This window comes from Nesterenkonia sp. DZ6 (assembly GCF_022565835.1).
In the GTDB taxonomy this organism is placed as follows: domain Bacteria; phylum Actinomycetota; class Actinomycetes; order Actinomycetales; family Micrococcaceae; genus Nesterenkonia.
This window is the reverse complement of record NZ_JAJOYW010000001.1, coordinates 743,722-799,895: the sequence shown is the minus strand read 5'-3', so window position 1 is coordinate 799,895 and position 56,174 is coordinate 743,722. Positions and strand designations below refer to the sequence as shown.

Genomic DNA, 56,174 nt, shown 5'->3' with positions numbered 1-56,174 from the left:
TTGTCCTCGCTGAACCCGGTGCTGCCGGTCGGCTGGCAGATCGCCGAGATGTTCCGCGTCCACCGCGGGATGAAGCGCAAAGAGGCCAGGGCAAAGGCCGTGGAGATGATGCAGCGCGTCGGGATCCCCGGCGCCGAAGAGCGGGCGGGCGACTTCCCGCACCAGTTCTCCGGCGGCATGCGCCAGCGGATCATGATCGCCATGGCCATCGCCCTGGACCCCGACGTGCTGATCGCCGATGAGCCCACCACCGCGCTGGACGTGACCGTCCAGGCCCAGGTGATGCGGCTGCTCAAGGACCTGCAGACCGAGTTCAACATGGGGCTGATCCTGATCACCCACGATCTCGGCGTGGTCGCCGACGTCGCGGACAAGATCGCGGTGATGTACTCGGGACGCGTCATGGAGGCCGCCGACGTCTACGAGACCTACGCCAAGCCCGGTCACCCCTACACCCAGGGCCTGCTGGCCTCGATCCCGCGGATCGACGACGAGGGCGGACGCCTGCGCGCGATATCGGGGCTGCCGCCCTCGCTGACCGACATGCCGCCGGGCTGCCCGTTCAACCCGCGCTGCGAGTTCGCCACCGACCGCTGCCGGACCGAACGTCCGGAACTGCGGCTGGTCGCCGAGGGACACCTCTCGGCGTGCCACTACGCCGAGGACGTCTACGCCGGCACCGCCACCCGCACACGGCGCCCGTCACCCACCGGCGCCGGCATGATCGACGTCTCTGAGGAGGCACCAGAATGAGCCTGTCTGTTCCCGCCGCGGCCGCGGACCCCTTCGCCGACAAGCCGTCGGTCCTCGAGGTCGACGGCCTGGTCAAGCACTTCCCGATCACCCAGGGCATCGTCTTCCAGCGCAAGGTCGGCGCCGTCAAGGCCGTGGACGGGGTGAGCTTCAACCTGCGCGAGGGCGAGACCCTGGGCATCGTGGGAGAGTCCGGCTGCGGCAAGTCCACCCTGGCGAAGCTGCTGATGCGCCTGGAGGAGCCCGACGCCGGCACCGTGAAGTTCCGCGGCAAGGACTTCCTCTCGGTCAAGGGCGATGAGCTGCGCCGGCTGCGGCGCAAGATCCAGATCATCTTCCAAGACCCCTACACCTCGCTGAACCCCCGCATGTCCGTGGGCGACATCATCGCCGAGCCGTTCAAGCTGCACCCGGAGGAGAAGCCGAAGCAGGGGATCCGCAATCGGGTCAAGGAGCTGCTGGACCTGGTCGGGCTGAACCCCGAGCACATCAACCGGTACCCGCACCAGTTCTCCGGCGGTCAGCGCCAGCGGATCGGCATCGCCCGCGGGCTGGCGCTGAACCCCGATGTCATCATCTGCGACGAGCCCGTCTCGGCGCTGGACGTCTCGGTCCAGGCGCAGGTGATGAACCTGCTCGACGACCTGCAGAAGGAGTTCGGGCTCAGCTACATCTTCATCGCCCACGACCTCTCGGTCGTCCGGCACATCTCGGACCGGGTCGGTGTCATGTACCTGGGCAAGCTCGCCGAGCTGGGCACCCAGGACGAGATTTACACCGGTCCGGCACACCCCTACACCCAGGCGCTGCTCTCCGCGGTGCCGCTGCCGGACCCCACCCTGCGCGGGGCGCGCGAGCAGATCGTGCTCCAGGGCGACCCTCCGAACCCGGCGAACCCGCCCTCGGGCTGCCGCTTCCGCACCCGCTGCTGGAAGGCCACCGAGATCTGCGCCACGCAGGAGCCGGAGCTGATCTCGCGCGGTCAGATCACCCAGCTGACCGCCTGCCATCACGCCCAGCAGAACGAGAAGGTCATCCCCTCCCACGGCTAGCCCGCGCCTGGGTCGCAGGCGTGGTGACGCCTGCGGCACAGGCCTCGCGAAGCCGGCCTCCCAGGCTCAGCTCAAGCGCCGGTGACCACAATCATTGCCGGTCTCGCCGTTCGAGGCCGTACACTGGAAAGGTGTGGTCGCGACACGGCCGTGTCGCTGTGCGCTCTGACCCACCCGAATCCACACTGTTGAACCACGAAGTGACATGGACGAGTCGAGGCATGACATCGACCGACCAGACACGTCACACTCTCCTCTATGGAAGGCGTTGCCCCTCTTATGACCACTGCTGCCGCTCGTACACTTGCAGGCACTGACGAGCGCCAGGATCTGCGCAACGTCGCCATCGTCGCTCACGTCGACCACGGCAAGACCACTCTGGTCGATGCCATGCTCACCCAGACCAAGTCTGTCGGTGGCCACGGCGATCTCGAGGACCGGGTCATGGACTCCGGTGAGCTCGAGAAGGAGAAGGGCATCACGATCCTGGCCAAGAACACCACCGTGTTCTATTCCGGCCCGGCCGCCACCAAGCACGCCGGCATGGACAAGGTCACCATCAACGTGATCGACACCCCCGGTCACGCCGACTTCGGCGGTGAGGTCGAGCGCGGCCTCTCCATGGTCGACGGCGTGGTGCTCCTGGTGGACGCCTCTGAGGGCCCGCTGCCCCAGACCCGCTTCGTGCTGCGCAAGGCACTGAACGCCCAGCTTCCGGTGATCCTGGTCGTCAACAAGACCGACCGCCCCGATGCGCGCATCGACGGCGTCGTCTCCGACACCATGGACCTGCTGCTCGGCCTGGCCTCCGACGTCGCCGAGGAGAACCCCGACCTGGACCTGGACTCCGTGCTGGACGTCCCTGTGGTCTTCGCCTCCGGCAAGGCCGGCCGCGCCTCGAAGAACCAGCCCGAAGACGGCGGACTGCCCGACGCCGAAGATCTCGAAGCGCTGTTCGACACCATCCTCGAGCACGTCCCGGCCCCGAAGTACGACGCCGAAGAGGTCCTTCAGGCCCACGTCACCAACCTCGACGCCTCACCCTTCCTCGGCCGCCTCGCCCTGCTGCGCATCTTCAACGGCACGCTGAAGAAGAACCAGCAGGTCGCCTGGGCCCGCAAGGACGGCACCATGAAGACGGTGAAGATCACCGAGCTTCTCGCCACCAAGGGTCTGGAGCGCGTCTCCGCCGAGTCCGCCGGACCGGGTGAGATCGTCGCCGTCGCCGGCATCTCCGACATCATGATCGGTGAGACCCTCACCGACCTGGAGAACCCCAAGCCGCTGCCGACCATCACCGTGGACGACCCCGCGATCTCCATGACCATCGGCATCAACACCTCGCCGATGGCCGGCCGGGTCAAGGGCGCGAAGGTCACCGCCCGCCAGGTCAAGGACCGCCTGGACAAGGAGCTCATCGGCAACGTCTCGCTCAAGGTGTTCCCCACCGAGCGCCCCGACACCTGGGAGGTCCAGGGCCGCGGCGAGCTCGCGCTGGCCATCCTGGTCGAGCAGATGCGCCGTGAAGGCTTCGAGCTGACCGTGGGCAAGCCCCAGGTCGTCACCCGCGAGATCGACGGCAAGCTCCACGAGCCCATGGAGAACATGATCGTGGACTCTCCCGAGGAGTTCATGGGTGCGATCACCCAGCTCATGGCGTCCCGCAAGGGCACCATGACCACGATGACCAACAACGGCACCGGCTGGATCCGCATGGAGTTCATGGTGCCCGCCCGCGGCCTCATCGGCTTCCGCACCAAGTTCCTCACCGACACCCGCGGCGCCGGCATCGCCTCCTCCTACGCCGCAGGCTACGAGCCGTGGAAGGGCCTGATCGAGTACCGCACCTCCGGTTCGCTGATCTCCGACCGCACCGGCACGGCGACCCCGTTCGCCATGATCAACCTGCAGGAGCGCGGCACCTTCTTCGTGGACCCGCAGGAAGAGGTCTACGAGGGCATGGTCGTCGGCGAGAACGCTCGCCACGACGACATGGAGGTCAACATCACGAAGGAGAAGAAGCTCACCAACATGCGTGCAGCGGCTGCCGACTCCTTCGAGGGCCTGACCCCGCCGACCAAGCTGACCCTCGAGGAGTCCCTCGAGTTCGCCAATGAGGACGAGTGCGTGGAGGTCACCCCGCATTCGATCCGCATCCGCAAGGTCATCTTGAACTCCTCCGAGCGCATGCGTGACACACGCAAGAAGAAGAGCGCTTCACAGTAATGACCGCACCGCAGGACACCGCGACACCCTCGCGGAGAAGCTCGCTGCGACCAGCGCTGCTGGGCGTCTGCTTCTCCGCAGGGGTGGTCCTCGGGATCCTGGGCACCGTGCTCCACGGCAACATCCTGATGCTCGGGCCCACCGAGACCGGGACCGTGCTGCCCTGGGGCGCGGCGCTGGCCCTGCTGATGTGCCTGCTGGCGCAGCTGTGGGCCGGGCTGAAGAGCGGCTCGCTGCTGGAGCCGATGCTGATGGGCGTGACCACCTTCACCGTGGCCTCGATCGCCTACCTCTGGCCCGGACCCGACCAGCTCGTGGTGCCCTACAGCCCCGAGGCCATGGCGCTGCTTCCCGGACCCACGCTGGCCTCGGTGATCTGGTGGCTGGGCACCGCGGCGGTGACCCTTATCAGCATGGTCCTCGTCAAGTGGATCATTGTGCGGGACCGCGCCGCATCTCGGTAGACTCTACTTACGCACTCGTAGAAAGACAGAGGAGTCCATGACGTACATCATTGCCCTTCCTTGCGTGGATCTGAAGGACAAGGCCTGCATCGATGAATGTCCGGTGGACTGCATCTATGAGGGGGACCGGATGCTTTACATCCACCCCGATGAATGCGTGGACTGCGGCGCCTGCGAGCCGGTCTGCCCGGTGGAGGCCATCTATTACGAGGACGACACCCCGTCGCAGTGGTCGGAGTACTACCGCGCCAATGTGGAGTTCTTCGACGAGGTCGGTTCCCCCGGCGGCGCGGCGAAGGTCGGGCTGATCCCCAAAGACCACGAGATCGTCGCGGCCCTGCCCCCGCAGCAGCAGTGACCCAGCAGCCCTGACCACTCACCCCAGCGGAGGCCTCCATGCTCACCCTTCCTGAGTACCCCTGGGATGCGATGGCTCCCTACCTGGAACAGGCGCGGCAGCACCCCGAGGGAGTCGTCAACCTCTCCATCGGCACCCCCGTGGATCCCACCCCTGCGGTGATCCAGGCGGCGCTCACCGCGGCCGCCGACGCCCCCGGGTACCCCACGACCCATGGCACGTTCGCGCTGCGCGAGGCGATCTCCGGCTGGTTCGCGCGCCGCCGGGGGGTCACCGGGCTGGACCCGGAGAACATCCTTCCCACGGTGGGCTCCAAGGAGCTCGTGGCCTGGCTGCCCACCCTGCTGGGACTCGGTGCCCGCGCGGGAGCCGGAGCCGCCGACGTCGTGCTCCGCCCGCTGGTGGCCTACCCGACCTATGACATCGGCGCGCAGATCGCCGGAGCCACCCCGCTGGCCACCGATGATCCGCTCAGCCTCGACGAGGAGACCCTGCAGCGGGTCAAGCTGATCTGGATCAACTCACCCTCGAACCCCACCGGAGCGGTCGCCGGAGTCGACTGGATGCGCGAGGTGGTCCAGCTCGCCCGCCGCATCGGTGCAGTGGTCGCCTCTGACGAGTGCTACGCCGAACTCCCCTGGGAGGTCGAGGACGACGACGTCCCCTCGGTCCTGGACCCGCGGGTCTGCGGGACCGATCCGGAGACCGGCAGGGCCGACCACCGGGGACTGCTCGCGGTCTACTCGGCGTCGAAGCAGTCCAACCTCGCCGGCTACCGCGCCGCCTTCGCCGCGGGCTGCCCGGAGCTGATCAGTGGGCTGATCAACACTCGCAAGCACGCCGGAATGATCGTGCCCGCCCCGATCCAGGCCGCACTTGCCGTGGCGCTGAACGACGACGCCCACGTGCAGGCCCAGCGCGAGCTCTACCGCCGGCGTCGTGCGCTGATGGTGCCGGCGCTGCAGGCCTCCGGCCTGCAGATCGAAGAATCCGTCGCCGGTCTGTACCTGTGGTGCCGCGCGGCGGAGTCAGACCCCTCCGCCGCCACGGCGGAGCACACCTGGGCGCTGGTGGATCAGATGGCGCAGCGCGGGATCGTCGTCGGCCCCGGGGTGTTCTACGGCGAACAGGGCAACGGGTACATCCGGGTGGCGCTGACAGCCACGGATGAGCGCATCGCCGCCGCGGCGAACCGGCTCACGGGCTGAGCCGGGCTCGCGGGCCCGGGCCCGCGAAAGGCACACCCCGAGGCGTGAACCATGACACAACTGGCAACCGACCGTGACCAAGCGGTAGGTTTGTCATGATGTCCCCCTAGTGTGTCTGATAAGGAGACCCATGACTGAGCAGTCTTCTGCCCGCCTGAATTATCAGGGGGGAGATCTGGAACTACCCGTGCATTCGTCCGTGGAGGGCAATGTCGGTCTCGGTATCGCACCGCTGCTGAAGACCACCGGCGCTGTCACCTATGACCCCGGCTTCATGAACACTGCGAACGCGCAGTCTGCGATCACCTACATCGATGGCGATGAAGGGATCCTGCGCTACCGCGGCTACCCCATCGAGCAGCTGGCCGAGAAGTCCAGCTTCCTCGAGGTCTCCTACCTGCTGATCTACGGCGAGCTGCCCACCCAGCAGCAGCTCACCGATTTCGACACCGTCACCCGTCGGCACACCCTGCTGCACGAGGAGCTGCGCGACTTCTTCGGCGGCTTCCCCCGTGACGCGCATCCGATGCCGGTGCTCTCCTCCGCGGTCTCGGCGCTGTCCACCTATTACCCGGACTCGCTGGATCCCTTCAACAAGGATCACGTGGAGCGCTCCACCTACCGGATGCTCGCGAAGGTCCCCACCATCGCGGCCTACGCCTACAAGAAGTCCATCGGCCAGCCGATGCTCTACCCGGACAACAACCTGACCCTGGTCGAGAACCTGCTTCGCGGCTGCTTCGGCGTGCCTGCCGAGCAGTTCGAGCTGGACCCCACCATCGTCAAGGCCCTGGACACGCTGTTGATCCTGCACGCGGACCACGAGCAGAACTGCTCCACCTCCACCGTGCGCCTGGTCGGCTCCTCGCAGGCGAACCTCTTCGCCTCGGTCTCCGCCGGCATCAACGCCCTCTACGGCCCCGCCCACGGCGGCGCCAACGAGGCCGTGCTGGGCATGCTGCGCCAGATCCAGTCCGGCGACGTCAGCCCCGAGGCCTTCATGGAGAAGGTCAAGAACAAGGAAGACGGCGTCCGGCTCATGGGCTTCGGCCACCGGGTCTACAAGAACTACGACCCGCGCGCCCGCGTGGTCAAGGGCATCGCCGATGATCTGCTGGCCAAGCTCGGCGGCGACGACGAGCTCTTCGACATCGCCCAGCGCCTGGAGCAGAAGGCGCTGGAGGATGACTACTTCATCGAGCGCAAGCTCTACCCGAACGTGGACTTCTACACCGGCCTGATCTACAAGGCGATGGGCTTCCCGGAGAAGATGTTCACCGTGCTCTTCGCGCTGGGCCGGCTTCCCGGCTGGATCGCCCAGTGGCGCGAGATGATCGAGGATCCGTCCACCAAGATCGGACGGCCCCGCCAGATCTACATCGGCGAGCCCGAGCGCCACTACCCCGGAGTCTGACCCTCCCTCCCGTCGTCGAGCGGCGGATTCTCCGACCATCTGAGCGCCTTTTCGGCCTCAACCGGTCGGAGAATCCGCCGCTCAACGCGGTTAAGGGGTCAGCGGCGGGAGAAGCCGATGACCACGGCGTCCTCGCTGACCGTCTCCGCGCGCTCCCAGCGGCCCGAATCGCGGTGCCACTCGTAGGCGCCGGCGTGCACCGACTGGACCCCGTAGGTCTCCGCGGAGGCCACGGCCCACTGCGCCACCAGCCATTCCGGCTCGCTGTGCTCGGTCGCTGGGTCCTCGGCAGCGCCGTCTGCATCATCTTCGGTGGCCCCGGCCTCGTCTTCGACAGCGCTGACCGAGATCCGCACCACGGCTGATTCGCCGGAGCCTTCCACGGCCGCCGCCTCGGCGCCGAGCATCCCGGAAAGCGAGCCCTGGAGCTCACCGCGCAGCCCCTCGGCGTCCGGACCGGGGACGTCGAGCTGGCTCAGCTGACACGTCATCACCATGGGCTGCAGGCCGGTCAGCGGTCGGGCGAAGGCCCGGGCCAGCTCCTCGTGCTGCGGGTAGAACGTCGGGTTCTGCGGTCGGCCCAGCGCCTCGGCGACCTCCTCGAGTCCCAGGTCGGGCGACCATGCACCCTCACCCTCGCCCTCGCCGTCGCGGCTGTCGATCAGCCGGGCGTAGAAGTCTTCGGAGGTGATCGGGGTGGAGCTGGTGGCTTTCACCGCGTCCCACTGCGGGCCGCCGTCGGCGAAGAGCACCGGCGACGGCGGAGCCTGCCCCTGCTCGGAATCAGCAGCCTCCGCCTCGTCGCCGTTCTCCGCCTCCTCGGCGTCTTCCTCCACAGGGTCTGCCCGGTTGTCCAGGTTCGTCTCCTGCAGCGAGATCGCGATCGCGTCGGTGGCGGCCTGAACCGGCAGCTCCAGCTCCGCGGCCGCGGCGGCGAGCTGCGCAGCCGAGTAGGTCTGCGCCGGGGTGAGCCGGTGCTCCATCTCGCCGACCGTCACGGAGCAGCGTTCATCGAGGAGATACTCGTTCTCCTCGATCAGCTGCCAGGCCCCGTAGCCGGTCGCGCCGACGGCGGCCGCGACCACGGTGATGGCCGCGACGGCCTTGACCCGACGACGGCGTCGGTGCACGGTGCGGGTGACGGTGATGGGGCGATCAGCGCGGGGACTCATCCAGACCTTTCAGCTCTGGGTCGACTCGGCGTCGACCCGGTGTCGGCTCAGTTGCGGTGCAGGGCAGCGTTGAGCTCGACCTTCTGGCCCTTGCGAGGCACTGCCTGGACCGCGCCGGTGACGGAGTCGCGGCGGAAGAGCAGGTTCGGCACGCCTGAGAGTGCCGAGGCCTTCACCGTGTCCATGACGGTGCGGTCATCGGCGAGCACCGAGATCTTGGTGCCGGCGGTGACGTAGAGCCCGGCCTCGATGACGCAGTCATCGCCGACCGAGATGCCCACACCGGAGTTCGCGCCCAGCAGCACGCGCTCACCCAGGGTGATCTTCTCCCTGCCGCCCCCGGAGAGGGTGCCCATGATGGACGCGCCGCCGCCGATGTCGGTGCCGTCGCCGACCACGACCCCGGCGGAGATGCGGCCCTCCACCATGGAGGTGCCCAGCGTGCCGGCGTTGAAGTTCACGAAGCCCTCGTGCATCACGGTGGTGCCCTCGGCCAGGTGCGCGCCCAGGCGCACCCGGTCCGCGTCGCCGATGCGCACACCGGAGGGGGTCACGTAGTCCACCAGGCGGGGGAACTTGTCGATCGAGTGCACGCTGACGTGTCCGCGGGAGCGCAGCTTCAGCCGGGTGGTCTCGAAGTCGGCGACCGCGCAGGGCCCGAAGTTGGTCCAGACCACGTTGCTCAGGTGACCGAAGATGCCGTCGAGGTTGATGGTGCGCGGTTTGACCAGCCGGTGGGAGAGCAGGTGCAGGCGCAGCCACACGTCGGAGGCGGAGCTCGCCTCGGAGTCGAGGGCGGACTCCACGGAGACCACCTGGGTGGTGACCCCGCGGTCAGGATCCTCGCCGGTCGCGGCCTGCAGGGCGGCGATCAGCTCGGCGTCGTCGTTCTCGGACAGGGGGGCCATCACAGGGCGCGGGAACCAGGTGTCCAGGACGGTGCCGTCGGTGGTCACCGTGGCGAGGCCATGGCCGGATGCAGTTCGAATGTCAGTGCTCATGGCACCATCCTACTTTTTCCGGCGCTGGAGCCCAGGAGCGTCCTGTTGCGGGTCCCATGCGCGGGGGCGTTCGCCTAGGCTGGGCGGATGGATATCCGTGGACTGCTCTCCGGCGACGTCGCCGCGCTCACCGAGGCGATCATCGGCTGCGAATCCGTCTCCGGCGACGAGACGGCCCTGGCCGACGCCGTAGAGGCCGCGCTTCAAGACCTGCCGGGCTTGCGCGTGCATCGCGACGGCGACACGATCATCGCGCGCACCGAGACCGGAGCGGCGCAGCGGATCATCCTCGCCGGGCACCTGGACACCGTGCCGCTGCCGACCACTCCGGGCTCCCGCGGCACCGTCCCGCCGCGCTGGGAGCAGACCGAGGGTGTAGACGTGCTCTACGGCCGCGGCGCCACAGACATGAAGGGCGGTGTGGCGGTGCAGCTGAAGCTCGCCGACGACGTCGCGGCGCGCCTGGCCGCGGGAGGCTCCCTGGACCGCGACATCACCTGGGTCTTCTACGACCACGAAGAGGTCGAGGCCAGCAAGTCCGGTCTCGGACGGGTGCTGAACCGCGTGCCGGAGCTGCTGGACGGCGATTTCGCGGTGCTGCTGGAACCCACCCACGGCGTGGTCGAGGGTGGCTGCAACGGCACCTGCCGCTTCGAGGTGACCATCCCCGGGGTCGCCGCGCACTCCGGGCGGGCCTGGATGGGGGAGAACGCGATCCACGGCACCGCCGGGCTGCTCCGGGTCTTGAGCGAGTACGCGCCACAGACCATCACGGTGGAGGGCCTGGACTACCGCGAGGGGCTCAACGCGGTGCGGATCCGCGGCGGGGTGGCCGGAAACGTCATCCCGGACTCCACCGTGGTGGAGATCAACTACCGGTTCGCCCCGGACAAGACCGAGGAGCAGGCCCACACCCATGTCCGTGAGGTCCTCGCCGAGGCCGGAATAGGCGCGGCTCAGCAGAAGGTGACCGACAGCTCCGCGGCCGCGCGGCCAGGGCTGGACCATCCCGCGGCCAAGGCGTTCATCGACGCCGTGGGCGGAGAGCCGATGCCCAAGTACGGCTGGACCGATGTGGCACGGTTCTCGGCCAGGGGAGTCCCGGCGGTGAACTTCGGCCCCGGAGACCCGCTGCTGGCACATTCCGACGATGAACACGTCACCGCGCAGGCGCTGCGCGACTGCCACACCGCGCTGCACCGCTGGCTGCTGGACGGCTGAGCTGCTGCGCCGCCACGGCAGCCCTCGGAGCGGATCCTCTAAGCTGATTTCATGACCCAACAGCAGACCGCCAGCACTCGTCCAGTCGCCCTGATCACCGGGGCTTCCCGCGGGATCGGCAAGGCCATCGCCGCCGAGCTCGGCCGGGACCACCACATCCTGGTCGGCGGGACGAACCCCGAGACCGTGGACGCCGTGGTGCAGACCCTGCCCAGCGCCGAACCGTTCCTGCTGGACCTGACCGACCTCGACGCGATCGCCCCCGCGCTGCAGGCCGCCGGGCTCGCCCGACTCGACGTGCTCGTCCACTCGGCCGGACTCGCCTGGATGAACCCGGTCGCGGAGACCTCTCCGACGCAGTTCCAGGAGATGTTCACCGTCAACGTCTTCGCCGTCGCGGAGCTGACCCGCGCCGCGCTGCCGCTGCTGCGCGAATCCACCGGACAGGTGCTGAGCATCAACTCCGGGGCAGGATTCACCGCCGGACCCGGAAGCTCGCTCTACTCCGGGACCAAGTTCGCGCTGCGTGCGCTCACCGACGCGCTGCGCGAGGAGGAGCGGGGCCGGGTCAGGGTCACCTCGATCCACCCAGGCCGGGTGGACACCGACATGCAGGTCGCCCTGCAGGAGTCCATGGGCAACGAGGACTACGACGGGGGCATCTACATCTCCCCGCAGGCGATCGCCGAGGCGGCGCGCACCGTGGTGGACATGGAGGACGCCTCCATGGTGGAGAGCATCTCCATCCGCCCGGTGCAGAGATAGCAGGGAAGACGTGACCGACCTGCGCGTCACCGAGCTCCCCGAAGAACTGCTCGATGCCGCCGTCGGGCTCTGGCAGCAGGCCGGGCTCACCCGGCCCTGGAACGACCCGCTTGAGGACTGCCGGCGGGCCCTCACCGGAGAAGAGTCCACGGTGCTCGCAGCGCTCGACGCCGCGGGGGAGCTGGCCGGCACGGTGATGGTCGGCCAGGACGGTCACCGCGGCTGGATCTACTATCTCGCCGTCGACCAAAGGCATCAGGACCAGGGGCTCGGCAAGGCGCTCCTGGCCGGGGCCGAGGACTGGCTGCGCGGGCGCGGGGTGCCCAAGCTGATGCTCATGGTCCGGCAGGAGAACGCAGGCGTCCAGGACTTCTACCGGGCGCTGGGCTACACCGACCAGGACACCGTGGTGCTGGGCCGCTGGCTGGACACCGAGCTGGATTGACGCCCGGCTGCCCGACGGCTGAGCCTCAGCGTCCGGCGGGAGGCGTCCAGGCTCGCAGCTTCGCGATCAGGTCCTGCGGATCGGTGCTGATCACCAGTGCCGCGCGGCGCCAGGCGGACATGAAGCCCTCATCGACCATATGGTCCACCATGGCCAACAGCGGATCCCAGAATCCCTTGACGTTGTAGAGCCCCACCGGCTTGGCGTGCAGACCCAGGTACTGCCAGGTCCACACCTCGAAGAACTCCTCCAGCGTTCCCATGCCGCCGGGCAGCGCGATGAAGCCATCACCGAGGTCCACCATCCGGGACTTCCGGGTATGCATGTCGGGCACGATCTCCAACGAGGTCAGCCCATGATGTCCCACCTCGCGTCCGATCAGCACCTCGGGGATGATCCCGTGGACCTCGCCGCCGGCCTCCAGGGCCGCATCGGCGATCTGCCCCATCAGGCCGACCTTCCCGCCGCCGTAGACCACGCCGATGCCGGCCCCGGCCAGCGCGGTGCCGAGCCGGCGGACCTCTTCGGTGTAGTCGAGATCAGCTCCGGAGGCGGAACCGGTGAAGACCGTGAGAGCATTGAACCGCGGGGCAGGGGCAGTCGCTGGGGTGTCGAGAGATACAGGCGTCACGGATCTATGATTCCACAGCGATTTCACAGCGACCAGGAACCCCTGTTAGACTTTCGTAGTCGCAATCCTCCATAGCTCAACGGCAGAGCACTCGACTGTTAATCGAGCGGTTGTTGGTTCGAATCCAACTGGGGGAGCAGATTCGCCCTCGCCCTCACGGGCGGGGGCGTTTTTCATGTCATAGTGTGCTTCGTGCGACGCTGTCCGTGACGGGGCCGCTTCGATGATGCAAGGCTGTCCCGCCGCCCTGACCTGGTGAACCTGATTCGGAGACTTGATGAGCGCCCCTGAGACGAAGACCCACGACATCGCCCGGCTGATCATCTCCTGCCCGGACCAGCCAGGGATCGTGGCGGCGGTCTCGGAGCTGATCGCCGAGGTCGGCGGCAACATCATCAGCCTGGACCAGTACTCCACCGGCGTGGAGGACGGCCGATTCTTCCAACGCACCGTGTTCCACCTGCCCGGACTCGCCGCGGCGAAGCCCGCGGTGGAGCAGGCCATCCAGACGAAGCTTGCTGATCGCTTCTCCATGGACTATTCGCTGGCAGCGGCAGATCAGCCCAAGCGGGTGGCGATCTTCGCGTCCAAGACCGACCACTGCCTGCTGGATCTGCTCTGGCGGCACCGCCGCGGTGAGATCCCGATGGACATCGTCATGGTCATCTCCAACCACGCCGACCTCGCCGAAGATGTGCGGCCCTTCGGGATCCCGTATTTCCACGTGCCGGTGATCAACGGGGACAAGGCTGCGGCCGAGGCCCGGCACCTGGAGCTGCTGAAGGGCAACGTCGACATGATCGTGCTCGCCCGGTACATGCAGATCATCTCCGAGGACTTCCTCGAACATGTCGGGGCTCCGGTGATCAACATCCACCACAGCTTCCTGCCCGCCTTCATCGGCGCCGGCCCGTACCAGAAGGCCGCTGACCGCGGAGTGAAGCTCATCGGCGCCACTGCCCATTACGTGACCAAGGACCTCGACGAGGGTCCGATCATCGAGCAGGACGTCATCCGGGTCTCGCACAGCGACGACGTGGCCCAGCTCACCCGCTTCGGCGCCGACGTCGAACGCGCCGTGCTCTCCCGCGCGGTGAAGTGGCACTGCGAAGACCGGGTCATCCGCAACGGCAGCACCACGATCGTCTTCTAGCTCTTCTCCTCCGTCGAGGGGCGGATTCTCCGGGTGCCTGACGGGCCGGGAAGCCCAGACTGGCCGGAGGATCCGCCTCTCAGCGAGAAGAGGGAGGGATCAGGATTCGAGGTTCTTCTCGCGCTCGGTGGAGGTGACCTGGATCTTGCGCGGCTCCTCGGTGGCGTAGACCCCGGTCACGCGGACCGTGAGCACGCCTGACTCGTAGGTCGCAGAGATCGCGTCACTGGAGACCTCGCCCGGCAGGGTGATGGTGCGGGAGAAGGACCCGTAGCGCACCTCGCGCAGACCCTCGGCCTCGGTCTCGCTGCGACGCTCCCCGGACACGGTCAGCGTGCGTCCGGTCAGTTCGACCGCGACGTCCTTGTCCGGGTCGATGCCGGGGAGGTCGGCGCGCAGGACCAGGTCCTCACCCTCGCGATGGGCATCCACGGCGGGCACGAAGCCGGCCTGGCGCTGGGCCGCATCCATCGAGGGAGTCCGCATGCTGCGGAAGACATCGTCGATCAGGGCGAAGGGGTCCAGACGGGTCAGAGAGTTGTTCATAACGGCAATCAGCTCCTTATGCTCATCGCTCTATAGGACTGGGTCAGTGCCTTGCGGCGTCGGTTCCTGTGGAACCCACACCCAGTATATTCCCAAGTTGAGCATGATGCACTCAACTTTTTCGACGGATTGGACAACGATTCGAGCACGGGCTTCTGTCGCAATACAGGCCCCCGCAGCTGAGGCTCACCTCCGCCGGGCCACCCGGTTCGATTAGAGTGCCGGGGTGTCCAAGTCAAAGAAAACGCGCATCCAGCACGTCCTGGCCGTCGAGGCCAAGAAGCAGCTCAGTCCGCACATGATCCGGCTGGTCCTGGGCGGACCCGGGTTCGAGGCGATCGAGTTCAAGTCCGTGGGGGAGTCGCCTGCCACGGACCAGTACATCAAGCTGCTCTTCCTTCCGCAGAGCGCCGCGGAGGCCGCGCAGCTGCCCGAGGGTCTGGACCTCAGCCGCCCCTACGACATGGACGCGCTGCGCGAACAGCTGCGCACCGAACAGATGCCGGCGACCCGGACCTACACCATCCGCCACGTCGACCATGAGAACTCGCAGATCTGGGTGGATTTCGTGGTCCACGGCGAGGAGGGCCGCGCCGGAGTCTGGGCGAAGAACGCGCAGATCGGGGAGCAGATCAGCTTCTTCGGGCCCGGGAGCGGCTACGCTCCGCGCGGGGAGGCTGAATGGCACCTGCTGGCCGGTGACGAGGCCGCGCTGCCCGCGATCGCCTCGGCGCTTGAATCGATGGCTGAGGACGCGCGCGGGGTCGCCGTCGTCGAGGTCCGTGACGCGGCCGAGCGCCAGCCGCTGGATGTCCCCGCAGGGATGGACCTGGTCTGGCTGCACCGCGAGGCCGACTTCAGCCCGGAGACCACGATGCTCGCGGAGTACCTGGAGGAGCTGGCCATCCCGGAAGGTGATGTGCAGGTCTTCGTGCACGGCGAACGGGCCCAGATGAAGCGGATCCGCCGCATGCTGGTGGATCAGAAGGGGCTGGAGCGCAAGGCGATGTCACTTTCCGCATACTGGGCGAACGGCCGGATCGAGGACCAGTTCCAGGCCGAGAAGCGCACCCCGGTGGGGCGGATCGAGGACTGAGCGGGTTCCGCAGAGCGGAGCAGCGAGCCAGGGAGGCCAGGAACGACGACTCCGCCCATCCCGCGTCGACTCAGCCCGCCACCCCTGAGCTGGTGCCGACCACCAGGGCGAAGACCAGGCCGACCGCCAGCAGCAGCATCGTGATCGCCGAGCACACGCCAGCCCGCTCGCGGTGCCCGGCCAGTCGCAGGTCCGCACGGTCACGCATGGACCCGGCGAGCAGCATGATCAGGTCGATCAGCGTCCAGGTGAAGATGATCGTGATGCAGAGCAGCCCGAGATTCGCGAATCCTGAGACCATCAGCGCGACGGCGGCGATGCTCACCAGCACCATCAGCGACGCCGTCACCGGGCGGTTCAGATACCACCGATGCGCCCCTGCGGGCCCCATGAGAAGTGTCAGGAGCCAGGCGATCACAAAACGTTTCTCCGAGGTGGGCTGGCTCTCGTACGCCCGCTGGTCAGCCTCGGTGTAGGTGTTGGCATAGAGCTCTTCGAAATCGTACTGGTCAACCATGTTCTCAATCGTATAGGTGGTAGTTTGTAGTGAACTGAACACCCACCCTCGAGCACCATCTCTCTTATGGAGGCGCAGTCTTGTCTCAGCCCGGAACCGGCCGCACAAAGGGCACGGCGCCCCGTACGTCGCTGCTCGATGTGATCAAGGTCGTACTGCGACTCGGCCCCAAGCAGATCAACGACGAGATCCAGCTGGCCATCGGCCAGATGAAGACCAAAGGTGTGGCCGCGGGCATCGCCGTGGCCCTCATGGTCGTCGGCGTCGTCTTTCTCACCTTCCTCGTGGTGGCGCTCATCGTCGCCGCCGTGGCCGCGTTCGCGCTGATCTTTGAACTCTGGGCCGCCGCGCTCATCGTGGCCGGCATCTTCTTGCTGATCGCGCTGATCTTCGCGCTCATCGGGCTGCTCAAGTTCCGCAAGACGCTGCCGCTGCTGCCCGAAGACGCCATCCGCGGCTTCCGCCTTGATCTCGGAGTGGCCCGCGAAGGCACCCGCTTCGATCCGCAGAGCCTGGATCAGGCGGATTCCGAGAAGCGTCGGCAGAAGGAAGAGTCCAAGCGTCAGGCGGCCGAACAGGCGAAGAAGGACGCGAAGACTCCCGGCGCCGGTTCCCCGACACCTCCCACCTACAGCGAGCTGCTTCGCCGCACCGGCCTGCGCCGCGATCACCTGGCCTCGCTTCAGGACCAGATCACCTCCAGCACCCGAACCATCGCCGAGAGCGTCAAGGACCGGGCTGAGAACGTCAAGGACAAGGCCGAGAGCATCGGCTCCAAGGCCCGCGGCGGTTCCAAGCCGAAGCCCAAGGCCGACCGCGGCTCCTCCGACCGGGTCGGACCCAAGCCGAAGACCCTCGGTGCCGCCGGTGAGCCGGTACGCGTCCCACCCGCCGCCGAGCCCAAGATCGAGGGCGTCCCCGCCGCCGCAGGCCAGGAGTCGGGCGCACACGCTGCCGGAGAGTTCGTGGCTGCGCGGTGGAAGCCGCTCGCCGTCGTCGCCGGTTCTGCTGCTGCAGGTGCAGTCTTCCTCCGCGAGCTTGTGAAGAAATAAACTGCCCCGGTGAGACTGATCGGTGCCGGAACCCAGGATGGTTTCGAGTACACCATGCGTGAGACGTTCTGGACCGCGCCCAACATCGTGACCGTGCTGCGGGCCCTGCTGATCCCCGTGTTCGTCTGGCTCGTGGCGCAGGACCAGTACATGGCTGCGTTCTGGGTGCTGGTCGTCCTCTCCAGCACTGACTGGATCGACGGGTACATCGCCCGACGCTTCGATCAGATGTCCACGGTGGGCCAGTGGCTGGATCCGTTGGCGGACCGGCTCGCACTGATCACCGTCAGCGCCACCCTGGCCACCTTCGGCATCGTGCCGATCTGGGTCGTGCTCGCCGTGGTCATCCCCGACCTGATCCTCTCGGTCAACACCTATCTGCTCTTCAAAGGACCACCTCCGCTGAAGGTCACCCTGCTGGGCAAGCTGCGCACCGCGTGCCTGCTGATCGGGCTGCCGCTGGCCCTGCTGGGTTCCACCGGGATGCTGCGCGAGGGCCTCATTCCTGACATCGCCTTCGTGCTGCTGGCGCTCGGCGCGGCGATGCATATCATTGCTTCAATCGACTACTTCATCAAGGCCCGCCGCGAGGCGGCGCGGCTGCGCGGCGAACAGGCCCGCCCGGACACCGAGGAGGATTCGACCGCCTGATGATGAACCACGTGCCCGCCGATGCTCGCCGTGATGAGCCGGGGGAGAAGCCTGCCGGGGAGCCCGAAGAGAAGCCCGAAGAGAAGCCCGCGGAGATGCCTGAGGTGAACCCCGCTGAGCACCCCGGTGGGAAGCTCAGGATCCTGATCGCCGCCGACACGTACCCGCCCGACGTCAACGGCGCGGCGGTCTTCAGCCACCGGCTGGCGAAGAACATGGCGGCCCGCGGTCATGAGGTCCACATCGCTGCCGCTAGGACCAGCCGCGGCCCTGACATGGTCGAACACACCGACGAGGCCACCGTGCACCGGTTCCGGTCATTCAAGGCCCCGACCCACGAGTACATCCGGCTCTGCCTGCCCTGGCTGGTGGAGCCCGCCATGGGGCGGCTGATGGACGAGCTGCAGCCCGACGTCGTCCATGTCCAGTGCCACTACATGATCGGCAAGGCTGCGATCGATGCCGCCGCCGAACGCGGTCTGCGCACCATCGCGACCAATCACTTCATGCCCGAGAACCTCGACCCGTTCCTGCCCTTCCCTGCCTGGTTCCGCCGGATCGTGGCGAAGAACTCCTGGCGGGACATGGGCAAGCTGATGGGCAAGGCCGCCGTGGTGACCACCCCGACCCCGCTGGCGGCGCGGACCATGATGGAGCGGGCAGGATTCAAGAAGGTGCTCCCGCTCTCCAACGGGATCGACGTCGAGAACTACCGGCTGCGTCCCGGTGAGGTGCTGACCCCGCCCGAGAGGCCCACGGTGCTCTTCGTGGGCCGTCTGGCCGTGGAGAAGAACGTGGATGTGCTCATAGACGCGATCGGCAAGACCGATCCGGGGCTGGGGATCGGACTGGACATCGTCGGCGACGGCGAGCAGCGCGATCGTCTCGCCGCACAGATCCAGGAGCTGGGCCTGGACGATCGAGTGCGGATGCGCGGCCATGTCGACGAGGACGCGCTGCGCCGCGCCTACCTCGAAGCCGACGTCTTCTGCCAGCCCGGGACCGCTGAGCTGCAGTCGCTGGTCTCCCTGGAAGCCATGTCAGCCGGGCTTCCCGTGGTGCTCGCCGACGCCCTGGCGCTGCCGCACCTGGTGCAGGAGGGGGTCAACGGCTACCTCTTCGAGCCCGGGAACTCCGCACATCTGGCGGCACGGTTGGAGCAGCTGTTCACGATGAGCCCGGAACAGCGCACCGCGATGGGGGAGCGCAGTCGGGAGCGGGCGGGCCGGCACAGCCTCGACACCACGATGAACGCCTTCGAGAAGCTCTACCGCGGCGCGGACTGGATCGAGAACAAGCACCCGCAGTAGCGGAGGCCGGCGTCTCTGCCGTTGCGTCTCTGCCGTCGCGTCCGCTGGCGAGGTCACTGTGCCGGGGTCACTCCGCCGGGGTCAGGCGCAGCAGTTCGGCGCCGTCGCCGTCTTCGATGATCCAGATGCTCCCGTCGGGGGCCTGCTCCACGTCGCGGATCCTGGCCCCCATGTCCCAGATCTCTTCCTCCCCGGCCTGATCGCCGTCGAGCTCCACCCGGACCAGGGCTTCACCCGAGAGCGCCCCCATGAAGGCGCTGCCGGTCCAGTCCTGGAACATCTCACCCTGGTAGATCATCAGGCTGCCGGGGGAGATGGAGGGGGTCCACCAGGCGGCGGGGGCCGCGAAGCCGTCACCCTCGGTGTGGTCAGGGATCTCTGCGCCGCCGTACTGGGAGCCGTTGGAAGCCTCGGGCCACCCGTAGTTCTCGCCCGCCTCTAGCAGGTTCAGCTCGTCGCCGCCCTCGGGGCCCATCTCGGAGATCCAGAGCTCCCCGTCGGCGTCGAAGTCGATGCCCAGCGGATTGCGGTGACCATAGGTCCAGATCTCCTCGGTGACGTCCCCGTCCTCGGTGAAGGGGTTCTCCGGAGCCGGTTCGCCCTCGGGGGTCAGACGCATCACCTTGCCCAGGCCGCTGGAGAGATCCTGCGCCGGGTCGAGCTGCTGACGGTCCCCGGAGGTGACGAAGAGGTGCTCTCCGTCCGGGCTGAACGCGAGGCGGTGCGAGAAATGCCCTGCGCCGGAGGTCTTGGGGTCCTGCTCCCAGATCACCGTGAGGTCCTCCAGCGTCGCAGTGTCCCCGGAGTCCACCAGCTGCGCGTGTCCGACGACGGCACCGGTGCCCGCCTCCGAGGCGTTGATCCAGCTCAGGTAGACGCGCTGACTGTCGTCGAAGTCGGGGGCGGCGACGACGTCGCCCAGGCCGCCCTGACCCTCGACGACGATGTCCTCGGGCAGGCCGCTCACGCTGATGTCATCGGCGTCCGCAGAGTCCTCCGGCGCGGCAGAGCCGTCCGCGCTGCGCAGGAACAGCTCGCCGTATCTGCTGGTGATGAGCATCTGCTCGGTCCCGGGCAGGAACTCCAGCGCCCAGGGGGCGTCATAGCTGCCCTGCTCTTCGATGCTGAACGGCGCAGCGTCAGGGTCGGGGCTCGGGTCCGCGTCGGGTGCTTCAGAGTTCGGTGATTCGGCGTCTGGTGATGCGGCGTCTGGTGATTCGGGGTCTGTGGATTGAGAGTCTGCCGCGTCAGTGCCGGTCTCAGCACCGTCGCCGGCTTGCTCCGTGGAGGGTTCGGCGCAGCTGACGAGCAGCAGAGAGGTGAGGATTCCGGCAGATATCGCAGGTAGACGTCCCATGACCCGACCCTAGTTCAAGCGTGTGCCCGGCCGGAACGTATGACAGAGGTCACGGTGGCTCGTCAGCAGACGTAGCCCGCCTGAACCTGACTTTCGACGGTAGGGCGTCTGGGACTTGAACCCAGGACAAAAGGATTATGAGTCCTCTGCTCTAACCAACTGAGCTAACGCCCCTCGGGTCCGCGCGCACGATGAAGAGTCGAGTCGCGAGGACACTCCGACATACTACCGAGCCTGCCCGCTCAGAGCTGAACCCTGACCGACGCGCGGGCCCGGGGGTGCTCCTCGGCCTGCACCTCCAGCGCCGTGAGCCCATGGTCGGCGGGGAGTCCCGCGACCAGCTTCTCGGCGATGTGCTCGATGATCACCTCGGTGGTGGTGAACTTCTCGGCGAGCTCGGTCACCTCGTCGAGGTTCTTATAGCGCAGCGGCTCCAGCGTGGCGGCGAGCAGCTCGGTGGCGGCCCCGATGTCCAGGACCACGCCGTACTCGTTGAGGCTCTCGCGGAAGAAGCTGGCCTCGATGCTCAGCGTGGCGCCATGGAGGTTCTGCGCTGGTCCGAAGAACGGGTCCTTCAGGCTGTGCGCGATCATGATGTGGTCATCGACGGTCAGGCGGAATCGGCTCATGGCTCTCCTAGGTGGTGGTGGATGGGAATCGTCGCTGCGCGAGCCTCACCCGAAGGCGTAGTGCGCGGCGAGCGGGTGATCGATCACGTGCAGGATCTGCTCCCGGGTCCAGGGCGCACCGGTGGCGACGTCCTGCATCACGGCAGGCAGCTCGGCCAGCGGCGAGCGCCCGCTGATCAGCATGTCGAAGCGGGAGTCGAGCAGGCCTAAGGCCGTGGCGAGACGCTGGCCGCGGGTGCGGCGCATCCGCCGTGGGCCGGACACCTGACCGACCTGGGTCGCGACGATGCGAAGCCGGCGGGCATGGAAGTCGGCACCCAGCGGGATCTGCTGATCTCCGGTGCCGTACCAGGACTGTTCCACGACCACGGCGTCGTCACCGGCCAGACGCAGTGCGGTGGCGAGCCCTGAAGAGCTGGCCGAGCTGTGCAGGACCACATCGTTGTCGAGTCCAGCCTCCTCGGGGGTGACGGCGTCCAGGCCCAGGGATTCGATGAAGGCTCGCCGCTCGGCGTCGATCTCCACGACCTGCAGACGCTGCAGCGCCGTCTTCGAGGCCAGCAGCGCCGTGGTCAGCCCGATCAGACCGCCGCCGACGACGGCGACCCGGTCGCCGACCATCACGGGCCCCTCCCAGAGGCCGTTGAGTCCCACCTCGCCGATCCCGGCGAGCAGCGCCCGCTGCGGGGGGCAGTCTTCGGGGAGCACGTGGGCGGCGGACTCGGGGACGACGACATGTTCGCGGTGCCCGGCCAGGGTGAAGACCGTCCGCCCGATCAGCGCTTCGCTGCCCTGCCGGACCACCCCGACGTTGAGATAGCCGTGCGAGACCGGGAAGGGCAGCTCGCCGAGCTGGAAGGGGGCCTGCATGACTTCGGTGATGTTCGCGGGCACCTCGCCGCGGTGGACCAGCGACTCGGTGCCGCGGGAGATGCCGCTGTGCAGGGTCTCGATCAGCAGCTCGCCGGGGCGGGGCGACGGGAGTGGGACATCGCGCAGCGCCCCTGTGTCGGCGGACTCCGTCCAATATTGGCGAGAGGTTTCGGGAGTCTGGCCGTGGCCCTGGACATCCGCGCTGACACCGGTGAAACGCAACTCGCTCATGACACTCATCATGCCAGAGCCGTCCACTCCGTCGCCCCGTCGACGGCTGTGCCAGAATCGGCATGTGCTGAAGCTCTTCTTCGACTGCCGGTACACCCGGACCCAGGTCCACGACGGCATCTCCAGGTTCACCGCCTCCCTGGTGGAGGCGGCCGCCGAACAGGCCGATGTCACCATGCTGATCAGCGATCCGCAGCAGCTGAACCTGCTCCCAGCCCTTCCTCATCTGCAGATCTCCTCGCCGACCTCGGCTCGGGAGCCCTGGGTCGCCCGGCAGATCAATCCGCACCGCCCAGACGTGGTGTTCTCCCCGATGCAGACCATGGGGGGACGGGGCCGGAACTACCCGCTGATCCTCACCCTGCACGACCTGATCTACTACGCACACCGCACCCCGCCGCGGGATCTGCCCGCACTGGTGCGCCTCGGCTGGCGGGCCTACCACCTCTCCTATCTGCCTCAGCGGCTGGTGCTGAACCAGGCCGACGCCGTTGCGACCGTCTCCGAGACCACCCGCGGGCTGATCCGCCGGCACCGGCTCACCCGCAGGCCGGTGGAGCTGATCTCCAATGCTCCGCCCGCGGTCGAGTGCCCCCGCGAACCGGGCGCGGCGCCGACGAAGGAGCTCATCTATATGGGGTCCTTCATGGGGTACAAGAACGTCGAATCCGTCATCGCGGGCCTGAACCGGCTGCCCGGATACACCCTGCACCTGTGCAGCCCGATCCAGGCCGCCCGCGAGGCGCAGCTCCGCACCCTTGCGGCCGACCCTGAACAGCTGGTCTTCCACCACGGGATCTCCGACGCCGACTATCGCACCCTGCTGCGGCGGGCCAGCGCATTGGTGACGCTCTCCCAGGCGGAGGGCTACGGTCTGCCCGTGGTGGAGGCGATGGCCCATGGCACGCCCTGCGTGGTCTCCGACCTGCCGATCTTCCGCGAGATCGGGGGAGCGGCGATGGCGGAGGCCGGCACCCAGGTGGTCCCCGGGCAGGATGCTGAAGCCCTAGCCCAGGCGGTGCGCCGACTTCAGGACCCTGCCACCTTCGCCCGCGCCTCGATCGCGGCCCGGGCGCGAAGCCAGGAGTTCTCCTGGGCGGACTCGGCTTCAGCGCTGGTCGCGCTGGGGGAGCGCCTCGCCGGGCACGGGCGGGCGGCCCGGCGCTGACCCAGGTGGACTGTCTCGTGCTGACCCCGGAGGGTGTCTCGCGCGGATCAGTGCGAGACGGTCGGGTTCTCGGATGTCGCTTCACGCGCCTGGCGCGCCGAGGCGACGTCGTCGACGACGACGACGATGTGGCGCACGCTGGAGATCAGGGAGCCGTAGAGCGGCCAGGAGTCTCCGGGCAGTCCCTCGCCCTCTGACATCTCGGTGGAGAGGGAGCTGAGGTTGTCGTGCATGGATGCGACCTCGGCATCGGGATCTGCGATCGCCCGGCCCGCGTCTCCGACGATCTGTGCCCACTGTTCGCGGAAGCGATGGTCCCATTCCCCGTCGGTGTAGGTCGCCTCTCGCAGGGTGCGAGCCAGGTGCCGCAGATGGGAGATCCCCTCGTCGACGCGTTCGAGGATCTCCTCGTAGCTTGCCTGCTCGGAGTTCCAGCTGCTGACCTCGAAGCTCTGAATGCCCTGCCGCGCGCGGGGGTTGGCCCGGCGAGATTCACGGGCGAAGCGCACCACGGTCCAGGCCGAGTTCAGCTCCTCGGTCATCGATTCGGTCTCCCGGAACCATGCTTCAGCCTGATCGGTGTCCCATGAATCGGAGAACTCCTGGGAGATGCTGACCAGCACGCTGCCCATGCGCTCATTGATGCTGTCCACGTAGCGGCTGGCCTGCTTGTCTCGCAGCGGCGGCACGATCAGCAGGTTGACCAGCAGGCCGGCGGCCACACCGACGGCGACTTCGAGGATCCGGTCATCGAGGAGCCCCGCTTGATCATCGAAGCCGCTGCCGAGCACGAAGATCGCGGTGGTGGCGATCGCGATCCCCTCATCGCGGATCCAGGAGATCCGAGCCGCGACCACCCCGACCAGCAGGGCCAGGGCGAAGGTCCACAGGCTGACGCCGAGGAAGTAGCCGATCAGGAAGGAGAGACCGACGCCGAGGCTCGATGCGATGGTGGTCTGGATGCCGCGGGAGAGCGAACGATGGACCGTGGCGTGGACGGTGAGAAGCGCGGTCCACGGCGCGAGGAACGCCAGCTCGGATTCCAGCACCGAGGTGGAGACCCACCAGGCACCGGTGCCTGCGATCACGGTCTTGAGGATCTGCAGCAGATCGGTGAGGAACTCCGGCCGCTGCACCAGGTGTCGGATCTTCCTGGCATCCCCTTCAGATGCCGGGCTGCGCCCAGGGGTGTTCTTCGCGTCCTGGTGGCTGCGGTTCGTCGTCTCCTCCTGGGAACGTCGGGCCACGCGTGCTCCTCGGGGTCTTGGTCGGCGATCGGGGGACAAGAGCCTACTAGATCTGGTTCGATGCCCTCCACCGGCACCATCACTCGTCGCCCAGCGGCAGCAGCACCGAAGCTTCGACGTCGCCGGTGAGCAGCAGCGGGTTGATGTACTCCCCATAGAGCCGCACGCCCCAGTGCAGGCAGGGTGCATCGCAATGGCCTGAGCTGGCAGCGAGCGTCCCCGCCGGATCCCCGGCGCTGACCCGATCGCCGACCTCCAGAGTGGTCTCCACCGGCTCGAAGGAGCTGAGGTACCCCTTCCCGTGTCGGATGGAGAGCACCGGACGATCCACCACCACGCCCGTGAAGCTGACCTCACCGTCCGTCGGAGCCCTGATGGTCGCCCCGACGCTCAACGGCCCCAGGTCAACCCCGCGGTGCCCTGGACCCCAGGGGGAGGGGGGCCTGGCGAAGGGCCGCAGCTCATCCGCGGCCACGGGCAGCCGCCAGGGCGCCTGTGCCATCGTTGGCGAAGAGCGCCCCGCCGAGAAGGGCTCCACCGCCGATGACCCCGCCGAGGCCGGCGTCAGCCCACCCAGAACAATCAGCAGCGCGACACTCAGCGCAGCGACCTTCGCCTCCGTGAATCCTCGCCCCCGCCTGCCCATGCACCCAGCCTCGACCACCCCGAACTCCGATCCCCGCGAGTCCGCGGATGTGTGGAGCATCCAGGGCGCTGGCGGATCCCTGTGGCGGTTGGGGAAAACGGCGTCGAGCCGCTAAGCTGAACCCCAGCAGTTGACTTCTTCGTGCCTCGGCATGCCTGAATCAGCTGACTACGCGCAGAGGTTGCCCGAGCGATCGGGGCGTTTCTCATCGGTCCGCATGACAGCTGTTCTCTACTCTGGGACAGCCGTGCGGAGAGAACGCGAGTCCCCTCCCTCTTCTGCCAGGAGCCCGAGAGAACCGGGCCACTGTCCAACCGAGAAACCCAGCCGGAGCTGCATGAGGCATGTCCTCCATGTTCCAAGCCCGGCATTGAAAGGAAATACCATGCCTGTCGTCACCATGCGCCAGCTGCTCGACTCCGGTGTCCACTTCGGTCACCAGACTCGCCGCTGGAACCCGAAGATGAAGCGCTTCATCTTCACCGAGCGCAACGGTATCTACATCGTTGACCTCCAGCAGTCCCTCTCCTACATCGACACTGCCTACGAGTTCGTCAAGCAGACCGTCGCCCACGGCGGCTCCGTCCTCTTCGTCGGCACCAAGAAGCAGGGCCAGGAAGCCATCGCCGAGCAGGCCACCCGCGTCGGTCAGCCCTACGTCAACCACCGTTGGCTCGGCGGCATGCTGACCAACTTCGCCACGGTCTCCAAGCGCGTCCAGCGCATGAAGGAGCTCGAGGAGATCGACTTCGACGACGTCGCAGGCTCCGGTCACACCAAGAAGGAACTGCTGCTGATGCGCCGCGAGCTCACCAAGCTGCAGTCCAACCTCGGTGGTATCCGCAACCTCACCAAGACCCCCTCCGCGGTCTGGATCGTCGACACCAACAAAGAGCACCTGGCCGTCGATGAGGCCAAGAAGCTCGGCATCCCCGTGATCGCCATCCTCGACACCAACTGCGATCCCGATGACGTCCACTACCCGATCCCGGGCAACGACGACGCCATCCGGTCCGTGGACCTGCTGACCCGCGTGATCGCCGACGCCGTGGCCGATGGCCTCATGGCTCGCGAATCCAAGCGCGGCGGCGGCTCCGGCACGGCTGCAGAGCCGATGGCCGAGTGGGAGCGCGAGCTGCTCGAGCAGCACGCCACTGAGAAGTCCGCCGAGACTGAGAAGTCCGGCAAGACCGAAGAGCCAGCCAAGACCGAGCAGTCAGACGAGGCCGCCGAGCCCGCCAAGGCTGAGCAGTCCGAGCCGGCCGCAGAGGCGCCCGCTGCCGAGTCCACCGAGTCCACCGAAGCTCCGGCTGAAGAAGCCAAGTAAAGAGAGGAACTGCTTTTCTATGGCGAACTACACCGCTGCAGACATCAAGGCCCTGCGTGAGCGCACCGGCGCCGGCATGATGGACGTGAAGAAGGCTCTCGACGAGACCGACGGCGATACCGAGAAGGCCCTCGAGGCCATCCGTATCCGCGGACTCAAGGGTGCCGCCAAGCGCGAAGGCCGTTCCGCCGCTGAGGGCCTGGTCACCGCCAAGGTCGTCAACGGCACCAAGGGCTTCCTGGTCGAGATCAACGCCGAGACCGACTTCGTGGCCAAGTCCGCGAAGTTCGTCGCGCTGGCCGACAAGGTCCTCGAGACCGCTGTCGCCCACGACGTGACCACCGTGGAGGCACTCCTGGAGGCCGACGTCGAGGGCAAGAAGCTCGTCGACTTCGTCACCGAAGAGGGTGCGATCCTCGGCGAGAAGGTCGTCGTGCGTCGTCTTGCCACGGTAGAGGGTGCCTTCGTGGACGCCTACCTGCACAAGACCTCCAAGGACCTTCCGGCTCAGGTCGGCGTGCTCTTCGCCGTCGACGCCGACTCGGATCAGGCCAAAGAGGCTGCTCACGACATCGCGGTGCACGCCGCCGCGCTGTCCCCGCAGTTCCTGACCCGCGACGAGGTCCCCGCAGCGACCGTGGCAGACGAGCGCCGCATCGCCGAGGAGACCGCCCGGGCCGAGAACAAGCCCGAGCAGGCGATGACCAAGATCATCGAAGGTCGCACCAACGCGTACTTCAAGGACAACGTGCTGGTCGACCAGCCGTTCGCCAAGGACCCGAAGAAGACCGTCACCCAGGTCCTCGAGTCCGCCGGCACGTCTGCCAAGGGTCTGGCTCGCTTCCGCGTCGGAGCCTGATACTCAACGCAGCTGAAGTGGAGGGCGGCTGACCACTAGACTGGTCGCAGCTCAACAGTTCAGACGTCAAGGGGGTGACCACTTCACACGAGGTGGTCACCCCCTTTTCTGTGCCCACACCGGCCTCACCGGGTCCCAGCAGCCCGGAAGACCGCACCACCGACGCCCCACGATCCCCTGGAGGACACCCATGACCGCAGAGACACCGACACACCGCCGCCGAGTGCTCCTGAAGCTCTCCGGAGAGGTCTTCGGCGGAGGCGCAGTGGGAGTCGATCCGGCCACGGTCCGCGGGATCGCTGAGCAGATCGCCGCGGTCAAGGGCAAGGTGGAGGTCTCCGTCGTCGTCGGCGGCGGCAACTTCTTCCGCGGCGCCGAGCTTTCCCGGGCCGGCATGGACCGGGCCCGCGCCGACTACATCGGCATGCTGGGCACCGTGATGAACGCGCTGGCGCTGCAGGACTTCCTGGAGCAGGCCGGCCAGCCCACCCGCGTGCAGACCGCCATCACCATGGGCCAGGTCGCCGAGTCCTACATCCCGCTGCGCGCCGTGCGCCACATGGAGAAGGACCGGGTGGTCGTCTTCGGCGCCGGCGCGGGCATGCCCTACTTCTCCACCGACACCGTCTGCGCCCAGCGCGCCCTGGAGACCCACTCCGACATGGTGCTCATGGCCAAGTCCGGGGTCGACGGGGTCTACACCGCGGACCCGAAGACCACCCCCGACGCGCAGAAGCTGGATCACCTGACCTACACCGATGCGCTGCGCAAGAACATCCGGGTCATGGACCAGACCGCGATGACCATGTGCAATGACAACGACCTCAACATGCGCGTGTTCGGCATGGAGGGGGAGGGCAACGTGACCCGTGCCCTGCTCGGCGAGGAGATCGGCACGCTGGTCACCCCCTGACCTGGTGGCCCCGACTAGACTGAACCTCAATTCCATCCTCAACGTCATCCCCTAAGGAGACCCCCGTGATTGATGAGACCCTGGCAGATGCCAAGGAGCAGTTCGAACGAGCCATCGAGGCCACCTCGGTCGACTTCAGCACCGTGCGCACCGGCCGAGCCAATCCGGCGATCTACTCCCGCGTGCTGGTGGACTACTACGGCTCCGCCACACCGCTGCAGCAGCTGGCTTCCTTCGCCACCCCGGATGCCAAGACCATCCTGATCACCCCCTTCGACGTCTCCGCGATGCGCGACATCGAGCGGGCGCTCTCCGATTCCGAGGTCGGCGCCAACCCCTCGAACGACGGCAAACAGATCCGGATCACGATCCCGGACCTCACCGAGGAGCGCCGCAAGGAGTACGTGAAGCTGATCAAGTCCAAGGGCGAGGACCACAAGGTCTCGGTGCGCAACACCCGGCGCAAGTCCAAGGAGATCATCGAGAAGGCCATCAAGGACGGCGAGGTCGGCAAGGACGACGGCGAGCGGGGCACCAAGGAGCTCGAGAGCCTCACCAAGACCTACGTCGAGAAGATCGACGAGATGAGCAAGCGCAAAGAAGCTGAGCTGCTCGAGGTCTGATGTCGGGCAAAGCTGGGAGGAATCTGCCCGCAGCCATCATCACCGGCGTCGTCCTGCTGGTGCCCGCACTGCTCGGGATCTTCTTCTTCGAGCTGATGCTGATCTTGGTCTGGACGATCCTGCTCTCGATGGGTGTCTGGGAGGTGGCCCGCGCGCTCGAGACGCGCGTGACCCCCAACGGACACCAGCTTCGGCTCCCCAAGATTCCGCTGTTCCTCGGTGCCGTCGCGATGCCCACCGCCGCCTACTTCGGCGGGGTGGAGGCGCTGACGCTGGCGCTGATCGCCACCGGACTGGCCATCGTCGTCGCGGCAGCCCTCTGGAAGGTCCGGGATCCGGGGCGCTCCATCCTGTCCTCGATCTTCGTGGCCAGCTGGGTGCCGTTCATGATGTCCTTCGCCGTGCTGCTGCTCAACCTCGACCAGGGTGACTGGCGCCTCGTCGTCGTCGTGCTGCTGGTGGTCTCGAACGACACCTTCGGCTACATCTTCGGGGTGTTCCTCGGCAAGCACCCGATGGCGCCGAAGATCAGTCCGAAGAAGTCCTGGGAGGGCTTCGGCGGCTCGCTGCTCGGTGCCACCGGCGTCGGGGTGCTGGCCTCCTGGCTGATCTTCGACGAGCCGGTCTACATCGGCGCGGTGCTCGCTGTCGCCGTGGTCATCGCCTCCACCGCGGGCGACTTCTCCGAGTCGATGGTCAAACGCGAGCTCGGCATCAAGGACATGTCTCGACTCCTCCCAGGTCACGGCGGAGTGATGGATCGGCTGGACTCGCTGGTCTTCGCGATGCCCACCGCGTTCTTCGTGATCGTGGCGCTTAACGCGGATGCCGGCGGAGTGCCACTAGGATTATGACCATGGCGAACGAGATTGCACTGTTCACGCTTCTGAGCGACCAGGAGCAGGGGTACAACCGCGACGAGGTTGACGAATTCATGGCTCGGGCCCGCGTGGCCTATGACTCCGGCGAGGGCATGGCCCTGTCCGAGATCCGTGACGTCAGCTTCTCCATGACCGGCGGCGGCTATGACCCTGCTGAGGTGGACGGCGCGCTGGACCGGCTTGAGGACGCCTTCGCCAGCGCCGAGCGGGACAAATACATCGATGCCCACGGCGAGGACGCCTGGTACGAGATGCTCGCCGAGCGCGCCGAGCCGCTGCGCGGACGGCTCTCCCGCCCGGACGGCAGACGCTTCCGCGAGCCCGCGCACTCGGCCTCCAACGGTTACCGCAAGGAGCAGGTCGACGAGCTCTGCCGCCAGCTTGAGCAGTACCTCGACGGTGAGAACCCGATGAGCGTCGACGAGGTCCGCACCATCACCTTCAGCGGCGCCCACGGCCACAACGGCTACGACGAGGCCCAGGTGGACGCCTTCCTGGACAAGATGACCGAGATCATGGCCTCCGTCGGCTGACCCTTTCCTTTCTCTCTCTTCTCGATGAGGGTCCTGGGACCCGGCTCCGCGGAGTTTTCCCCAGGACCGGATCAGCTGCTCCGGCTCCACAGCCGAGGCCTCGGCCGCCCCTGGCGCGTTGCCCGGGTGTGCACTGAATACCGTGGAGTCACTGGACCTGCCCCGGGATGGTCGCCGCCGACGCGCGCTGTTCGTGCCGGCGACAGGACGACGACGGGCGCGTCTCCTGGCCTCCGGCATGCCGCGCCGCCGTTCCATATCAGCAGCCCCGCAGGAGGTTCCCGCGTGCAGCGGCCTGACTTGGTTGTGGGGCACCGGATCACGGTGCCTGAGCGGTTCATCGTCGACCTCGCAGGCTTGCCTGAACCGCGGGTGAATCCGGTGATCCGGCATCCCAGCGGGCACCCGTGGTTCGAGCCTGACCTGGCGATCCCGGAGTTCCGCGTCTCGATCCAGTAGGAGGGGGAGGAGCTCCACTCCACACCGGGCAGCGTCCGTAAAGATGTGCGCCGCAGCGAGATCACCGAGCAGCTGGGCTGGCTCGAGGTCAGGATCACCGCGGACCACATGGGGGATCAGGGGCGCCGCGGGATCCAACGCATCCAGTGTGTCCTGGTCCAGCAAGGCTGGCGTCCCGAAAATCCCACCACACACAGTTGAGGGGCGGATTCTCCGAGCAGCCTCTGCCGTTTCCGGCATGAAGTACTCGTAGAATCCGCCCCTCAACGAATGGGGGTGAAGAAGGCCTAGTGGTCGGCGGCCTTCTCGGCGCCGACACCGGTCAGCGAGCGGATCTCCATCTCGGCCTGCTTGGCCGGATCCTCCGCCACCTTCGAGGTCAGCGAACCGATCCAACCCAGCAGGAAGGCCAGCGGGATCGAGATCAGACCCGGGTTGGTCAGCGGGTACAGCGCCAGGTCGATCTCCGGGAAGAACGAGGTGTCGCGGCCCCAGACCACGGGCGAGAAGGCGATCAGCAGCAGCGCCGAGCCGAGTCCGCCGTACATGGACCACAGCGCGCCACGGGTGGTGAAGCGCTTCCAGAACAGCGAGAACAGGATCGTCGGCAGGTTCGCCGAGGCGGCGACCGCGAAGGCCAGCGCCACCAGGAAGGCGACGTTCTGCCCCTGTGCACCGATGCCGCCGAGGATCGCGAGGATGCCGACCACGATCACGGTCATCTTGGCAGCCTTGACCTCGCCGGCGGAGTCGATCTTGCCCTTCTTGATGACCTGGGCGTAGACGTCGTGGGCGAAGGAGGCCGAGGCCGTGATCGTCAGACCCGCGACCACCGCGAGGATGGTGGCGAAGGCGACGGCGGCGATGAAGCCCAGCAGGAACGTCCCGCCGAGCTCGTAGGCCAGCAGCGGTGCCGCGGAGTTCTGCCCGCCGGGTGCTGCCAGGATCGTCTCGGTGTCCAGCAGTGCCGCTGCGCCGTAGCCCAGCACCAGGGTGAACAGGTAGAACGCGCCGATCAGGGCGATGGCCACCACGACGGACTTGCGTGCGTCCTTGGCGGTGGGAACCGTGTAGAAGCGGATCAACACGTGCGGCAGGGCGGCGGTGCCCAGAACCAGTGCGATGCCCAGGGACATGAAGTCCAGCTTGGTGAAGAGATCCGCGCCGTACTGCAGGCCGGGCTCGAGGAGAGCCTCTTCACCGGTGTTGTCCACCGCTGCGCCGAGCAGCTCGGAGAAGTTGAAGCCGTAGAGCGCCAGGACCCAGACGGTCATGACGGCAGAGCCGGCGATCAGCAGGGTGGCCTTGATGATCTGCACCCAGGTGGTGCCCTTCATTCCGCCGATGAAGACGTAGAAGATCATCAGCGAGCCGACCACAGCGATGATCAGTGACTGACCGATCCCGCTCTCGATGCCGAGCAGCAGCGCGACCAGCGCGCCGGCGCCCGCCATCTGTGCGAGCAGGTAGAACAGGCAGACCGCAAGGGTCGAGATGGCTGCGGCGATGCGGACCGGCTGCTGACGCAGACGGAAGCTGAGCACGTCGGCCATGGTGAACTTGCCGGTGTTGCGCATCAGTTCGGCGACCAGCAGCAGGGCGATCAGCCATGCCACCAGGAAGCCGATGGAGTAGAGGAAGCCGTCGTAGCCGTAGATCGCGATGGCGCCCACGATGCCCAGGAAGGACGCCGCCGAGAGGTAGTCGCCGGCGATGGCGGTGCCGTTCTGCGTGCCGGAGAAGGAGCGTCCGCCTGCGTAGTAGTCGGCGGCGGTGCTGGTGTTCTTCGACGCGCGGATCACGAAGAACAGCGTGACGCCCACGAAGACGAGGAAGATGGAGATGTTCGCCAGCGGGCTGCCGACGTCGGAGCCCGCTTCCGCGGCCGCGGTCGCGAGCGGCGTCAGTCCGGCATCTGTGATCGATGCGTTGATCAGGGAGTTCATCAGTGCTTGTCCTCCTCAGGAAGGCCCGCGCCTCGGGCTTCGAGCTCGATGCGGATCGCCGAGGATTTCGGGTCCATCTTCGAGTTGCTGAACCAGACATAGAGTCCGGTGATCACGAATGTGGTGACGAACTGCGCGAGTCCGAGCACCAGGCCGAGGTTGATGTTTCCCCAGACCGGGATCGCCATCACGTCCGGGAAGAACGCGGCGACGATCACGAACGCGATGTACCAGATGAGGAAGAACGCCGTCATCGGGAAGACGAAGCTCCGGTGCGTCCGGCGAAGCTCCTGGAAGTCTTCGCGCGCCTGCACCTCCTGGTAGTCAACGGGCCCCGCGTCGGGGGCATTGACTTGTGTCATTGCGGCTCCTTAAAAAGTAGCGTCGGCACGCGGAAGCGGGCCTCGGTCACATGTGTGTACCTCCAGAGTGCAGTGTGACCCGGGTCACGATCGGCCTCAGCGCGATGTTGTGCGATGAGCGGCACTGGATTAGCGATGAGTGGTCATCGGGCAACGCCTGGCGGTCGGATCATGAGCTGTGCAACAGATCGACCCGCGCCCTCATAGGATGAGCACGATGAATTTCCTGGCAGAGCTCGCCCCCCTGGTGCTCGCCCTGGCCCTGGTGGTCGGGGTGATCCTGGCTGCCGTCCTGCTCTACCGCACCCACGACGACGACGCCGGCCCCGCCTCGACCCGGGATGCGGTGATCAGCCCGGAAATCCGGGCACAGCTGAGCGAGGCGCCGGTGGAGGAGCAGCTGCGGCGTCAGCTCGTCGAGGCAGAGCTGCGCTCGCTGCGCGCGCAGATCTCCCCGCACTTCATCTACAACAGCCTCAACGCCATCGCCGCGACGATTCCCACCGACCCGGTCAGGGCGCGTGAGCTCGTGCTGGACTTCGCAGACTTCACCCGGTACAGCCTGCGCGCCGAGGGGGAGTTCACCACGCTGCGCGAGGAGCTGGCCGCGGTCGAAAGCTATGTGCTGCTGGAGAAGGCGCGCTTCGGCGACCGCATCCAGGTGAAGCTGCAGATCGCCCCGGAGGTGCTCGGCGTGCGCATCCCCTTCCTTGCGGTGCAGCCTCTGGTGGAGAATGCGGTTCGCCACGGAATGGATTCGGACTCCGGATCCGGCACGGTCTGGCTGCGGGCCGCGGACACCGCCACCCATGCCGAGATCAGCGTGGAGGACGACGGACACGGCGCAGATCCCGAAGCGATGCACCAGGTGCTCCACGGGGAGGCCGGCAACGCCCACATCGGGGTGCGCAATGTGGATCTGCGGCTGCGCCAGGCCTACGGCGCCGACGCCGGGCTGGTGGTGGAGACCGCACTCGGGGCCGGGATGAAGGTCTCCATGCGGGTCCCGAAGTTTCAGCCCGATCCGTTCCAGCCCGATCCGTTCCAGCCCGAGAAGCACCACCCAGACCGCCCAGAGCAGCAGCCAGTCCAGCGTCATGAGCCCCAGGGAGGATCCTGATGGAAGCGAGTGTGAATCCGCAGGGCCTGACCGTCCTGGTGGTCGACGACGAACCGCTGGCGCTGTCTCAGATGAAGTGGCTGCTCGCCGCCGAACCCCAGGCGGGCGAGGTGTTCACCGCAGCGGACGCGCGCAGCGCGGAACAGGTGCTGCAGCAGCGACGGATCGATGTGGTGCTGCTGGACATCCATATGCCCGGGATGAGCGGTCTGGCGCTGGCGCGCCGGCTGCGGGACCTCCCGGCGGTCGAGCCCCAGGCTGAGGCCGGACCGCAGGTGGTCTTCGTGACCGCCGATGCCCATCCGGCGGTGGAGGCCTTCGAGCTCGAAGCCCGGGACTATCTGCTCAAACCGGTGCGCGCCGAGCGGCTGACCGAGGCGCTGCGTCGGGCGGCGGCGGCCCGGGAGACCGCCGCGCAGGATCGGCCCGAGCCGGTCAGGGTCGCGGTGCTGCAGGGAGACTCCACGGTGCTGGTGAACCTGCAGGACATCCGCTGGGTCCAGGCCCATGGAGACTACGCCCGGCTCCACACCCAGGCCGGGACCTACCTGCTGCGCACCCCGCTCGCGGAGCTTGCCGAGGCCTGGGAGGAGCACGGGTTCATCCGCACCCACCGGTCCTCCCTGGTCAACCTCATCCACGTGCAGCGGGTGACCCGCCGACAGGGACGGATGCTCATCGAAGTGCCCGGTGCCGAGCTTGAGGTCAGCCGACGGCTGATGCCCCAGGTGCGCGAGCGCCTGGAGACCGGCCGCTGATGAGCGACTCCGATACAGGTCCCACCGGCCCAACAGGCCCCGCCGCCCTGCGGATCGCGGTGCGCGGCCCCGAGGCGGTGCCCACCGTGCGCGAGGCGCTGCTGACCCGCAGCCAGGCCGCCGACCACGCCCGTACCGCCGGAGCAGACTCCGATCAGCGCGCCCAGGCGGTGCGTGGGCTGATCCGCGCCCAGCTGCGGCTCGCGCTGATCCTCGGCGTCGGATTCTTCTGCACCGTGGTGGTGACCAGCCTGCTGTTGGTCACCACCGGGCTCGGATCGCTCACGCTCTGGGGCGTGCCGCTGACCTGGGCCGTCCCCGGCGTCGGCTTCTTCCCGGTGCTGCTGGGCCTGGCCTGGTACTTCCGCCGGCGCTCAGAGGCCAATGAGCAGCTGTGGGCCGAGGTGCTCGGACTCAGCCTGCAGAGCCCCGGCACCAGGCCCCGCACAGCAGCCGTAGCCTCACCCGCCCAGACCGCCCAGACCGCCCCGAACGCCCAGACCGCCCCGACCGCCGAGGACCCGCGGTGACCGGTGAGCAGATCGCCGTCCTGGGCGCCGTCGCCCTGGTGTGCGCGGTGACCCTGCTGCTCGGCGGCCCGGGCCTCTCGCGCAGCACCGGGGACTTCTTCGTGGCCTCACGCCGGGTCCCGCCCTGGATGAACGCCTCGGCGATCGCCGGGGAGTTCCTCTCCGCAGCGAGCTTCCTGGGCGTGGCCGGGCTGATCCTGGCCCACGGGACCTACGGGCTGTGGTTCCCGGTCGGCTACACCGCAGGCTTCCTGATCGTGCTGCTGTTCATGGCCGCCCCGCTGCGCCGATCCGGGGCCTATACGATCCCGGACTTCGTGGTGCTGCGCTTCCGCTCCGCGATGATGCGCAGGATGACGGTCATCGTCGTGGTCGCCGCCGGCTGGCTCTACATCGTCCCGCAGCTCCATGGCGCCTCGATCGCGCTCTCGGCCACCGGAGGGGCGCCCGGCTGGGTGGGGCCGCTGCTGGTCGCCCTCGTGGTGCTCTTCGTGGTGCTCACCGGCGGGATGCGTTCGGTGACCCTCGCCCAGGCGGTCCAATACTGGGTCAAGCTCACCGCGCTGCTGGTGCCCACGGTGTTCATCCTGCTCCAGGTCGGATTCTGGGAGCGGCTGGAGCTGCCGGAGTTCAATGGCGCCTGGTCCGCCGGGCTGGCCTCGCTGAGCGACTCCGGGGACCCGTGGGGGGAGTTCTCCCGCAGCCTCTCCGTGATGGTGGCCCTGATGATGGGCACCCTCGGGCTGCCCCACGTCCTGGTCCGCTTCTACACCAACCCTGACGGCGGCGCCGCCCGCCGCACCACCACCTTCCTGCTGGGCCTGCTCGTGCTGTTCTACCTGCTGCCGGTGCTGCTCGGGGTCATCGCCCGGATGGTCTGGGGCACGACGACGGGGGCCGGTGCGCTGGCGGGCACCGGTGGTCTGAGCCACGACACCGCGATCCTGCGGCTGCCTGCCGCGGTCTTCGACGGTCTGGCCAGCGACCTGCTCACCGCGCTGATCGCCGGGGGAGCCTTCGCCGCGTTCCTCTCCACCACCTCCGGGCTGGTGGTCTCGGTGTCTGGAGTGCTCTCGCAGGAGTTCTTCTCCGGCACCGTGCGCGGATTCCGGCTCGGTGCGCTGCTGGCGATCACGGTCCCGCTGGTGGTGGGATCGGCGACCTCCGAGTTGGCGCTCGCCGGTGCGGTGGCGATGGTCTTCACCTTCACCGCCTCCGCGCTGGCCCCGGTGATGCTGCTCGGGGTGTGGTGGCGCGGGCTCACCGCGCAGGGCGCGTTCTGGGGCATGACGGTGGGCGCGGTGAGCTCGCTGACCGCGCAGGTGCTGGGTCTGGCCCTGGGGGAGGGCCCGGTGCAGGACGGAGCGATGCAGCTGCTGGTCTCCCCGGCGCTGTGGTGCGTCCCGCTGGCCTTCGCGGTGACGGTGCTGGTGAGCAGGTTCGGTCGTCAACAGCCGCCGAGTCACACCGATGCGGTCATGGAACGGCTGCACACGCCTGAGCTCGCCGCGCTGCGGCCGGGCCGCTGACGCGCAGCCGGCCCGAGACGCAGGGCACCTGAAGTTCGGTGCACCTGAAGTTCAGGTGCAGCTGAACTTCAGCGCAGCCGTGGCTCGCCCGGGTAGCGCAGTCCGATCTGGGCGCGGATCTCATCCAGGGTGCCCATGATCCGCACCGAATCGTCCACGCTGAGCCGCTCGCCTCCGAGCACCCCGCGGGCCACGTAGTCCTCGGCCGCGAGGGCCTGATGCTGCATGCCCACACCGTTGCGGGCAGACTCGTAGCGCTCCAGCAGCGTGCCGTCGGCGGCGCGATGGCTGAAGTCCGTCGAGGTGTACCAGACCCCGTCGATGTCGATCCGCCCTTCGGTGCCCACGATATGGGCGGTGTTGGGGCCCTTCGCGCGCGAGGAGGTCGTCGTCGTCGAGAGTGCCCCTGAGAGGTGGGTCATCACGGTGGCGACCTCGGTGTCCGCGCCGGTGGCACCGAAATGTGCGGCGGCCTGGATGCTGATCGGTTCGCCGAGGATGTCCCAGGCGAAGGATATCGGGTAGATGCCGAGGTCCAGCAGGGCGCCGCCGCCGAGGGTCAGCGCGTTGATCCGGTGCTCCGGGTCGGTGGGCAGGGACTGGGTGTGATCGGCGAAGACGGTGCGGACCTCGCCGATTCCGCCGGCGGCGATGATCTCGCGAATCCGGCGCATATGCGGCAGGTATCGGGTCCACATGGCCTCCATGACCAGCAGTCCCCGGCGCGCGGCGAGGTCGCGCAGCTCCACGGCTTCGGCGCGGTTGAGCGTGAACGGCTTCTCCACGAGCACATGCTTGCCCGCTTCGAGCGCCATCCCGGCGGTCTCGCGGTGCATCGGATGCGGGGTGGCCACGTAGACGATGTCGACCTCGGGGTCCGCCACGAGCGCCTCATAGGAGTCGTGGGCGCGGGGGATCCCATAGGTGGTTGCGAAGCGCTGCGCGGACTCCGCAGAGCGGGAGCCTACGGCGCGCACGTCGAGGCCGGCGGTCAGCGCATCGGAGGTGAACTGCCCGGCGATGAACCCGGTGGCGAGGATGCCCCAGCGCAGTGAACCCGGGCGTGGAGCGGGGGCCGCGGGGTGTGTCTCGACCTGTGTCTCGGCGGAGCGAGCGGAGTCGAGGGGAGAATCTTCCGGAAACGCCGGCGTTGCGTGGCTCACAGTCATGGGCCTGAGAATACACCGAGCAGGAGTTTTCCTCAGGCTGCTGGTTCGGACAATGGTCTGCGCAGCGGCAAAACCCTAGGGTGGCACCCCAGGGCACCCCGGGGGGTGTGGACTTTAGTCTCTAGAGTGAACCAGGGCCCGCCGGCCCCTTCGCCGGTGGATCCACCCCTGCAGGACTTCCTGCCAGATCTCCGGGATGCTTCGCTATGCCTGTTCCTCCCAGCTCCACCGTGACTGCCCCGCCGCCTGCCCTCAGCCCACTCCCTTCCAGGCAAGACCAGTTCTCGACCCGCAGCCGCCAGGAGCGCTCCACCGCCACACGAGGGGGTGCCTCCGATGCAGGCAGAAGATGACACAGAGTTGGACGTCCGTGACGCCTTTGCCGCGCACGGAGGGGCTCTCTTCTCCTTCGCGCGCAAGGCCCTGGGTGACCGAGCCGAGGCAGAGGACTGTGTTCAGGAGGCCTTCATCCGCGCCTGGCGAAACAGAGACCTCTACCGCAGCGAACGGGGTTCGGTGCGGACATGGCTGTTCGCCATCACGCGGAACCTGATCATCGATTCCCTGCGCGCCCGCGCCCGGCGCCCGGCGCCGTCGGATCCGGAGAAGATGCAGTGGCCGAGCGAGCAGGTGACGGAGGACATCCTCATTGTGGAGCGGCTGGTCCTCTATGAGGCCCTGGCCACACTCACCTACGAGCACCGCCAGGTGATCGCCGCTGTTCAGCTGAACGGCGTCGGCTATTCGGAGCTTTCGGCCCAGACGGGGGTTCCGGTCGCGACCTTGCGGACGCGGATGTATTACGGGCTGAGATCATTGCGGACGGCCCTGGGAGGGCATGCGCGCGAGGAGGGAGATGCCTTCGCGGCCGGAGGGGCCGATGATGTCGCGCGAGCCTACGACTGAGCTGGTTGGTCCCGGCTCAGGCGCGGACGCCGGGTGCGAATCCCGGCGTCTGCTCCGGGGGGCTGGTGCGCTGCGAGGTCACCGCCGCCGCGGTCCAGAGTTCACGCCGGGAGTCCATCCTCAGCTTCGGCAGCAGGTTCGCCACGTGATACTCCACGGTCTTCTGCGAGACGAACAGGCTCTCGGAGATCTGACGATTGGTCCGGCCCTGAGAGATCAGGTGAGCGATGTCCCGTTCCCGCGGAGTGAGCGAGGCATAGCGGCCAGCCACGGAGAGAAGTCTGCCCTTGACCGCGGTCAGCTCCGGAGCCGCGCCGAGCTGGGCGAAGATGTCCCGCGCCGCCTCGAGCTGATCGTCAGCCTCTGTGTGCTCTCCGCGTTCGCGATGGACGACGCCGAGGCTGTGGTGGAGTCGGGCCTTGGTGTGCGGAAAATCTGCGGTGAGCCAGATGGCGGACCGGTAGTCCGCCACGGCAGTCATGAGATCTCCGCGCTGCGCGGCGAGCTTGGCCCGCAGCGCCTGCGGGTGGCCATAGGGCAGCGGCAGCGCGGGGTGCGCGGCCACCTTCTGCGAGAACGTCGCCAGGAGTCGCTCGGCCTCTGCAAGCCGCGCTCGGGTTGGATCCTCGAGGTCCAGCAGCGCTTCGATCTCCAGCGCCCGCCACCCGATGAGGCCCACGCGCTCGGTCCAGGTGCTCAGCTTGCTGCCCCGAAAATCGGCGATCACGCAGAGGGCCCGCTCCTGGTCCCCAGCCATCCTCGCCGTCCAGGCCATCGCGGTCATGACGTTATAGAGGGGCAGTGCGCTGGAGGTGGTCACATGATGACTCAGCCAGTCAGCATGTTCGGCAGCGGCGGTCTCATCGGCATGGGCGACGGCGGCCATCGCCAGGACCGCATGGGAGCTTGCGAGACCACGCCAGTCGTGCGTGGTGCGAGCCATCGCGATCACCCGCTCCGCGCGCAGGATCGCGTCGGTCCAGCGTCCCAGCTGGAACTCCATCATGGCCTGTTCAGCCATTCCGCGCTGGGCCGCCGCAGGGACCACCCGGCGATGCCGGCCCTCCTCGGCGCGCTCCAGATCATCCAGTGCGGCAGTCGTATGGCCGGCGTAGAAGTGCGCGCGTGCGCGGAAGTAGAGCGCATCGGTGTGTTCGGCGGTATCGGCGGCTTCGATCAGGAAGGCGTTCAGACGAGTGATGGACTCCTCGACTGCTCCGGAGTTCCACAGCGCGTAGACCTCGTGCATGACCAGCACTCGGCTCAGGGCCCTGTCGATGGGGGTGGCGGGCTCGACCTCAAGGCTTTGTGCCGCCGCGACGGCGGCCTGTGCGGCACGCGCATCGGCCGCGGCGATCTCCACAGAGCACAGCAGGATCAGCATGCGCCAATGAGTGAGATCGTCCAAGGACTTGTTCGACCATGGATTGCGCAGCTGGGTCAGCAGCAGGCGGCGGGCCTCGGCGAGCCGACCGGTGAAGAAAGCCAGTCCGGCGTGGAAGAACGCGGCCAGGGCGGGGTCTTCGAGCAGCCCGACCTCCGTGAAGAGGGAGGCCATGCCGCCCGGGTTCTCCGCGATGCCCACGGTGAGACAGGAGGAGACCATCCGCCGGTTCCGTTCGGGCCCACGGCTGACACCCATGGCCAGCGCCAGGTACTCCGCACTGGAGGAATAGTCTCCCGCTTCCAGCGCTCGGATCCCTTCGCTTTCGAGGGTGTCGCCGAGCTCGGGGTCCCCGTCTGGGGAGGCCGCGCTGAGATGTCTGGCCTGTGCGAGACCGCTCGTGCGCCGGGCGAGGAGATCATGCAGCTGCCGACGCCTGGCAGGTTCGATCAGCGCGACCGTCGCCTCGCGCCAGGCTTGATCGTGCAGACGCACTTCTCGACCATTGCCGGTCAGGATGGGGTTGAGCGCATCGACCAGAGAATCGACGTCCAACGCGGCCGTCACCGTGCGGGTGGCCGCTTCGAGGGCGAGTGCGGCGACCTCCGCGGTCTGCCCGGTCGACGAGTCGCCGCCGTCGAGGGCGAGGACCTCGAGGAAGGTGCGCAGACATGGTGCCATCTGCTCGAGTTCGGGCTGCAGGAATGACTGTGGAATCGCTGAGCGGGCCATGGCGTCGGAGGTCAGTCCGGCGCCGGCGAGGCGCAGCGCGATGCCACGGTTTCCGGCCGCACGGGCGTGCACCACAGCGAGCGACTTTTCGGCGAGGCGATGGCCGTGCTGGCGCAGCAGCTTGTCGAGCTCGTGCTGTGTGATGCCACGCAGGGTGATCCGGGTCCCGGTCTGCGCGGCCATCTTCGCGAGCCGACGGGTGAGTGGATCGGTGGTGGGGGAGGCAGTCGCGATGATCAGCACCGGAGGACCAGCATTGAGCGTCAGCGCGCCATGATCGATCAGCTGCTCCAGGGACGCCTGGATCCCGGGCTCGACACGGTGCAGGTCATCGGCCACCAGGCAGTACGGGCCCGGGCCGTGCTGCTGCAGCGCCTCGCCCACTTCTGCGTCTGGTGTCAGGTCGGAGACGGCCATGACGGTCAGTCCGGCGGAGGCCGCCCAGGCCCGCGCCTCGCCCGCGAGAGTGGACTTCCCAGAACCGATGGTGCCCTCGAGGAAGCAGACGGCACTCCGTCCGGCAAGAGTGCTGTAGATCGCGCGCAGCACCTTCGCGCGCTCCGGGTCTCGACCCATCGCGACCCTGGCGGCTGTGGCGTTCACGCGCGGACCCCCTTAGGTTCAAGACGTCACCGTCAGTGGCATTGAACACATACTAGGCCCAGGTCAGAACAATGTCATGAGTGTTTCGCGATTTGACACTGTTCAGCGCGGCAGGCGCAGCAAGGGTGCAGGCGCGGCAAGGGTGCCGGCGGAGTCGCCGGGCCGCTCAGCCCAGCTGCAGGATCTTCTCCTGCACCACCTTGGCGCGGACGTTGGAGAAGCTGGACTCTTCACCGGTCTCGGTGAAGCCCAGGGACTCCAGGATCTTCAGGGTGCCGAGGTTGTCCACCACCACGCGGGCGGTGACGGGGCGTTCGGGGAACTCGGTGAGGAACTTCTGCACGGCCTCGGTGGTGATGCCCTGGCCCCAGAAGCGCTTCTCGATCCAGAACGTGATCTCCCGACTGTCCTCATCCTCGAACGCGGCGATCGAGCCGACAGGCTGGCCGTCGCGATCGATGGTGCGCACGATGATGTCATCGGAGTTCAGCAGCTCGCCCCAATGGTGGTCGAAGACGCTGCGGTCCTTGGGGTTGGTCGAGGCGAATGCGGCCATATGTGCGGCGTCGGCATCCTGCTGGAACACGAAGAACTGCTCCAGGTCCTCGGTCTCCACTGCACGCAGTGTGATCATCGGTGAGGCTCCTTCATCGGCTTGTGGCCGCATGGGTCTGCAACTGCTGTGCTCCCAGCGTACTGTGCACGCCCATCACGGGCGACCTCGGTGCGCCATAATGGTGGCTATGGCTTCCCCCAAGCGCCGCGTGGCGATCCTCGGTTCCACCGGTTCCATCGGAACCCAGGCGCTGCAGGTCATCGCCGCACACCCGGACCGATTCGAGGTCGTGGCTCTGGCCGCGGGGTCCAATGCCGCACTGCTGGCCGAGCAGGTCGCCGCAACCGGCGCCGACCTGGTCGGGATCGCCGACGACGGCGCGGCCGGCGAGCTTCAGCGCGCGCTGTCAGCTGGATCGCCGGGTTCGTCCCCGGCGGTCGGCACGGCCGGGCGCCGCCCCGAGATCCTCACCGGTGAGGAAGCGGCCGTGCAGATCGCCGGAGAGTCCGGCGCCGACGTCGTGCTCAACGGGATGACCGGCTCCATCGGTCTGCGCCCCACCCTCGCCGCGCTGCGCTCCGGCGCCACCCTGGCGCTGGCGAACAAGGAGTCACTGGTGGTCGGCGGCGCGCTGGTCGCCGAGGCGCTGCAGCGCCCGGGACAGCTGGTCCCGGTGGACTCCGAGCACTCCGCGCTGGCGCAGGCGCTGAGCTCCGGTCGACATGAGCGTGGACTCTGCTCCGTCCCCGCACACGAGAACTCCCAGCTCAGCGGCGCCTCGGAGGTCTCCGGCCTGGTGGTCACCGCCTCCGGCGGGCCCTTCCGCGGCTGGGACGCCGCCGCGCTCGCCGAGGTCACCCCCGCCCAGGCGCTGAAACACCCGAACTACGCGATGGGCAGGGTGGTCACCACCAACTCCGCGACCATGGTGAACAAGGCGCTGGAGGTGATCGAGGCGCATCTGCTCTTCGACATCGAGCTGGCGGACATCCAGACCGTGGTGCATCCGCAGCAGTGGATCCACTCGATGGTCCAGTTCCAGGACGGCTCCACCATCGCCCAGGCGGGCCACCCACGGATGCTGATCCCGATCGCGCTGGGACTCTCCTGGCCCGAACGCCTCGAACAGATCGATGCGCCCATCGACTGGACCCAGGCCATGCAGTGGGACTTCGAGCCGCTCGATGAGCAGGCCTTCCCCGCCGTCGCCCTGGCCAAGAGCGCCTGCGCCGCCTCACCCACCCACATGGCCGTCTACAACGCCGCCAACGAACAAGCCGTAGAGGCCTTCCACGCCGGCCGGCTCAGCTTCCCGGGCATCGTCGCCACGGTCGAAGCCGTGCTTGAGCGCTACCACCCCGCGAGCAGCCGCGCCGCACCCTCGCTCCAGGAGGTCCTGGGCGCGGAGCACTGGGCCCGGGCCGCCGCCGATGAGCGCATCGCCGCCGGATCAGTCCAGGTGCGCGCATGATCGCGCTGCTGATGATCGCCGGCATCGTGATCGTCGCCCTCGGGATCGCGCTGTCCATCGCGCTGCATGAGATCGGGCATCTGCTGCCCGCCAAGCTCTTCAAGGTCCGCGTCACCCAGTACATGGTCGGCTTCGGCCCCACCCTGTGGTCCCGCCGCCGCGGCGAGACCGAATACGGGGTCAAAGCGATCCCGCTGGGCGGCTACGTCGCGATGATCGGGATGTACCCGCCCCCGGATGAGACCGGGACGATGAACCACCCCGCCGAGGAGGACCACGAATCGGCCGAGGCCGCCGTGGGCGAAGATACCGCCCCGCGGGACCCCTATCTGCGCGAGGTCGGCGCCCAGTACGGCGCCCCCGCCGCGTCGTCGTCGAGTGCAGGTGCTGACGGCGGCGGAGCCGGCAGCGGGCCCGGCACGACGACCAAGACCGTCCGCTCGCAGTCCACCGGGATCTTCCAGCAGCTCTCCGCCGACGCCCGCGAGGTCGCGGCCGAGGATCTGCAGCCCGGGGACGAGGACCGGATGTTCTACCGGCTGCCCACCTGGAAGCGGATCATCATCATGCTCGGCGGCCCGGCCATGAACGGGCTGATCGCGCTGTCGCTGACCGCCGGGATCATCTCCTTCCACGGCACCGCCGAACCGAACACCACGGTCCGCGAGGTCTTCGAATGCGTGGTCTCCGCCGATGCCGCCGACGCCGGGCAGAGCGAGTGCACCGCCGACGACCCCGCCGGACCGGCCTATGAGGCGGGTCTGCGCCCGGGCGATCAGATCCTCGCCTTCAACGGTCAGTCGGTGGACACCTGGGACGAGCTCACCGAGCTGATCCGCGAGTCGGCCGACGAGTCCAGCGAGGTCACCTACGTCCGGGCCGGGGAGGAGACGACCACCACGCTGACCCCGATCCTCACCGAGCGACCGATCAGCGACGGGCTGGGCCGGGCCCAGCGTGACGACGACGGCGCGCTCATCACCGAACCGGTGGGCTTCATCGGAATGGGTGCTGACCAGGAGCTGGTCCAGCAGCCGTTCTGGGAGGCCGGGCCGGTGGTGTGGGAGCAGTCCAAGGCGGTCGGTGCCGTCGTCGCGAACCTGCCGGTGCGCCTCTACGACGTGGCCGTGTCCACCTTCACCTCCGCCGAGCGGGACCCCGACGGGCCGCTCTCGGTGGTGGGTGTGGGGCGGATCGCCGGGGAGCTCTCCGCTCAGGAGGAGATCCCGCTGGAGTCCCGCTTCGCCTCGCTGATCTCCCTGGTGGCAGGGGTCAACGTGGCGCTGATGGTGTTCAACCTGATCCCGCTGCTGCCGCTCGACGGCGGCCACGTCGCCGGGGCGCTGTATGAGAGCCTGCGCCGTCGACTCGCCAAGCTGCTGGGCCGCCCGGATCCGGGACCCTTCGACATCTCCAAGCTGCTGCCGCTGACCTATGTGGTCGTTGGAATGCTGCTGGTCATGGGCGTGTTGTTGATCTATGCGGACATCGTGAACCCGATCCGCCTCTTCGACTAGCCGCGTCCACACCGGGCGGTACCATGGGAGAGGCGGGTGACCCTCGCCGATGCCCCAAGAATCTGACGTCTGACCGACGTCAACACTCAAGATCCATCAGGAGAGTCTGTGCCCGCGATCAATCTCGGAATGCCCTCCGCGCCGCCGCCAGTGCTGGCGCCGCGCCGGAAGACGCGCAACTTCCAGGTCGGGTCAGTAGGTGTGGGCAGTGATCACCGCGTCTCGGTGCAGTCGATGACGACCACCAAGACCCATGACATCAACGGCACTCTGCAGCAGATCGCCGAGCTCACCGCCTCTGGCTGCGACATCGTCCGGGTGGCATGCCCCACGGACAAGGACGCCGAGGCGCTGAAGATCATTGCGATGAAGTCGCAGATCCCGGTGATCGCCGACATCCACTTCCAGCCCAAGTACGTGTTCGCCGCCATCGAGGCCGGCTGCGGGGCCGTGCGCGTGAACCCCGGCAACATCCGACAGTTCGATGACAAGGTCGGCGAGATCGCCAGGGCCGCCAGCGACGCCGGCGTCTCCATCCGCATCGGCGTCAATGCCGGGTCCCTGGACAAGCGGGTCATGGACAAGTACGGCAAGGCCACGCCCGAGGCGCTGGTCGAATCCGCCGTCTGGGAGGCCTCGCTGTTCGAGGAGCACGGCTTCCACGACTTCAAGATCTCGGTCAAGCACAACGACCCGGTGATCATGGTCCAGGCCTACCAGATGCTCGCCGAGCGCGGGGATTGGCCCCTCCACCTGGGCGTCACCGAGGCCGGACCGGCCTTCCAGGGCACCATCAAGTCCTCCGTGGCCTTCGGCGCGCTGCTCTCCCAGGGCATCGGCGACACCATCCGCGTCTCGCTCTCCGCCCCGCCGGCCGAAGAGGTCAAGGTGGGCAACCAGCTGCTGGAATCGCTGAACCTGCGCCCGCGCAAGCTCGAGATCGTCTCCTGCCCCTCCTGCGGACGCGCCCAGGTCGACGTCTACACCCTGGCCGATGACGTCACCGCCGGCCTTGAGGGCATGACCGTGCCGCTGCGCGTGGCCGTCATGGGCTGCGTGGTCAACGGACCAGGCGAGGCCCGCGACGCGGACCTCGGCGTGGCCTCGGGCAACGGCAAGGGACAGATCTTCGTCAAGGGCGAAGTCATCAAGACCGTGCCCGAGGACCAGATCGTGGAGACCCTGATCGAAGAAGCCAACCGGCTGGCCGAGGAGATGGAACGCGAATCCGATGGAGATGCTCAGGCAGCGAGTGCCCCTGTGGTCTCCGTCAGCTGACGCCGCAGCCGCACGCGTGCACCGCGCCACCCGCGGAGAGGTCCGTGTGCTCGGACACGGGGACACCCCTGCGCTCGAGCAGCTGCTCGCCACCGATCCGGTGGCCAATGTCTCGGTCACCGCGACCGTGCGTGCCCGCCGCTCTGCCGCGCCCGGCAAGGGCCGCAACGGCGCCGTGGTGCTCGGCATCGACGGCGAGAACGGGCTGCTCGCCGCCTGCTGGACGGGCAGCAACATCATCCCCGTGGCGGCAACCGCCGCCCAGGGAGAACTCCTAGGGGTGGCCGTCGGTGCGATGCGCCGACGAGTGGCCTCGATCTACGGGGGCGCCGATGCTGCCCTGCACCTCTTCGAGGCCACCGGTTGGACCGGCGCACGCGACGTCCGGCCGGACCAGCCGCTGATGTCGATCACCGAGGTGTCTGAAGTGGAGCCGCTCGCGGGGGCACGGCTGTCCCAGTCGGGGGACTTCCCCCGGGTGGAGACGGCCAGTGCGGCGATGTTCACCGAAGAGCTGGGATTCTCCCCCTACGCCCAGGGCGCGAGCCAGTACCGGGAGCGCGTGCGCGGACTCATCAACGCCGGACACTCGATCATCGCGGTGGATCCCGAGACCTCCGAGATCGTGTTCAAGGCCGAGTTCGGCGCGGTCAGCCCCGAGGTGGTCCAGGTGCAGGGCGTCTGGGTGCGGCCCAGCCACCGCGGACGTGGCCTGGCCGGGCCGGGGATGGCCGCCGTGGTCGAGCACGGACTCAAGCTGGCGCCCACCGTGAGCCTGTATGTGAACAGCTACAACACTGCGGCGATTCGCGCCTACGAGCGTGTTGGATTCACCCAGGTGGGGACGTTCGCGACCATACTGTTCTAGATGACTTTCTTCCCCTCCACTCGCGCCGCGCAGCGCCGCCGCCGCCCCACCGTCGGCGCAGCGCTCGGGCTCCTCGGTGTGCTCCTGCTCACCGGCTGTGAGAGCTCCCCCGCGGAGCAGGCCGGGACGCCGGCGGCCGAGCCGGACACCAGCACCGGGGGAGTCCAGCAGCAGGTCCCTGAACCCTCCGGCAACCAGCTCTCCCACGAGGAGATGCGTGAGCAGCTGGAGTCCCGCTACCCGGATGCCGCGCTGAGCGACACCTCGGAGTACTGGGCGGGACTGCGCGACATCGAGACCGAGCTGCAGCGGCTGGTGGTCGACCCGCCCGAGTGCAAGCAGTTCGTGGTGCGTTCGGCGGTGCCGGTTCCTGCCGGCGCGCTGGTGGCCTACGCGGACGAGACGACCGAGTCTGCTGAGGACCGGAGCGATGAGCAGCCCGAGGAGCCCGAAGATGCCCAGGGCGACCCCGAAGCCGGTACGTTCGGTGACCGGGCGCGCTTCCAGCTCGCCAGCACCGAGGACGACGAGTCCGGAGATGACTCTGCAGATGAATCCGAGTCAGGAGAAGATGCCGACCCTGAGGGCGACGGCGCATCCGGTGATCCAGGGAACGGAGACTCCGACGACTCCGGTGACTCAGAGAACGGCGGCTCCGAGGACGAGGAAGAGCCCGAGCCCGAGCCCGTCACCGTGGACCTGCCCGGAGCGCGCCAGGCCGTGATCTATACCTTCCGCGATTGGCGCGCCGCGGATGCATACCTCGCCGCGGAAGAGGACGGACTGGACTCCTGCGACTCCTACACGGCCAGCCGCGGCGGAGAGGACTCCGCAGAGACCTCCACCTCGGTGGACACCGTCGACGTCTCCTCCACCGCCGACGCCGCACTGGGCACCACCCGGCGGATCAGCGCTGAGGGCGAGACCGAGCACAATGCCGCCATCACCCTGCGCGGCGGCTCGCACATCGTCACGGTGGCGGTCCCGCTGGAAGACGCGCTCTCCGAGGAGGAGGCCGAGGTCGCCGTCGAAGAGCTCCAGGCCGAAGCCGCCGACCTCCTCGAGAGCCTCGACTGACCTCCTGCTCGAAACAGGAATCGGTCAGCCGCAGGCGGTCGATGAAAGCCCCCGTCACAGGCGATTCAGCTCAGCGTTCATGCACCGTTGACAGCGCTGCGCGGGCCTGCTCAGAATTAAGTCATTCCCCACCACGCCGCATTGAAGCGCTCCGGCGATCGGGCGCCCGGCGTCAAGAGACAACCTCCACATGGAGGGCGCAGACATGGACACAGATCGAGACCTCGACCAGTCCTTGCAGGAACTCAGATCCTCGTTGTCGGGTGTGGTGATCGAACCGGACCATCCGCTCTACGAAGACGCGCGCCGGGTATGGAACGGCATGGTGGACGTTCATCCCCGCGCCGTGGTCCGAGCCGGCAGCATCGCCGATGTCGAGCCCGTGCTCGACCTCGCACAACGCACTGGAACGCCGCTCGCGGTCCGCGGCGGAGGACATAATGTGGCCGGGCACGGCACCGTCGAGGCAGGGCTGGTCCTGGACCTCAGCCTGCTGCGCGGCGTCGACGTGAATGCTGAGACTCAGATCGTGACGGTCGAGCCCGGCGCGACCCTCGCCGATGTGGACGCGGCCACGGTCCCGCACGGCCTCGCGGTCCCGCTCGGGGTGATCAGCGCCACCGGGGTCGCTGGACTGACCCTGGGCGGCGGGGTCGGCTGGCTGACCCGGGCCTGCGGCCTGACGCTGGACAACCTGATCTCCGCGGAGGTGATCACCAGCAACCTGGAGCACGTGCATGCAGATGCGCAGAACAGCCCAGACCTGTTCTGGGCGCTCCGCGGAGGGGGCGGGAACTTCGGACTGGTGACCTCCTTCGTCTACCGGGCACAGCGACTGCCGGAACAGGTCCTGGGTGGAAACCTGGTCTACGGCCGGCCCCACTGGCGGCAGGCGCTGCAGGCGTTCGCCCGGTGGACCGAGGACCTGCCCGACGAGATGACCAGCATCCTCTCGATCATTCGGCTGCCCTCGGAGTACGGGGTCGGCGAGGAGCCGGTGCTGGTCATCGGGGTCGCCTGGGTCGGAGCAGACCTGGATGAGGGTTCGCGACTGGTGGACCGGCTGCGCGAGCATGCCCCGCCCGACGCCGAGGAGATCGAGCCGGTCCAATGGCTTGCATGGCAGTCCGCAATGGACGGGCTCTTCCCCAAGGGCGCGCGCGGCTATTGGAAGAACGCCTCCTTCTCGCGTCTCGATGACGAGGTCATCGACGCGCTGCTGGAGATCGCCGGGGAGCTCACCTGGATCGGTACGGGCTTCGACATCCATCATATGGACGGCGCCTTCGGCCGGGTGGCCGAGAATGCCACCGCTTTTCCCAACCGCTCGGCCCGCTATTGGCTCAACATCTACGGATTCTGGCAGGACCCGTCCGAGGACTCTCGCCTGACGGCGTTTGCTCGGCGGGCGCACGCCGCCGTAGAACCCCACGCCGACGACGGCCAGTATGTGAACTTCCTCGGCGCCGAGCATGAGACCGATCCGACGGGGGCCGTTCAGGAGGTCTACGGCGGGCACAAGACCCGACGGCTGATCGAGATCAAGACTCGCTACGATCCGACCAACCTGTTCCGGCTGAACCACAACATCAGGCCGGCGTCGGTCTAGCCGACGTCGATCGAGACGGTGCGGACCTGGCCGCCGCCGACGGAGGCCGCGCCGTCGAGGATCAGCCGAAGAGGTCCATGGCCACGTCGTAGCCCAGCTTGATCACCAGCGCGAAGACCACCACCAGGAACACCGCCCGGATGAACTTGGATCCCTTGGCGATCGCCATCCGCGCGCCGAGGTAGCCCCCGGCCATGTTCGCGGCACCCAGCACCAGCCCGAGACCGATGAACACGTGTCCGGCGGGGAAGAAATACAGCAGCGCGCCGAGGTTCGTGGCCACGTTGACCACCTTCGCCTGCGCCGAGGAGTTCAGGAAGTTGTAGCCCAGCACGGTGACCAGGGCGATGACCAGGAAGGTGCCGGTGCCTGGGCCGAGCACACCGTCGTAGAAGCCGACGATCAGCCCGATCGTCACCGCGCGCGCCAGGTGGCCCATCCCCGCGTGCCGCAGCTTCTCCAGCTGCCCGACGTGGGGTTTCACTGCGGTGAACACGCCCACGCCGATCAGCGCGAGCAGGATCAGCGGCAGGATGATCCGCTCCGGGAGCGAGGCGGCGACCGCCGCGCCGCCGTAGCTGGCCAGCAGCGCCGCCGCGGCCATCGGCAGCGCCGTGGTCATCGAGGGCCTGACCCGTCGCGCGTAGGTGATCGCCGACGTCGTCGTCCCGAAGATCGACCCGAGCTTGTTGGTGGCCAGCGCCTGGACCGGGGTGATCCCCGGGACCATCAGCAGCGCCGGCAGCTGCAGCAGCCCGCCCCCGCCGACGACGGCGTCCACCCACCCGGCCGCGAAGCCGGCCATGACCAGCAGCAGCAGGGTCACCCAGGTGATCTCGAGGCCGCCACCGATCACGAGATCAGTGGCGGCCTCGAGGGTCTCGGTCAGCGCAGACCCTTGACGTGTTCGAGCACCGCCGCCGCGGCTTCGGCCACCGGGACCTCGTGGGATTCACCGGAGCGGCGGTCCTTGAGCTCGATGGTGCCGTTCTTCAGGCCGCGGCCCACGGTGACCAGCATCGGGACCCCGAGCAGCTCGGCGTCGCCGAACTTCACGCCGGGGGAGACCTTGGGCCGATCATCGTAGATCGCGGTCAGGCCGGCGGCTTCGAGCTCGCTGATCAGCGCCTCGGCGGCCGCGTAGACCTCCTCGCCCTTGCCGGTGGCGACCAGATGCACATCGGCCGGAGCGATCGCGGCGGGCCAGATCAGGCCCTTGTCGTCGTGGGTGGCCTCGGCGATGGCGGCCAGCGCGCGGGTCACGCCGAAGCCGTAGGAGCCCATGGTCACGGTGGCGAGCTTTCCGTTGACGTCGAGGACCTGCAGGCCGAGCGCCTCGGCGTAGCGGGTGCCGAGGTGGAAGATGTGGCCCATCTCGATGCCGCGGCGGGTGCGCAGCGGACCGGAGCCGTCCGGGGCCGGGTCACCGGATTCCACGACCACAGACTCGATGATGCCGTCCCAGCCGAAGTCGCGCCCGGCGACCAGGCCGAACACGTGCTGGTCAGATGCGTTGGCACCGGTGATCCAGCTGGTGCCCGACACCACGCGGGGATCCACCAGGTAGCTGATGCCGGTGCTGGACTCCTCGCCCAGGACCGGGGCGTCCAGGGAGAGTCCGGGGCCGATGTAGCCGCGGACGAGTCCGGGGTGCTTCTTCAGGTCCGCCTCGTTCGCGGCCTCCAATGCGACCTCGCCGCCGACGCCGAGGAGGCCGCCGATGGTGGCTTCGGCGCGCTTGAGGTCCACCTCGCGGCTGCCCGGCACGCCGAGCACCACGATCCGGCGGGTGCCGTCAGGCAGCACGGCCGCGACGACGACGTTCTTCAGCGTGTCCGCCGCAGTCCATTCGCGGTCGGCCCGGGGCTGGTGGGTGTTCGCGGCGTCGACCAGGGTGGCGATGGTGTCGGTGCCGGGGGTGTGGTGGACCTGGGCCTCCGGCAGTCCGGAGAAGTCCAGCGGCTCGGGAGCCGGAGTGGTCACCGCCTCGACGTTGGCGCGGAAGCCGCCCTCGGACTCCACGAAGGTGTCTTCGCCGACGTCACAGGGGAAGAGGAACTCCTCGGACGCCGAGCCGCCCATCGCGCCGGACTGTGCGTTGACCGGGACCACGGGCAGGCCGAGCCGGTCGAAGATCCGCAGGTAGGCCTCGCGGTGGGCCGCATAGGCCGCGCTCTGGTCCGCTTCGGTCAGCGCGAAGGAATAGGAGTCCTTCATGATGAACTCGCGGCCGCGGAGCAGGCCTGCCCGGGGGCGGGCTTCATCGCGGTACTTCGTCTGGATCTGATAGATCGAGAGCGGCAGGTCCTTATAGGAGCTGTAGAGGTCCTTCACCAGCAGGGTGAAGACCTCCTCGTGGGTGGGTGCCAGCAGGTAGTCCGCGTCCTTGCGGTCCTTGAGCCGGAAGATCCCGTCGCCGTAGTCGTCCCAGCGGCCGGTCGCCTCATAGGGCTCCTTGGGCAGCAGTGCCGGGAAGTGCACCTCCTGGGCGCCGATCCGGTTCATCTCCTCACGGACGATCGCCTCGATCTTCCGCAGCACGGTCAGCCCCAGCGGCAGCCAGCTGTAGACGCCCGGGGCGGCGCGGCGGATGTAGCCGGCGCGGACCAGCAGCTGGTGGCTGGCGACCTCGGCGTCGGCCGGGTTGTCGCGCAGCGTGCGGAGGAACAGGTGAGACAGGCGGAGCGGCACAGGTGAACTCGTTTCCGGTGAGGGATCTTCTACCGGCCCAAGTCTAAGGGGCGCTCGCAGATGAGCTCCCACGCGTCGTCGACCAGCCCTCCCGCGCCGTCGCGCAGCGTGGATATACTCCCAGCGTGGCCGCCTCGAGGCCAGCGCATCCGACAGTGCCATGGGCCCGTTATCGCATTCCGGCGAGTCGGCCGGACCTGTTGCCGCGTCCCCGCGCGACCGCGGCCATCGAGCGCGCGGTCACAGGACACCGGATGACCGTCATCAGCGCCCCCAGCGGTCACGGCAAGACTCGGGCCGCCGCCGAATGGGCGAGGCATCAGCCGCGTCCGGTCGCCTGGCTCTGCCTGGGTCCGGCCGACGATGAACCGGCGGCGCTCACGTCGGGTGTCATCACTGCCCTGCGCGGACTGCTCCACGCCGACGACGATCTGCGCGAGGCGCTGGGTGAGCTGGATCCGGGCTCCGACGCGAACACGCTCTACGACCAGGTCTGCCGGACCTTCGAGCGGCCTGCGTCTGTCTCCGTGCTGGTGATCGACGACGCCCAGCGAGCCGCAGGTCAGTTGAGGGCCGGCTTGCTGGGCATGCTCGTCGACGACGCCCCCGAACACCTGCGGCTGGTGTTCCTGGGAACCACCCCGATCGAGGCCTGGCTGGCGAAACAGATCCTGGAGGACTCCGCCGCCCATCTCTCCGCAGCGGATCTGGCCTTCGACCGGTCAGAGACCGAGGGCCTGCTGAAGCGATTCGGAAACAGCCTGGACTCGCGCGAGGTGCTCGAGAGCACGCAGGGATGGCCTATCGCCGTGCAGACGGCCGCGCTGGCCAGCCAACGGCCTCCCGGAGCGGGAGACAGCCTCGAGGACCTGTTGAGGAGCTATGTGCAGACCCAGATCCTTGACGGGCTGGGTGAATCGCTGGCGGTGTTCATCCTCACCACGACTGCCTGCACGGAGCTGACGGCCGAGCTCGCCACCGCACTGTCCGGTCGAGACGACGCTGCCGCGGTGCTGGATGAGCTGGTCGACCGCGGCATCTTCCTGAGTCGGCATTGCGAATCGGGCGAGACCCCGACCTACCGGTGGCATCCGATCTTCGCGCGGCAGTGCACCCAGATCCTGCGCCGTCAGGACCCGACGGCGCTGAACCTGCTCCACCTCAGGGCAGGCGAGCATCTGTCGTCCACCAACCCCCTGAGAGCACTGCGCCACTTCCAGGCGGCTCAGGATCATGATCGTGCCCATCAGGTGCTGGTCGCGAACTGGCTGGAGCTGATCATCGGGGACCACGCCCGACAGGTCGCCACCTTCTGCGCGGGCCTTCCGCAGCGCTTATCCGGCGCGGCCACGACACAGCTCATCCTCGCCTGCGCCGAAGATGTCCTGGGCGAGCATCAGGTGTCACGCACCCGATTCAGCAAGGTGTTGGACTCGCTGCCCGATGACACCACGGACGAGGGTGTGGAGTCCGCGCTCCGGGTCGCGCGACTGTTTCTCACCGACGACCCCAGAGCGGCGCTGACGGCGGCGCGGGACGTCCATGCGCGGCTCTCTGTCTCGGGGGAGTTCGAGGGACGGGAGCGGGTCGGGGTGCTGTTCCTGCTGGCCTGGACCGAGCTGCGGCTCCGCCTGCACCCTGAGTCTGCCCCCGAGATCATGTCTGCCGCCGCCCGCGAGTGGGGAGCGATGGGGGAGGCCCAGCTTGAGCGGAGCGCACTGGGCAGTCTCGCCATGGTCGATCTGTGGGATGGCAGGAACGCCCGCGCCCGTCGCATCCTGAGCGAGGTCGATGCTCCGCTTCAGGCATCGACCTCGATATCGACACACTACGAGGGCAGTGCGCTCGGCACCGCGATGGGACTGCTGGCGTACTGGTCTGCAGACTTCGAGAGCGCCACCGAATGGTTCGGTCGCGTCATCGAGGCGGGGGACGCCCCTGTTCCTCTCGGCGGCGCGGTGCGGACGTTCCTGGCCTTCAGCGCTGCGGGTGCCCGGGATCCGGCCCTGTGTCGAAGGGCTGCCCTCGAGCTGGAGGCTGTGTCACGGGAGGAGGCCCAGGGGGTGCAGTGGCCGATCTTCCGGGATGCGGCGCAGGCCGTGCTGGAGGAGGTCGCGGGGCACCGGCCGAGGGCCCTGGCGCTGGTGGAGCGACACCCTGATGCGGCAGACCTTCCGATGATCGGGGTCGTGCTGGCCGGCATTCTGCGGCGAGCCGGGGATCCCGCTCGCGCATTCCGCCTGCTGTCCCGGCATCGAGCATTCCTGGGAATCTCCTACGTGGCGATCTCCGCACGAATCTCAGCTGCCCTGGTCCACCGGATGCGCGGGGAACCGGACGTCGCCCACGAATACTGTGAGTACGCCCTGGACATCGCGGAGCGCGAAGACATCCGCCAGCCCTTCTGCGACGGTGACCTGAATCTTCGCCTGCTGCTCACGGACCATCTGACCCGACGCACATCCCATGAGGCCTTCATCGCCAGCGCCCTGACGGCTGAACAGAGCCGCCGCGGGGTCCTCGCGGCCCTCTCCGGCCGGGAGGTCGAGGTGTACCGCCTGCTCCAGACCTCCAAGACGATCCAGGAGATCGCGGACGCGCTGATGGTCTCGGTGAACACGGTCAAGACCCACCAGCGAGCGATCCACCGGAAGCTGGGGGTCCGGACCCGCCGCGAGGCTCAGCAGCTCGCGCCCTGAACCTGGAGCCTCAGGCGAGGGCCCTGGCCTTGAGCGACCTGAACTCCTCCTCGGTGATGGTGCCCGAATCGCGCATCAGGGCCGCCTTCTCGATCTCGACGCTGGGACTGGTCACGCCCACCTCCCGCAGCCGCGCGAGCATCGCCTCATGGCTTCTCTGATCAGCTGCGGCGCCGCGCTCAGCCATCCCGCCGCCACGAGCGATGAGATAGATCAATGCGGTGAGGAAGGGCAGGAACACCAAGAAGAACACCCAGACCGCTTTGGAGAACCCGCCGAGCTTCCTGTCCCGAAATATGTCTCCGATGATGCTGAACATGACCATCAGATAGGCCACAAACACGAAGGCCCATACGAACCACCAGATGATGGACCAGAACGATTCCCAGAATTCCATGACATTGCCCTTCTGTGCACGCTGCCGCCGTCGAGGAGTTGACACCTTGAGCGTCACACAGACCCCGCGGCGGGTGGACTGAAAATCACCCGTTCCGGGTGAGCAGAACGCCGCCGCGCGGTCGGCTCTGCGAGCATCGGACCAGACACCCCCTGTGCTGCAGGGCTCTGCCGGATCGCGGAGATCACCGG

The 56,174-nt window shown here is 67.9% G+C and carries 53 protein-coding genes and 2 tRNA genes (1 of these 55 running past the window's edge); 36 read left to right on the top strand and 19 right to left on the bottom strand.

Going from position 1 to position 56,174, the window contains the following annotated elements; translation table 11 throughout:
- The 7 genes from LTH93_RS03630 to LTH93_RS03600 form a co-directional block, all read left to right on the top strand.
- Positions 1 to 753 carry the 3' portion of an ABC transporter ATP-binding protein gene (locus LTH93_RS03630; RefSeq protein ID WP_241464012.1) on the top strand. The gene continues 351 nt to the left of window position 1, outside the view, so the window shows 753 of its 1,104 coding nt (coding positions 352-1,104); the start codon falls outside the window, past its left edge; the stop codon is at positions 751 to 753.
- Positions 750 to 1,805 (top strand): ABC transporter ATP-binding protein, encoded by a 1,056-nt coding sequence (locus LTH93_RS03625; RefSeq protein ID WP_241464013.1) that lies wholly within the window; start codon positions 750 to 752, stop codon positions 1,803 to 1,805. Before LTH93_RS03630 ends, LTH93_RS03625 begins: the two co-directional genes overlap by 4 nt.
- Positions 1,806 to 2,084: 279 nt before the next feature.
- Entirely contained in the window at positions 2,085 to 4,031 is a 1,947-nt protein-coding gene (gene typA, locus LTH93_RS03620) for a translational GTPase TypA (protein WP_241464014.1), read from the top strand.
- Positions 4,031 to 4,495, top strand: coding sequence for a hypothetical protein (locus LTH93_RS03615; protein WP_241464015.1), 465 nt, complete (start codon positions 4,031 to 4,033; stop codon positions 4,493 to 4,495). Before typA ends, LTH93_RS03615 begins: the two co-directional genes overlap by 1 nt.
- Before the next feature lie 37 nt (positions 4,496 to 4,532).
- Positions 4,533 to 4,853 carry a ferredoxin gene (gene fdxA, locus LTH93_RS03610; RefSeq protein WP_036474056.1) on the top strand — a complete coding sequence of 107 codons (321 nt, stop codon included), beginning with the start codon at positions 4,533 to 4,535 and terminating at the stop codon, positions 4,851 to 4,853.
- A 38-nt stretch (positions 4,854 to 4,891) separates the two neighbouring features.
- The gene (gene dapC / locus LTH93_RS03605) at positions 4,892 to 6,061 is read left to right on the top strand and encodes a succinyldiaminopimelate transaminase (protein ID WP_241470103.1); all 1,170 of its coding nucleotides are present in this window, start codon (positions 4,892 to 4,894) and stop codon (positions 6,059 to 6,061) included.
- Positions 6,062 to 6,191: 130 nt separating this feature from the next.
- Entirely contained in the window at positions 6,192 to 7,475 is a 1,284-nt protein-coding gene (locus LTH93_RS03600) for a citrate synthase (protein WP_241464017.1), read from the top strand.
- Positions 7,476 to 7,573: 98 nt separating this feature from the next.
- Here LTH93_RS03600 and LTH93_RS03595 read toward each other — a convergent pair whose 3' ends face one another.
- A complete protein-coding gene (locus LTH93_RS03595; RefSeq protein WP_241470102.1) occupies positions 7,574 to 8,647 on the bottom strand; it encodes a hypothetical protein in 1,074 nt (357 codons plus the stop codon).
- A 47-nt stretch (positions 8,648 to 8,694) separates the two neighbouring features.
- Positions 8,695 to 9,648, bottom strand: a complete 954-nt coding sequence (dapD, locus tag LTH93_RS03590; RefSeq protein WP_241464020.1) for a 2,3,4,5-tetrahydropyridine-2,6-dicarboxylate N-succinyltransferase — start codon at positions 9,646 to 9,648, stop codon at positions 8,695 to 8,697.
- Positions 9,649 to 9,735: 87 nt separating this feature from the next.
- Here dapD and dapE point away from each other — a divergent pair, with 87 nt between their 5' ends.
- From dapE to LTH93_RS03575, 3 genes are read left to right on the top strand one after another with little or no spacing between them, the layout of a single operon-like run.
- Positions 9,736 to 10,869 carry a succinyl-diaminopimelate desuccinylase gene (gene dapE, locus LTH93_RS03585; protein ID WP_241470101.1) on the top strand — a complete coding sequence of 378 codons (1,134 nt, stop codon included), beginning with the start codon at positions 9,736 to 9,738 and terminating at the stop codon, positions 10,867 to 10,869.
- Between the two features lie 51 nt (positions 10,870 to 10,920).
- Entirely contained in the window at positions 10,921 to 11,634 is a 714-nt protein-coding gene (locus tag LTH93_RS03580) for an SDR family oxidoreductase (RefSeq protein WP_241464023.1), read from the top strand.
- A 10-nt stretch (positions 11,635 to 11,644) separates the two neighbouring features.
- Positions 11,645 to 12,079 carry a GNAT family acetyltransferase gene (locus tag LTH93_RS03575; protein WP_241464025.1) on the top strand — a complete coding sequence of 145 codons (435 nt, stop codon included), beginning with the start codon at positions 11,645 to 11,647 and terminating at the stop codon, positions 12,077 to 12,079.
- A 25-nt stretch (positions 12,080 to 12,104) separates the two neighbouring features.
- Here the strand turns inward: LTH93_RS03575 and LTH93_RS03570 are convergent, their stop codons facing one another.
- On the bottom strand, positions 12,105 to 12,710 hold the full coding sequence (locus tag LTH93_RS03570; protein WP_241464026.1) for a TIGR00730 family Rossman fold protein: 606 nt from the start codon (positions 12,708 to 12,710) through the stop codon (positions 12,105 to 12,107).
- Positions 12,711 to 12,775: 65 nt separating this feature from the next.
- Here LTH93_RS03570 and LTH93_RS03565 point away from each other — a divergent pair.
- A tRNA-Asn gene (locus tag LTH93_RS03565) sits at positions 12,776 to 12,847 on the top strand.
- A 140-nt stretch (positions 12,848 to 12,987) separates the two neighbouring features.
- Complete coding sequence (purU, locus tag LTH93_RS03560; protein WP_241464028.1) at positions 12,988 to 13,863, top strand: formyltetrahydrofolate deformylase; 876 nt, start codon at positions 12,988 to 12,990, stop codon at positions 13,861 to 13,863.
- A gap of 99 nt (positions 13,864 to 13,962) precedes the next feature.
- On the opposite strand, the gene LTH93_RS03555 is transcribed toward purU, so the two are convergent.
- A complete protein-coding gene (locus LTH93_RS03555; RefSeq protein WP_241464030.1) occupies positions 13,963 to 14,409 on the bottom strand; it encodes an Hsp20/alpha crystallin family protein in 447 nt (148 codons plus the stop codon).
- A 226-nt stretch (positions 14,410 to 14,635) separates the two neighbouring features.
- Here LTH93_RS03555 and LTH93_RS03550 point away from each other — a divergent pair, with 226 nt between their 5' ends.
- Positions 14,636 to 15,505 carry a siderophore-interacting protein gene (locus LTH93_RS03550; protein WP_241464032.1) on the top strand — a complete coding sequence of 290 codons (870 nt, stop codon included), beginning with the start codon at positions 14,636 to 14,638 and terminating at the stop codon, positions 15,503 to 15,505.
- Between the two features lie 70 nt (positions 15,506 to 15,575).
- On the opposite strand, the gene LTH93_RS03545 is transcribed toward LTH93_RS03550, so the two are convergent.
- On the bottom strand, positions 15,576 to 16,022 hold the full coding sequence (locus tag LTH93_RS03545) for a TM2 domain-containing protein (RefSeq protein WP_241470100.1): 447 nt from the start codon (positions 16,020 to 16,022) through the stop codon (positions 15,576 to 15,578).
- Positions 16,023 to 16,102: 80 nt separating this feature from the next.
- On the opposite strand from LTH93_RS03545, the gene LTH93_RS03540 reads away from it, so the two are divergent.
- The 3 genes from LTH93_RS03540 to LTH93_RS03530 all read left to right on the top strand — a co-directional run bounded on the left by LTH93_RS03540 (position 16,103) and on the right by LTH93_RS03530 (position 19,035).
- Entirely contained in the window at positions 16,103 to 17,074 is a 972-nt protein-coding gene (locus tag LTH93_RS03540; RefSeq protein WP_241464035.1) for a phage holin family protein, read from the top strand.
- 9 nt (positions 17,075 to 17,083) lie between these two features.
- The gene (locus LTH93_RS03535) at positions 17,084 to 17,725 is read left to right on the top strand and encodes a CDP-alcohol phosphatidyltransferase family protein (RefSeq protein WP_241470099.1); all 642 of its coding nucleotides are present in this window, start codon (positions 17,084 to 17,086) and stop codon (positions 17,723 to 17,725) included.
- Positions 17,726 to 17,820: 95 nt separating this feature from the next.
- Positions 17,821 to 19,035, top strand: coding sequence for a glycosyltransferase (locus LTH93_RS03530; protein WP_241470364.1), 1,215 nt, complete (start codon positions 17,821 to 17,823; stop codon positions 19,033 to 19,035).
- 67 nt (positions 19,036 to 19,102) lie between these two features.
- On the opposite strand, the gene LTH93_RS03525 is transcribed toward LTH93_RS03530, so the two are convergent.
- From LTH93_RS03525 to LTH93_RS03510, 4 genes are all read right to left on the bottom strand, one after another.
- Positions 19,103 to 20,392: a PQQ-dependent sugar dehydrogenase gene (locus LTH93_RS03525; RefSeq protein WP_241470098.1), complete on the bottom strand. Its 1,290-nt coding sequence runs from the start codon at positions 20,390 to 20,392 to the stop codon at positions 19,103 to 19,105.
- Between the two features lie 100 nt (positions 20,393 to 20,492).
- Positions 20,493 to 20,566: transfer RNA gene (locus LTH93_RS03520), tRNA-Ile, on the bottom strand.
- Positions 20,567 to 20,634: 68 nt separating this feature from the next.
- Positions 20,635 to 21,021 carry a 6-pyruvoyl trahydropterin synthase family protein gene (locus LTH93_RS03515; RefSeq protein WP_241464040.1) on the bottom strand — a complete coding sequence of 129 codons (387 nt, stop codon included), beginning with the start codon at positions 21,019 to 21,021 and terminating at the stop codon, positions 20,635 to 20,637.
- A 45-nt stretch (positions 21,022 to 21,066) separates the two neighbouring features.
- Complete coding sequence (locus LTH93_RS03510) at positions 21,067 to 22,125, bottom strand: zinc-dependent alcohol dehydrogenase (RefSeq protein WP_241470097.1); 1,059 nt, start codon at positions 22,123 to 22,125, stop codon at positions 21,067 to 21,069.
- Between the two features lie 67 nt (positions 22,126 to 22,192).
- Between LTH93_RS03510 and LTH93_RS03505 the strand changes: the two genes are divergently transcribed.
- Positions 22,193 to 23,293, top strand: a complete 1,101-nt coding sequence (locus LTH93_RS03505; protein ID WP_241464436.1) for a glycosyltransferase family 4 protein — start codon at positions 22,193 to 22,195, stop codon at positions 23,291 to 23,293.
- 47 nt (positions 23,294 to 23,340) lie between these two features.
- On the opposite strand, the gene LTH93_RS03500 is transcribed toward LTH93_RS03505, so the two are convergent.
- On the bottom strand, positions 23,341 to 24,540 hold the full coding sequence (locus LTH93_RS03500) for an FUSC family protein (RefSeq protein WP_241464043.1): 1,200 nt from the start codon (positions 24,538 to 24,540) through the stop codon (positions 23,341 to 23,343).
- Positions 24,541 to 24,619: 79 nt separating this feature from the next.
- Positions 24,620 to 25,042, bottom strand: a complete 423-nt coding sequence (locus tag LTH93_RS03495; protein ID WP_241464045.1) for a M23 family metallopeptidase — start codon at positions 25,040 to 25,042, stop codon at positions 24,620 to 24,622.
- A gap of 529 nt (positions 25,043 to 25,571) precedes the next feature.
- On the opposite strand from LTH93_RS03495, the gene rpsB reads away from it, so the two are divergent.
- The 7 genes from rpsB (at position 25,572) to LTH93_RS03460 (ending at position 30,781) form a co-directional block, all read left to right on the top strand.
- Positions 25,572 to 26,513, top strand: coding sequence for a 30S ribosomal protein S2 (rpsB, locus tag LTH93_RS03490; RefSeq protein ID WP_241464047.1), 942 nt, complete (start codon positions 25,572 to 25,574; stop codon positions 26,511 to 26,513).
- A gap of 19 nt (positions 26,514 to 26,532) precedes the next feature.
- Positions 26,533 to 27,372 (top strand): translation elongation factor Ts, encoded by an 840-nt coding sequence (tsf, locus tag LTH93_RS03485; protein WP_241464049.1) that lies wholly within the window; start codon positions 26,533 to 26,535, stop codon positions 27,370 to 27,372.
- Positions 27,373 to 27,562: 190 nt separating this feature from the next.
- Complete coding sequence (gene pyrH / locus LTH93_RS03480; protein WP_241464050.1) at positions 27,563 to 28,285, top strand: UMP kinase; 723 nt, start codon at positions 27,563 to 27,565, stop codon at positions 28,283 to 28,285.
- Between the two features lie 65 nt (positions 28,286 to 28,350).
- Complete coding sequence (gene frr, locus LTH93_RS03475; RefSeq protein ID WP_241464052.1) at positions 28,351 to 28,908, top strand: ribosome recycling factor; 558 nt, start codon at positions 28,351 to 28,353, stop codon at positions 28,906 to 28,908.
- Entirely contained in the window at positions 28,908 to 29,762 is an 855-nt protein-coding gene (locus LTH93_RS03470) for a phosphatidate cytidylyltransferase (RefSeq protein WP_241464054.1), read from the top strand. Before frr ends, LTH93_RS03470 begins: the two co-directional genes overlap by 1 nt.
- 2 nt (positions 29,763 to 29,764) lie before the next feature.
- Positions 29,765 to 30,322, top strand: a complete 558-nt coding sequence (locus LTH93_RS03465; RefSeq protein WP_241464056.1) for a DivIVA domain-containing protein — start codon at positions 29,765 to 29,767, stop codon at positions 30,320 to 30,322.
- A gap of 285 nt (positions 30,323 to 30,607) precedes the next feature.
- On the top strand, positions 30,608 to 30,781 hold the full coding sequence (locus LTH93_RS03460) for a hypothetical protein (RefSeq protein ID WP_241470096.1): 174 nt from the start codon (positions 30,608 to 30,610) through the stop codon (positions 30,779 to 30,781).
- A gap of 287 nt (positions 30,782 to 31,068) precedes the next feature.
- Here LTH93_RS03460 and LTH93_RS03455 read toward each other — a convergent pair whose 3' ends face one another.
- A complete protein-coding gene (locus tag LTH93_RS03455; RefSeq protein ID WP_241464060.1) occupies positions 31,069 to 32,727 on the bottom strand; it encodes a solute symporter family protein in 1,659 nt (552 codons plus the stop codon).
- Positions 32,727 to 33,089, bottom strand: coding sequence for a DUF485 domain-containing protein (locus LTH93_RS03450; protein WP_241464062.1), 363 nt, complete (start codon positions 33,087 to 33,089; stop codon positions 32,727 to 32,729). The genes LTH93_RS03455 and LTH93_RS03450 overlap by 1 nt, the downstream gene beginning before the upstream one ends.
- A gap of 217 nt (positions 33,090 to 33,306) precedes the next feature.
- On the opposite strand from LTH93_RS03450, the gene LTH93_RS03445 reads away from it, so the two are divergent.
- Genes LTH93_RS03445 through LTH93_RS03430 form a run of 4 tightly spaced genes read left to right on the top strand, consistent with a single transcriptional unit; the run spans position 33,307 to position 37,026 of the window.
- Positions 33,307 to 34,209 (top strand): sensor histidine kinase, encoded by a 903-nt coding sequence (locus LTH93_RS03445; RefSeq protein WP_370642653.1) that lies wholly within the window; start codon positions 33,307 to 33,309, stop codon positions 34,207 to 34,209.
- Positions 34,209 to 34,967: a LytR/AlgR family response regulator transcription factor gene (locus tag LTH93_RS03440; protein WP_241470095.1), complete on the top strand. Its 759-nt coding sequence runs from the start codon at positions 34,209 to 34,211 to the stop codon at positions 34,965 to 34,967. Before LTH93_RS03445 ends, LTH93_RS03440 begins: the two co-directional genes overlap by 1 nt.
- A complete protein-coding gene (locus tag LTH93_RS03435) occupies positions 34,967 to 35,497 on the top strand; it encodes a hypothetical protein (protein WP_241470094.1) in 531 nt (176 codons plus the stop codon). Before LTH93_RS03440 ends, LTH93_RS03435 begins: the two co-directional genes overlap by 1 nt.
- Positions 35,494 to 37,026 carry a sodium/solute symporter gene (locus tag LTH93_RS03430; RefSeq protein ID WP_241470093.1) on the top strand — a complete coding sequence of 511 codons (1,533 nt, stop codon included), beginning with the start codon at positions 35,494 to 35,496 and terminating at the stop codon, positions 37,024 to 37,026. The genes LTH93_RS03435 and LTH93_RS03430 overlap by 4 nt, the downstream gene beginning before the upstream one ends.
- 68 nt (positions 37,027 to 37,094) lie before the next feature.
- Here LTH93_RS03430 and LTH93_RS03425 read toward each other — a convergent pair whose 3' ends face one another.
- Complete coding sequence (locus LTH93_RS03425; protein WP_241470092.1) at positions 37,095 to 38,195, bottom strand: Gfo/Idh/MocA family protein; 1,101 nt, start codon at positions 38,193 to 38,195, stop codon at positions 37,095 to 37,097.
- A 336-nt stretch (positions 38,196 to 38,531) separates the two neighbouring features.
- Here LTH93_RS03425 and LTH93_RS03420 point away from each other — a divergent pair, with 336 nt between their 5' ends.
- Positions 38,532 to 39,101 (top strand): RNA polymerase sigma factor, encoded by a 570-nt coding sequence (locus tag LTH93_RS03420; protein WP_241470091.1) that lies wholly within the window; start codon positions 38,532 to 38,534, stop codon positions 39,099 to 39,101.
- Positions 39,102 to 39,117: 16 nt separating this feature from the next.
- Here LTH93_RS03420 and LTH93_RS13410 read toward each other — a convergent pair whose 3' ends face one another.
- Both LTH93_RS13410 and LTH93_RS03410 read right to left on the bottom strand, forming a co-directional pair.
- Entirely contained in the window at positions 39,118 to 39,372 is a 255-nt protein-coding gene (locus LTH93_RS13410; RefSeq protein ID WP_370642692.1) for a response regulator transcription factor, read from the bottom strand.
- A 2,614-nt stretch (positions 39,373 to 41,986) separates the two neighbouring features.
- Complete coding sequence (locus LTH93_RS03410) at positions 41,987 to 42,454, bottom strand: GNAT family N-acetyltransferase (protein ID WP_241464070.1); 468 nt, start codon at positions 42,452 to 42,454, stop codon at positions 41,987 to 41,989.
- A 100-nt stretch (positions 42,455 to 42,554) separates the two neighbouring features.
- On the opposite strand from LTH93_RS03410, the gene dxr reads away from it, so the two are divergent.
- From dxr to LTH93_RS03380, 6 genes are all read left to right on the top strand, one after another.
- The gene (gene dxr / locus LTH93_RS03405; RefSeq protein ID WP_370642652.1) at positions 42,555 to 43,847 is read left to right on the top strand and encodes a 1-deoxy-D-xylulose-5-phosphate reductoisomerase; all 1,293 of its coding nucleotides are present in this window, start codon (positions 42,555 to 42,557) and stop codon (positions 43,845 to 43,847) included.
- Entirely contained in the window at positions 43,844 to 45,364 is a 1,521-nt protein-coding gene (locus LTH93_RS03400; RefSeq protein WP_241470088.1) for a M50 family metallopeptidase, read from the top strand. Before dxr ends, LTH93_RS03400 begins: the two co-directional genes overlap by 4 nt.
- Before the next feature lie 129 nt (positions 45,365 to 45,493).
- The gene (gene ispG / locus LTH93_RS03395) at positions 45,494 to 46,642 is read left to right on the top strand and encodes a flavodoxin-dependent (E)-4-hydroxy-3-methylbut-2-enyl-diphosphate synthase (protein ID WP_255727281.1); all 1,149 of its coding nucleotides are present in this window, start codon (positions 45,494 to 45,496) and stop codon (positions 46,640 to 46,642) included.
- Positions 46,617 to 47,510, top strand: a complete 894-nt coding sequence (locus LTH93_RS03390) for a GNAT family N-acetyltransferase (protein WP_241470087.1) — start codon at positions 46,617 to 46,619, stop codon at positions 47,508 to 47,510. The genes ispG and LTH93_RS03390 overlap by 26 nt, the downstream gene beginning before the upstream one ends.
- Complete coding sequence (locus tag LTH93_RS03385; protein ID WP_241470086.1) at positions 47,511 to 48,587, top strand: hypothetical protein; 1,077 nt, start codon at positions 47,511 to 47,513, stop codon at positions 48,585 to 48,587. It abuts the gene before it with no gap.
- A 205-nt stretch (positions 48,588 to 48,792) separates the two neighbouring features.
- Positions 48,793 to 50,196, top strand: a complete 1,404-nt coding sequence (locus LTH93_RS03380; protein WP_241470085.1) for an FAD-binding oxidoreductase — start codon at positions 48,793 to 48,795, stop codon at positions 50,194 to 50,196.
- A gap of 61 nt (positions 50,197 to 50,257) precedes the next feature.
- Here the strand turns inward: LTH93_RS03380 and LTH93_RS03375 are convergent, their stop codons facing one another.
- Together LTH93_RS03375 and LTH93_RS03370 are read right to left on the bottom strand one after the other, a co-directional pair.
- Positions 50,258 to 51,052, bottom strand: coding sequence for a TSUP family transporter (locus tag LTH93_RS03375; protein ID WP_370642650.1), 795 nt, complete (start codon positions 51,050 to 51,052; stop codon positions 50,258 to 50,260).
- Positions 51,053 to 51,081: 29 nt separating this feature from the next.
- Positions 51,082 to 52,887, bottom strand: a complete 1,806-nt coding sequence (locus LTH93_RS03370) for a proline--tRNA ligase (protein ID WP_241464082.1) — start codon at positions 52,885 to 52,887, stop codon at positions 51,082 to 51,084.
- Positions 52,888 to 53,141: 254 nt separating this feature from the next.
- Between LTH93_RS03370 and LTH93_RS03365 the strand changes: the two genes are divergently transcribed.
- Positions 53,142 to 55,586 (top strand): helix-turn-helix transcriptional regulator, encoded by a 2,445-nt coding sequence (locus tag LTH93_RS03365; RefSeq protein WP_241470084.1) that lies wholly within the window; start codon positions 53,142 to 53,144, stop codon positions 55,584 to 55,586.
- A 10-nt stretch (positions 55,587 to 55,596) separates the two neighbouring features.
- Here LTH93_RS03365 and LTH93_RS03360 read toward each other — a convergent pair whose 3' ends face one another.
- Positions 55,597 to 55,983, bottom strand: coding sequence for an SHOCT domain-containing protein (locus tag LTH93_RS03360; RefSeq protein ID WP_241470083.1), 387 nt, complete (start codon positions 55,981 to 55,983; stop codon positions 55,597 to 55,599).
- Positions 55,984 to 56,174 lie beyond the last annotated feature (191 nt).

Bases quoted from the DNA above. Each gene is read 5' to 3' on its own strand.
- LTH93_RS03625 (WP_241464013.1), top strand. From the start codon at position 750: ATGAGCCTGTCTGTTCCCGCCGCGGCCGCGGACCCCTTCGCCGACAAG.
- typA (WP_241464014.1), top strand. From the start codon at position 2,085: ATGACCACTGCTGCCGCTCGTACACTTGCAGGCACTGACGAGCGCCAG.
- LTH93_RS03615 (WP_241464015.1), top strand. From the start codon at position 4,031: ATGACCGCACCGCAGGACACCGCGACACCCTCGCGGAGAAGCTCGCTG.
- fdxA (WP_036474056.1), top strand. From the start codon at position 4,533: ATGACGTACATCATTGCCCTTCCTTGCGTGGATCTGAAGGACAAGGCC.
- dapC (WP_241470103.1), top strand. From the start codon at position 4,892: ATGCTCACCCTTCCTGAGTACCCCTGGGATGCGATGGCTCCCTACCTG.
- LTH93_RS03600 (WP_241464017.1), top strand. From the start codon at position 6,192: ATGACTGAGCAGTCTTCTGCCCGCCTGAATTATCAGGGGGGAGATCTG.
- LTH93_RS03595 (WP_241470102.1), bottom strand. From the start codon at position 8,647: ATGAGTCCCCGCGCTGATCGCCCCATCACCGTCACCCGCACCGTGCAC.
- dapD (WP_241464020.1), bottom strand. From the start codon at position 9,648: ATGAGCACTGACATTCGAACTGCATCCGGCCATGGCCTCGCCACGGTG.
- dapE (WP_241470101.1), top strand. From the start codon at position 9,736: ATGGATATCCGTGGACTGCTCTCCGGCGACGTCGCCGCGCTCACCGAG.
- LTH93_RS03580 (WP_241464023.1), top strand. From the start codon at position 10,921: ATGACCCAACAGCAGACCGCCAGCACTCGTCCAGTCGCCCTGATCACC.
- purU (WP_241464028.1), top strand. From the start codon at position 12,988: ATGAGCGCCCCTGAGACGAAGACCCACGACATCGCCCGGCTGATCATC.
- LTH93_RS03555 (WP_241464030.1), bottom strand. From the start codon at position 14,409: ATGAACAACTCTCTGACCCGTCTGGACCCCTTCGCCCTGATCGACGAT.
- LTH93_RS03545 (WP_241470100.1), bottom strand. From the start codon at position 16,022: ATGGTTGACCAGTACGATTTCGAAGAGCTCTATGCCAACACCTACACC.
- LTH93_RS03530 (WP_241470364.1), top strand. From the start codon at position 17,821: ATGCCTGAGGTGAACCCCGCTGAGCACCCCGGTGGGAAGCTCAGGATC.
- LTH93_RS03525 (WP_241470098.1), bottom strand. From the start codon at position 20,392: ATGGGACGTCTACCTGCGATATCTGCCGGAATCCTCACCTCTCTGCTG.
- LTH93_RS03515 (WP_241464040.1), bottom strand. From the start codon at position 21,021: ATGAGCCGATTCCGCCTGACCGTCGATGACCACATCATGATCGCGCAC.
- LTH93_RS03510 (WP_241470097.1), bottom strand. From the start codon at position 22,125: ATGAGCGAGTTGCGTTTCACCGGTGTCAGCGCGGATGTCCAGGGCCAC.
- LTH93_RS03495 (WP_241464045.1), bottom strand. From the start codon at position 25,042: ATGGCACAGGCGCCCTGGCGGCTGCCCGTGGCCGCGGATGAGCTGCGG.
- rpsB (WP_241464047.1), top strand. From the start codon at position 25,572: ATGCCTGTCGTCACCATGCGCCAGCTGCTCGACTCCGGTGTCCACTTC.
- tsf (WP_241464049.1), top strand. From the start codon at position 26,533: ATGGCGAACTACACCGCTGCAGACATCAAGGCCCTGCGTGAGCGCACC.
- pyrH (WP_241464050.1), top strand. From the start codon at position 27,563: ATGACCGCAGAGACACCGACACACCGCCGCCGAGTGCTCCTGAAGCTC.
- LTH93_RS03470 (WP_241464054.1), top strand. From the start codon at position 28,908: ATGTCGGGCAAAGCTGGGAGGAATCTGCCCGCAGCCATCATCACCGGC.
- LTH93_RS03465 (WP_241464056.1), top strand. From the start codon at position 29,765: ATGGCGAACGAGATTGCACTGTTCACGCTTCTGAGCGACCAGGAGCAG.
- LTH93_RS03455 (WP_241464060.1), bottom strand. From the start codon at position 32,727: ATGAACTCCCTGATCAACGCATCGATCACAGATGCCGGACTGACGCCG.
- LTH93_RS03450 (WP_241464062.1), bottom strand. From the start codon at position 33,089: ATGACACAAGTCAATGCCCCCGACGCGGGGCCCGTTGACTACCAGGAG.
- LTH93_RS03445 (WP_370642653.1), top strand. From the start codon at position 33,307: ATGAATTTCCTGGCAGAGCTCGCCCCCCTGGTGCTCGCCCTGGCCCTG.
- LTH93_RS03440 (WP_241470095.1), top strand. From the start codon at position 34,209: ATGGAAGCGAGTGTGAATCCGCAGGGCCTGACCGTCCTGGTGGTCGAC.
- LTH93_RS03435 (WP_241470094.1), top strand. From the start codon at position 34,967: ATGAGCGACTCCGATACAGGTCCCACCGGCCCAACAGGCCCCGCCGCC.
- LTH93_RS03425 (WP_241470092.1), bottom strand. From the start codon at position 38,195: ATGACTGTGAGCCACGCAACGCCGGCGTTTCCGGAAGATTCTCCCCTC.
- LTH93_RS03420 (WP_241470091.1), top strand. From the start codon at position 38,532: ATGCAGGCAGAAGATGACACAGAGTTGGACGTCCGTGACGCCTTTGCC.
- LTH93_RS03410 (WP_241464070.1), bottom strand. From the start codon at position 42,454: ATGATCACACTGCGTGCAGTGGAGACCGAGGACCTGGAGCAGTTCTTC.
- dxr (WP_370642652.1), top strand. From the start codon at position 42,555: ATGGTGGCTATGGCTTCCCCCAAGCGCCGCGTGGCGATCCTCGGTTCC.
- LTH93_RS03400 (WP_241470088.1), top strand. From the start codon at position 43,844: ATGATCGCGCTGCTGATGATCGCCGGCATCGTGATCGTCGCCCTCGGG.
- ispG (WP_255727281.1), top strand. From the start codon at position 45,494: ATGCCCTCCGCGCCGCCGCCAGTGCTGGCGCCGCGCCGGAAGACGCGC.
- LTH93_RS03385 (WP_241470086.1), top strand. From the start codon at position 47,511: ATGACTTTCTTCCCCTCCACTCGCGCCGCGCAGCGCCGCCGCCGCCCC.
- LTH93_RS03380 (WP_241470085.1), top strand. From the start codon at position 48,793: ATGGACACAGATCGAGACCTCGACCAGTCCTTGCAGGAACTCAGATCC.
- LTH93_RS03365 (WP_241470084.1), top strand. From the start codon at position 53,142: ATGACCGTCATCAGCGCCCCCAGCGGTCACGGCAAGACTCGGGCCGCC.
- LTH93_RS03360 (WP_241470083.1), bottom strand. From the start codon at position 55,983: ATGGAATTCTGGGAATCGTTCTGGTCCATCATCTGGTGGTTCGTATGG.